Here is a 57,671-nt window from a genome sequence, read left to right as displayed (position 1 = left end):
GCGAATTCGGGCGTGTGTCCATTCGGCTAAGGCTTCTGCCATTTGTACCGCGAAACCGTGATAGTAGAGATAATCGGTATATTGATCCGATTCAAATAGCTGTTTGGCGTATCGGGTAGCGACTTCCCCCACGGTTACCGCCTGCATCGGGAAGACGTCGATAATTCCGGACTCTTTAGGCGCAAAGAAATCAGCAATACATAAACGCCGCCCCGATTTTTGGCGCGGGAATGTAAAGGTAGCAATCGGTTCCCATTTCTCTGGATGTTTCTCACCGTCTTGATTCATCATCTCCGGATCGAATAGATGCAGAGAATTCCCTTCCGATTGGCAAGGAAAATAGCCATAAATGATTTGCGGATGCAACAAGTTCTCCGCTACAACTCGCTTTTTCCAGTCGTCGAGAATCGGATAAACTGTCTCTTCCAGAAACTGATTATACTCCTCACGGGATTGGTCTTTCGGTTTGCGGAATTGCCATTGTCCGGCAATTAGCGCTTGCAAATCTAGATGCCAAAATGCCTCATCGATGGGAATATCTTCGGGTTCCAGAATCCGAGTTCCCCAGAAGGGTGGAGTTGGGCGATTCAGGTCTAAGGTAATATGTTCAGAACGGCGGGTATCTTCTACCTCTGGAACCGCTTGTTTCGCGGATGACTTCTGCTTCTGTTTCTTCTGATCAGATTTACCGTTTCCTGAGGGCTGATTACTGCCATTAGGACTGTCATCCACTTCATCTAAGAAGCCTTTTAAATCATCCCACTCTTCGGCGGCTTTGGCGGGCATGAGTTTATCCATGAAGTGTAAGTCGGAAAACGCATCTTTGCCATACACGACTTTCCCTTTATAAGCAGACTGACAATCCTGATAGACAAACTTCGGCGTCAACGCTGCACCGCCTAAAATGACAGGAACGGTGATTTCCTGTTCATTAAACCTCTCCAGGTTATCTTTCATAAATGCCGTGGATTTCACTAGCAGCCCACTCATGGCAATACAATCGGCATTATGCTCTTTATACGCCTCAATAATATTGTCTACGGGCTGCTTGATTCCCAGATTCACCACCTTATACCCATTGTTGGTGAGAATGATATCCACAAGGTTTTTACCAATATCGTGAACATCCCCTTTCACCGTAGCAATCACCATAATTCCCTTGGCGTTATTTTCCCCGTCTTCTTTTTCCATATACGGTTCTAAATACGCCACCGCTGCTTTCATGGTTTCGGCGGATTGCAAGACAAAGGGGAGTTGCATTTGTCCGGAACCAAACAGTTCCCCGACGACTTTCATCCCATCTAAGAGGAAAGTATTGATAATCTCTAACGGTTGATAGGTTTCTAAGGCTTTTGCTAGACTATTATCCAAGCCAATCCGTTCCCCGTCGATGATATGGCGCTTGAGACGTTCTTCAATTGGCAGATTCACATCCACCGTGCGATCGCGCTTCGTGGTTTTGCCTTCAAATAGCTGAGTAATCTCCCCTAACGGATCATAGGTGCAGATATCGCCATCAAACTCCCGTTGATCATAAATCAGTTTCCGGCAAATCTCTTGATGTTCGGGTTCGATTTTGGCTACAGGTAAAATCTTACTGGCGCTAACAATGGCTGCATCTAACCCCACCGCCATGGCTTCATGGAGAAACATGGAGTTTAATACTACCCTCGCGGCGGGATTGAGTCCGAAGGAGATATTAGACACCCCTAAAATAATATGACATCCGGGTAATTCTTCCCGCATCCGGCGGATGGATTCAACCGTCGCTTTCCCATTGCTTCTGTCTTCTTCAATTCCGGTGGAAATGGGTAAAGCCAGGGGGTCAAAAAAGACCTCATGGGCGGGAATCCCATAATCTATCGCTTGATGATATGCCCGTTGCGCGATCGCGAATTTTCGGTCAGCGGTTCGCGCCATCCCCTCTTCGTCAATGGTGCCAACAATTACACCCGCCCCATACATTTTGGCTAAGTCTAAGACTTTCAGAAACCGTTCCTCCCCATCTTCATAGTTGGTGGAATTGAGGATACATTTTCCCCCGGCGACTTTTAACCCCGCCTCCATCTTTTGCCATTCTGTGGAGTCTAACACTAGGGGTAAGGTAACATTGGTGACTAAACGGGAGACCAATTCATGCATATCATGTTCGCCATCCCGTCCCACATAGTCCACATTCACATCCAGAACATTGGCACCTTCGCGGACTTGCGCCCTGGCTAAGGCGACTAATCCATCCCAGTCTTCTTCATTTAATAAAGTACGGCATTTTTTCGAGCCACTGGCATTTAAGCGTTCACCGACAATTAGGAAGGAGTTCTCTTGTTCGTAGGGTTGGGTGGAATAAATCGAAGCAGCGGCGGGTTCGTATTCTGGGTGACGTTCTTTTGGCGTCAGGGTTTGGGCAATTTCGGCTAATTGTTGAATATGTTCGGGGCGAGTTCCGCAACAGCCGCCAATGACTTGGACACCCAAGTCTTCGATAAAATGCATTAACGCCATTCTTAGTTCCATCGGCGTTAATTTATAATGGGCTTTCCCACCGACATTTTCCGGTAACCCCGCATTGGGGATACACGACACCACAAACGGCGAATGCTGGGACAAAAATTTGATATGATCCTTCATGCGATCGGGTCCGGTGGCGCAGTTGAGACCGAGAATATCAATGGGATAGCGTTCCAAAATTGTCAGTGCTGCGCCAATTTCGGTTCCCACCAGCATCGTTCCCTGAACTTCCACGGTTACCGATACCATAATCGGGCGGCGTTCCCCTTTTTTGCGAAACACCTCTTCCACCCCATTCAGTGCGGCTTTAATTTGCAGCACATCCTGACAGGTTTCAATAATCATTAAATCGACACCGCCGTCGTAGAGTCCTTCGGCTTGTTCGACAAAGGTGGCTTGCATCGTGTCAAAATCAATATGCCCCAATGTGGGGAGTTTCGTCGTGGGTCCGATGGAACCCGCGACAAATCGAGGTTTTTCGGGTGTGGAGAATTCCGCCGCGACTTTTTTGGCAAGTTCTGCGGCGGCTTTATTCAGGGAATAGGCTTGATCGGCTAAATCATATTCTGCCAGAACAATCGACGCCCCCCCAAAGGTATCCGTCTCTATCACATCCGCCCCGGCTTCCAGGAAACGACGATGCACCGTCGCCACGGCTTCGGGTTTGGTGTGAACCAGATACTCATTACATCCTTCATATTTCGCCCCACCAAAGTCTTCAGCGGTGAGGTTTTGGGTTTGCAGGTTGGTTCCCATGGCACCATCGAAGACGAGAACTGGGCGTTGGGGACTATGAAGATGAGTTAGGAAGGCACTGTTCATAACTGTCTTGGCAATCTGGATATAGATATTAGTGTAGGTGCAATGTATGACTATGCACAACCTGAGGTGAGGGGGTGAGGGGGCGCGATCGCACGATTAGAGCCCATTCCTACTCTACCTTGCCTCTACAGACTAAAAGCTCGTGAACGGGAATTCCATTGTCAAACCTTTTCAATGTAAGCACTCAGAAATATCAGTTGATCAATCATCTCTTCGGATGAATTATCGGTAGCTAATTTCAGCAAGCCTCGCAACTGCTGTCCAATCGAGTATTGTTGCTGTGAGGCAAGAACGATTCCTGTATGATTTCTTTTTTCAACTCATTACCCCAATTATCCTAAGTTTGTGCGGCGATTTATAAAAGAAGCCAGGTTGCTGGCGAAATTATGCGCTGAACCTCATCCCCATATTGTCAGAGTGACTGACTTGTTTGAAGAAGGGGATACCCATTGTTTGGTTATGGATTTTATTCCAGGGGAGAGTTTATTTTCCTTGTACAGACCTCCGCACGATTTTTGTATTCCCCGTGTCTTGTTTCTCGGTTTCTCATTCCCCGGTTTTATACCTATATATGTGAGTGACAATTAATCTCTTAATATACACACCTATAAATCATAGAGACATGATAGAGTGATTTTGAAAAGAATACACACAGTAAATCCCTGAGCGATAGGGCGTTGCATCGCTTGGCGGTCATTGCTGTGACATCTCGAATCCCTAATTTCCCCCTGAATTCAAGGAGGTGATGTCTAAACGCAAATCGTTTAGATCCAGATTCTCATAGCTATTTCCAAGGGCGATCGCCTGTGTCTGTGTTTTGTCTGCGATCGCCTATTCCTACAACCCCCGCAATCCCTCTGTCTGTCAGGAAGACAGCGCCAACAGCGAAGGATGCGCTAAATGTCATCTACCCCATGCAAACCAATGAAACACAGTGATTGGCTACGCCTGCAAATCGAAGGTGAAAAACTTTGCGCCTTGCTGAGACAGCACAATTACCAATGCTTGAAACAACCGCGCCGTTTGTCTTGGACAATCAAAAAAAATGGTAATTCCTACACCTTAACCTGGCTACCTGAACCCGTAACGGATTGGAACTTACTTCCCCACGACACCACGCCAACTTATCAAACCCTGTGGAAACTGATCCAATCCACGCTGAATATTCTCCGAGGCAAAAACCTACCAAACCCAGTCCAGTCTAACATTCCAGCCTTGAACCGTCCCTGGGCGATCGTCCGCCTGCTTCCGAATAATCAACGCCGCACTGTCGCTCGATTCTACAACCGTCAAGATGCTGAAGATTATATCAGAGTTCTCAACCGCTCTATTCCAGCCGCCCAATTTGAAATGACGTTTGATGTTTCCGCTGATTTGAGTTAGTGGTTAAATACCAAAAATATCTATTATACATCATTGACTATTGAACGAAAATGACTATTCTATTTCGCCGCATTAACCCTCCTACTTTTTCAATTACATTAGATATGATTGCCCAATTCTTAGGGATTCCAAAATCCCTGATTATCCGCGCCGAACGTTGGGCTTATGTGCTGTTTGTGCATCGGCGCGATCGCGGCGGACAATTCATCAGTTACCGCAAACTCAAGTTATGGCTGGACGCAATTACTGTCTTAATTCAAAAGACCAAAACCTTTAATTATACAAAAAAAATCCTGCAATTATCCGACTGTAGGGGCGCACCGACGTGCGCCCTTTTACCACCGACGTGCGCCCTTTTACCACCGACGTGCGCCCTTTTACCACCGACGTGCGCCAGATTCAATCGTAAAATTTATCCCACAATTTTAGCTATATCAGTCCAGTAATTTTGTGATTGGTGGGTTACGGCGGATTTTAAATTAAAGGGTAACAATTGAGATGGTATAACCGCCTAACCCACCCTACTTACTGGTGATTCTTTTTTGAGGAGTTGAGGTTGGGTTTGTTTGCGTTCGTGTAGCGTTTCCAACGGTAACGTAACATATTCTGTCGTCAAACGTTAGACATCGGCAAGTTATCACACCCCTGCAAACTCAGCAAATACTTGCTCAATCACCTTTTGCGCTTTGGTATCCAAAGAATGCCAATCCACTTCACCGTCTTCATCAATTAGGCTAGTATCAATCTCAACCTCCTGGCTTTCTACTTCAGAATGAACCGGGGCGTACTCGCGAAAACAAACTTGAAAGCATAAGTCCCATAAGTTAATACAGGTTGAATGATCTGGTTTTTCTAAACATACCGCATGACCCGGTATCGGCGTCTGTACATCCTTATACGTGGCTTTCCAGGTGGTTGGTTCAAGCTGCTGGCGAATATGATCAACGATACGGATTAACGCGGGTTGCATTAAGAGTCCCGCTTGTTCCCACGCCTGGGTTGTTTTAAATTTGGGTTTCATTCTGAACGTCGAGAGGGAGGAATTAGGCAAACAACGATGTTAAGACTACTGAGTGGATTTGGATTCGTGACGGGAGCCACTTACCCGTTGCGCGTGTTGGCAGTTTTCCGACGCACGCCCCATCTGTGGAGATACATGATTACTCCGATTCTTGTCAATGTGTTCATCGGTATTGCTCTGTATGCCGGATTACTGGTGCTTGGCTGGCAACAGGTTGACAGTCTTACGCTTAGTTTATCGCAATGGTTGAATAATGCGATCGCGAGTCTTCCCCCTTGGCTGAGTTTCCTGGATGTCTTGGCGACGGGGATCAATTGGCTGCTGGATTTAATCTTGGTGATTGGCTTACTGCTAATCACGGGATTTTTGCTCGTTCAGTTTGGCGTTTTACTGGGTGCGCCGTGGTATGGTCAACTCTCGGAACAGTTGGAAGAAATTCGCACGGGTCAAATTCATACGGTAGAGGTGGGATTTATCCAGGATATTTGGCGGGCGATTTTATTTGAGTTGAAGAAGCTGGTACTAGGAATCGGCGTTGGCATTTTCTTATTAATGCTGAATATTCTACCCGGAATTGGCACTTTAGCCGCCGCAATTGGTGGGATTATTCTAACCGCAACAGTAACTTGTCTTGACTTTCTCGACGCGCCCTTAGAACGTCGCCGTTTACGATTTCGCTATAAGTTAGGGATTGTGTTTAAAAGTTTACCTGCCAGTGCAGGGTTTAGTTTAGTCTGTATGGTGTTGATTACGGTGCCATTAGTGAATCTTTTTACCATTCCTTTATGTGTCGCATCCGGGACGTTGTTTTTTTGCGATCGCGTGTTACCCAAGTTACCTCAATCTCTGGCAACGCCCTAGTCGGATTAAACTATAAATTTAAACGGAGCCGACTTTTGCTATAAGTCAATGACTGCTCAACAAATGGGATTTGCCAACCTTTAAACCATCCTGAATATAGCCGAGTATTTCCAATTCCCGACCTGCAATTTCATGAAACTGCTGCACCTCCGATTCAGTTAACTCTTTTTTCCAGCGCCCTTGACTCAACTGATCAATGGATTTGGATAGTTTGCGAAACTCTTGGCGAGTATCTTGAGTAATAGTGTTCTGAGAATAATATTGAGGCTCAATCTGTCTAGCATCATACTCTTCGCCAAGAAAATTCATGATTTGTCTAACCACCTGTTCCGGGTTATTGGTTAAGTCTTCATACTTAACGTCAAAAATATTGTCATTCTCTCCCTGGTTTAGTCTCGCGTTTACACATTTTTTCCAGTAGGACGCATAGCGGACGATACTCTTTCCTTGGGGAACATTTTGGTGATGACGCGCTGAACAATAACCATCTCGACCATCGCGGAACATATTAATAAACTTGGCGTTAGGAAAGTGCTTTAATAAAAACTTCAGCCTCAAAACATGCTGGGGAGTTTTTTCAATAAAACGCTGACCTCCTGTTTGTTGCGTGATCTGTTGAGTGAATTTATCGTAAAATTGCACAATATCTGGAGACTGTTTAATTAAATCTGCTATGTCTGTAGCTGTAAATCCTTCATAAGTAAACCCATAAATATCCCGGTACATAAACAAGCCCGTTTCATACCCAAAACTACTCAAATTAGGATGAGCGCCTAAGATTAATTTCATCAGGGTTGTGCCACTGCGAGGCGCACCAAATACAAAAATATGGGGTTCGGGAGAAATCGTCTTTGGTAGGCGCAGAAAAATGTTTTTAGGAATGGCTTGGGGATGTTTTAAAAAAGAGCGAACGGCTGTAATAAGAGGCATAGAACTAACCTTTGCGTATTTTTATTCGATCTGATAATAATAAAATATTAATCGATGATAATTAAGATTTTACCTCGACTCAAGAAAAATTAATAATTCCTTGAGTTGAATAGTGTCTTAATATTTTGTATTAATATAGAAGGATGACAATTATTTAATAATCAGGTATGGAGTACAAACAACTGGGGGAAAGCGACCTACGGGTTTCAGATATTTGTCTGGGAACCATGACCTATGGTCAGCAGAACACGATAGAAGAGGCGAGAGAACAACTGGACTATGCGATTTCCCAAGGGGTTAACTTTATTGACACCGCAGAAATGTATCCTGTACCGGGACGGGCGGAAACTCAGGGGAAGACGGAAGAGTATATTGGCGAGTGGTTAGTTAAGCAACAGCGCGATCAGCTAATTGTGGCGACTAAAATTGCGGGTCCCACATCTCGGATGAGTTGGATTCGGGGCGAAAACCACCGGATTGACCGCCCGAATATCGAGCAGGCGTTAGAAGATAGTCTTAAGCGCCTGCGTACTGATTATATTGACCTCTATCAAATCCATTGGCCCGATCGCTATGTTCCTTTGTTTGGCGCACCTGATTATGATCCCAAGCATGAACGGGATAGCGTACCCATTGCTGAACAACTACAGGTATTCGCGGATTTGATTAAAGCGGGGAAAATTCGCTATTTGGGGTTGAGTAATGAAACCCCTTGGGGTGTGTGTGAGTTTTGCCATGTTGCCCAGCAGCTGGGATTACCTCAAGTGGTGTCGATTCAAAATGCCTACAGCTTGGTTAATCGCATCTTTGATATTCACCTGGCTGAAGCCTGTCGATTTAATCAGGTGGGATTACTCGCCTATAGTCCCTTAGCCTTTGGCTTGCTGACAGGTAAATATCTCAACGGTATCCCAGAAAAGTCACGGCTAGCCCTATTTCAAGGATTTGGGGGGCGGTATGAGAAATTCAATCTAACCGAAGCGGTGAAGGAGTATGTGGAAATTGCCCATAAGCACAATTTGACACCCGCCCAGTTAGCCTTAGCATTTGTGCGATCGCGTTGGTTTGTCACCAGTACAATTATCGGTGCAACCACCATCGAACAACTCAAGGAAAATCTGAGTGCGGCTGAGGTGACATTGGAGCAGGATATCTTGGCAGAAATTGATGGGATTCACGCCCGCTATCCCAATCCTACACCTTAACAGTAACTCCCAGTCAGCGACCAACTTTTTAAGGTGGCGTGGTGAGGAATCCCCGTGCGTACCCTGCGGGAAGCAAGCGATACCCCAGACGCCGAGGAGGATGTCGATGTAGAGCGATAGCAGACATGATAGTATTTGAATGCAAGTCTCTTTGAAACCTCATCTAAATGATTAATGGGCGGTAACTCAAATCAAGGTAAAAAAATGCAAATTATTTTTGATTTATTTTTTGAGCTAGAATTTTACATAAAAGTTGCAATAATTTCTGCAATTGCACAACAGTTTTTTTATTGGATATTGCACGATATAGAACTAAATTTTATTACTCAGGTACTTTTATACTGGGTTGTTAGTTCTGTCTCATTTTATGTGATTGGAATTTCCATCGAAAAGGTAATCAAAAAGAATGAACAGTTGAGAGAGAAACTAAATTCAAGAGTCACAAAAGTAAAAAAACAACCCTTCCCAGCTTTTACGGCAAAAGGCATTGTTATTGGACAAATTCAGGGTTTAATAACAGCATTAATCATCCTCTACCTAGCGCCAGAGATACATAGAGGTAATGGCTTATTCCTCAATCTGGGATGGTTTTTTATGCGAATCATTGCGGCTGATTTCTGTTTTTATGTCGCTCATTGGTTATTGCACAGAAAAATTTTGCTGAGACTACATCTTAAACATCATGAGTTTGCCGATTCATCAAGTTTTGTCGCTGGTCATAAGAGCCTTAGTGAATATATTATAGTCACCATTACAGATATTTTACCTATCTTTATATTTGGATATGATATTACTCAACTGTTGGCTTGGACTGTTATCGGTAATGCTTACAACCTAGAAGGTCATAGTTCGTTGTCTATATTTTTCATTGCATCCGATTTTCACGATCTGCATCACACCAGTTTTAAGGGAAACTATGGTATTCAGGGATTTTGGGACAGGGTATTTAATACTTTGAACCCTCCTACCAAAAAATCGGGAATTATATCTCCTGTCGCCTCTCTGGAGAAAATAGTGGTGAAGTTGTCTAGTCGTGCCAGTAAAGTTACGACTTGACTCCTGCCATTTTCCCTGCCCTAGAGTTCCCTGACAAATGACAAATGATCAATGATAAATGACAAATGATAACCTATTGCATTTGTTGCAACTGGCGAGTCCTGGCTTACCCGTCGGTGCCTATAGCTATTCAGAAGGATTAGAAATTCTGGTGGAAAATGGGGTGATTGATAAGTCAACACAATTAAAAGCGTGGATTGACCAAGAATTGAGATATGGAGCGATTCGCTTAGAAGCCGCGATCATGGTACGCGCCTATCAGAGTCTCCAGGCTGAAGATTTAGAGGGATTGAAGTATTGGAATGCTTGGGCGAGTGCGGCGAAGGAAACATCAGAGTTGCGATCGCAAAGTTGGCAAATGGGGAATTCTCTGATCCGCTTACTCGTCGAGTTAGAACCGGAACTTCAATCTGTGGCGGGGATAGTGGGAACTCCCTGCAATTATGCGATCGCCTTTGGTATTGCAGCCGCGTACTGGCAAATTAACCTCATGGATGCTTTATTGGGCTATTTACACAGTTGGGCATCTAATCTAATTAATACAGGTGTGAAATTGATTCCCCTGGGTCAAACCGCCGGACAACAACTGCTGCTGGAACTTGCCCCTCAGCTATCCCTTGCTAGCCAAGACACCTTGAGCCTAGAAGACAATGAACAGTTACACAGTTGCACCTGGGGATTAGCGCTCTCTAGCATGGCTCACGAAACCCAATATACACGATTATTTCGCAGTTAACGGTATTTTGTACTGGTGTCAGTTGTCTATCGGATAGTTCTATGCTACCTTAAAAGTTTTTCAAATTTGAGGAAGCTATGAGTCAACGAACCCAGATCAATCTTCGCATAGACAACGAATTACTCCAAGCGCTACGCGAAAAATGTGCCGCTGAAGGCTGCACGCAGACGGAGTTTATTACCAATGCGATCAAATCGTCATTAGGTATCCCGATTACCCAAGCCAATCTGATTGAGATCGATGAACGAATTGCCGCCCACATTCAACCCATTCGAGAAGAGTTAGATCAGTTGAGGGCAGCGTTGGGGGAATTCGCAGCCTGAGGGTGAACAATGGAACTCTCAGGCAACAGGTTCCACCAGTATCTAACTTAGAGGCAATTCGCGATCGCATTCTCGGCAACTTGAATCTCGGTAGAAATGCAGTCGCCTACAAAGCTGCCCAGAAAGTCCTCGATGAGTTTATTGGCGAATTGTACAGAAAATAAGTGATCACCAAAAGCGGCAACTGGTATAGTTCCTTTGTTCAGGGTTCATCAACCATGAACAATCAACGATGAACCATTTAGCTTTCTTGGTGCTTCGCGAGTCTCATATCTCTTGCGTCTGGTAAAATCCCACGTTTTTTAGCGTGGGATATATTTTCTTCATTCTCTTTAATTTTATAAAATTGCGCTATACAACTGCTATATATTTAGCCAGAACCTGATAATCAAAAATACTTAATATCTAGGAATAAAGATTAATCATGTCAGGGAAATTACGGATGGATTGGGTAATAAACCTCTCCATACCTAAGCCAAATGGCTTAAGGGTATTCCCCTGAAATTAGGGCTAATTAGGCGCTGAAACGCCTATGGTTAAGAGGTTAATAGCTTGCCTTCCTGCAATAGAGCTATACGCAGTAAACTTACGCCATTATGCTGAGGCAATTAGCGGAGGATAAGCCGACAATAAGAAGATGTAATGACTTAAACCAGAAAAAGTGAACAAAACTTTACAAAAACTTTATGCTCACTTTACTGAATTGCTAGTGACATCCTCTATCATAAAAACAGAGTAAGTCTGAATGAGTTGCGAAATAGCAATCCTTGCTGGGCAAACTTTCCAGCCTCATCTGTTAAAAACCAATTATTAAGATAGGCGATAGTGAGTGTAAGCAACTTTCTCAAAACGTCTACGTATAATTACCCAAGATACAACAAAACCTGAACTATCCTACAGCAGTGCATCTCCACAACGCCTAAGTGAGGGGCTGACTCACGTCCATCGGTGACAGCAAAAACTTATCTAATCTGGGTAATTTACCAAATTCTGTAATATTAACGGCAAGCGCTGGATTTAAATGCCAACCCGACGAACCCAGTTGTTTATGCCGCTCTCCAAACAAGACTGTATGGAATTGTCCCAGTTGATTATTCCAGTCTGATGGTATTAGCACGACTAAGTGCAGTCTGTTCCTCTGTTCCCAACTTGGCTAGTTGCTTTCGTCATCTCTAATCACTTTCATGCTGTATTCCCAGAAGTTCAAGCTAAAATTATGACCGATCAATTCGAGCGAGCAATTGGATACTCACAAAACTGGACTGAATTTATTAGCACTGGTGCTTTTCCCTTCACCCCTTGTTCAATTGTCAATCCTGAGAATCTGGCGACCCAACTTTTCTCCTGCGCCAGTGATAAATTTACAGGTTGCTTAGATATTAAACCCCCTCAACACCAACACTGGAGTTTATATTTTTATCAAGGTTTAATCTGTGGTGGAAGTGGGGTACATCCACATCGGAGTTGGTTGCGCCAGCTTTATCGCTACTGCCCCCAATTGGTTAAGGATACGACTGTCAATCCTTCCCAACAGTTCCCTAGCTACAACTACGATGCCTTAACGGAATTAGTAACCCAGGGAAAAATTCGGTCAGAGCAAATGACAGAAGTTGTCGAAAGCTATATTACAGAAATTTTTTTTGATCTGATTCAACATCTGGAACAGATGTCTCCTTCCTCAAACTGGCAACTCAGTTATAGTCAAATCCCTCAAGCTCAGATGGAGTCTACCTTAGTCACCATAGATGTTGATGAAATGTGGCGGCAAGCGGTAAAACTTTGGCGAAGTTGGCAAAGCGCCGATTTAACAGACATTTCTCCTAATTTAGCGCCTAAGGCATTAAACCCGAAGCAATTGCAACAACAGTTTTCCCAGATGCTCTACAATAACCTCAGTGGTTTGGGAGGTATGAATCAGATGTTTAAAGCGTTGCCAGAGGAAACCTCTGACGTTACATCTGATAACCTGATTGCTTCGATGGATGGCAATCAAACATTACGGGATTTAGCCGTTCATTTGAATCGGAATCTTGTACTCCTAACTCAGCCCATCATGCCCTATATTCGTCAAGGGTTAGTTGAATTGATTGAGGTTGAGGATGTGAGTTTCAGTGCTGCATCACTGACAAAGCCAGACTCTTCATCTCCTGAAACCCCAGCCACTCCAAGAGAATCGAAATCGGCGAATCCCTTAATTGCCTGTATTGAGGATAGCTCAGTTGATCTGCTACTGATGAATCATATTCTCACTCAAGCAGGCTATCAATTTATCAATATTGAGGATCAGGAAAAAGCATTATCGATATTGATAGAACACAAACCCGACCTGATTTTATTAGATTTAGTTATGCCCATTGCTAATGGGTATGAAATCTGCTCCCAAATTCGTCGGGTTTCCTTTTTCAAATCCACCCCAGTGATTATTGTGACGGGTAAGGATGGGATTATTGACCGGACACGGGCAAAAATTGTCGGTGCGTCAGATTTTATCACCAAACCCATTAATAAAGATAAAATGCTCCAAGCGTTACACACTTATCTCCCCAAGCCCCAGGTTAACCAGTTTCAGGATACATCAATGTTTGGAGATTGGTACGTTCAACCTACAGCAGTTTGAGACTCGATGTAATACAGCTAAAAAGAGTAGAAAAGGGCTTTTTTCTGGCTGCTGTACTACACCGTGTTATATCAAGCCCTGTTGAAGACTCACACTTTGGTGGAGACAAAGCAGATGGCAGATGGTAGATGGCAGAAGTGTATTACTGGTACGGAATCATTTCAGCCGTTACATCTGTCCTAAGCTTTTGACAACAGCTATCCACTAAAAAATAGTTGTAGTCTTATCTATTTTTCATTTATTGCAGAAAAAATATACAATTTATATTAAAATTTTTATAGCTGAATATTGGCATACTCGCCTTTTAGTGAGCTACAATTAAGCCAGTCATATCTGTAGTTTATCATGAAATATTTTACCAATAAAAAAAAAGTTAAAATTATAGCTGCAATAAAAAAACATTTCTTTTAATTCAATAGCAAAAAAAACAGTCATATTTATATCGAGGTGACTGACTATACTATCCGATTAAGTGAGACAAATAAAAATCAAAAATGCTTGCTCCTTTATCTGTTCGATCAACTCATTGGACTATAACAAAACATGATGTCGTTTTTACCACAGAAGAACTGCTAAAACGCATTCAAAATTGTGCGAGTCAACAATTTACAGGTCAGTTAGATTTCAACATTACCAATCCTCAACAACAGCAGTGGAAGCTATTTTTTAGCGTCGGCAGTTTGATTGGTTGTGACAGTAAGGTACATCCTGTGCGTCGTTGGTTTCGTCAGCTATCATTGCACTGTCCTTCGGTGGCTGTTAATGCTGTAACGCAAGAAGGAGAGCCGATTCAATATCAAGATTATGAGTCATTAGCCACACAAGTGAAACAAGGACAAATCCCCGTGGGACAAATGACAGCACTTGTTCAAGGTCATGCCAGCGAAGTCCTTTTTGATATTATCCAAGCAGGGGAACAACAAAACTATCATTCTGGAATGTATTTAAGCTACCGAGTCATTCCTCAAGATTCCATCGATTTAGGGTGGGTTGTGGTACGGGCGGAGCGCGTTTGGCAGCAAGTTTTTCAGGATTGGCAAGCTTGGCAAAAAGCGGGTTTAGCTGACCTTTCACCGAATCTTGCCCCCAAAATTTTGCAGGCAGATCAGTTGCGCCAGCAAACATCACCCTCTGCTTATCGCAATCTAACAGCTTTTGCAGATGGGACACAAACGCTTCGGGATTTAGCGGTTAAGTTAAAACAAAGTCCTCTGCCCCTAACTCACTCGATTGCCCCTTATATTCATAAACATTTAATTGGATTAATTGAAGTTGAGGACTTGAAACGTTCTATTTTACCTCGTAAAGTTGTTGAGGATAAATCTAATGAAAATGGCAAACTTACATCACGAAAGTCTTCTCGCCCGTCATCCTCCTCTAAATCAGCAAATGCGATAATTGCTTACATTGATGATAGTCGAATTGACACGCAAATGATGGGTTATATTTTAAAGGAAGCGGGTTATATGTTTATCTCAATCGAGGATTCCGTGCAAGCCCTAGTTAAGCTTCTAGAAAATAAGCCGGATCTGATATTCCTTGATTTGGTGATGCCTGTCGCGAATGGTTATGAAATTTGTTCTCAAATTCGCCGTGTTTCCGTTTTTCAGGATATCCCCGTGATTATTCTGACCGGAAATGATGGCATTGTAGACCGGGTGCGTGCCAAGATGGTGGGGGCTTCTGGGTTTTTGCCAAAGCCAATTACTCAACAAAAAGTGCTGAGTACTTTGCAGAAGTATTTACCGACCAAATCTGTACCGATGAGTAATTAAATATTGTTCAGTATTTATGACTGAACTAAAAACTGCAAAGGTTGTGTATCGCAAACATTGGATTAACTATGACAACTGTTCTTTTAGTGGAAGATAGTGTAACAGAAACTCAGGTGCTGACTCGTTATTTAAGACAAGCCGGATTTAACGTAGTGAGTGTAACAAGTGGAGAGGAAGCCCATATAAAACTTCAAGCTAAAAAACCTGATTTAGTGATTCTTGATGTTATTTTACCGGGTCAAAGTGGTTTTGAACTTTGCCGCGAGATTAAAACAAACATCGACACCAAGAAAATTCCTGTGGTGATGTGTTCAACAAAAGGCACAGATGCTGATAAGTTATGGGGTTCAATGCTAGGTGCTGATGCCTATATTTCTAAACCAGTCGATCAACAGGAATTAATGAAAATCATTAATAAATTTACACTAGTTTAGCTGTTCCCTGTTCCCTGTTCCCTAAAAAATGACAAATTCACTTGACTCAATCCTCTTAACCACGAGTCTTGATTCACTCAACCTTAAACCTTCACCCCCAGAAACACAGCGGCGGTTACTTCGTTTTCCTATGAGTCACCAAGATAGTGCCCTATTGCCCTTGGAACAAATTGGGGAAGTACTACGGGTCAATGTAAGAGACATTCTGCCTGTTCCGGAAATGCCCGGTTGTGTTTTAGGGATCTGCAACTGGCGTGGCGATATGCTTTGGCTGGTTGATCTGAGCCAGTTGCTGGGCTATTTATCATTAGACCAACAATGGCAATTGGCTGATGCTTTGGTGGTGTTAGTGGTGCAGGTAAATGAGCAATCGATCGGACTTGTTGTTTCCCAAGTTAATGACATCGAATACCACAATTTGCAACATTTGCAGCCTGCTGTTCCGGGTGTATTTCCACCTAAACTGTTGCCGTTTATTCTGGGTTCTCTCCCTGAAGATCAGGGCATCGTTTTGAATATTAATGCCATTAGCCATTATCCCCTTTGGCAAAGGCATCGTGAGTGAAAAATGAAGAAGATGAGGGAGATAGGGGAGATGAGGGCGGGTTTTGCACAAACGTTACCATCAATAGCGATAAAAAAGTTTCTAAACCCGCCCCTACAAACCATGTCCGACTAGGGAATAAAGGGTCAAAACTTTACTTTCTCTATTTTCCTCACTTTCCCCATTTTTTCCGATCGCAGATCGCGGACATATTAGGACTAGACACATCGAAATTATGCAAGAACTCGAACAATCGAAGCAAGTACTCAACCCTGATGTTGAGAATGATTCTGCTCAGAACGTTAGTAATGGCGATCGCGTGACGAATGAGTCTCAGCCTGAGATGGGTGTCAATATCGAAACCTATTTTCAGGAACAACGCCAGTGGCTGTTAGCGGTTGCTCAACGGATGCGTCGTGCGTCTACGATAGAAACCGTTGATACGCTGCTAGACACCACTGTGGCTGAAGTGCGGGAGTATTTCCAAGTTGATCGCGTTCTGATTTATCAATTTCAAACTGACACCGAGGGCGTGGTTCGCGCCGAATCCAGGGTTGCGGGGTATACTCCATGTTTGGGTGAATCCTTACCCGCCTTAACCTTTGGCGCAAACAGTCAAATCGAATATCAGCAGCAACAGGTTGTCACCCTGAGTCATCTGTATCAAGGTGTAACCAGTCCCTATCAACTGCAACTGCTGAAACGGTTTCAAGTTAAAGCCAGCTTGAGTTTACCGATTCTGTTTAGTAAACAAACCTGGGGATTATTAATTGTTCAGCAATGTTCTGGAACCCGCACTTGGCAAGACTCCGAAATCAACCTGCTGTATCAGGTGACAACAGAACTTGCTCTTAACCTGCAACCGGGAGAACTGTATAGCCAACTCCGCAGCCAAAACAAAAATACCAAAATTGTCGGTCAAGTCGCGGCGAAAATTCTCAAGAACATCTTGCGATCGCTGAATATTCCCCAAGTCTTGAGTAACGCTACACGGGAAATCCGTCAGCAACTGGAGTGCGATCGCGTAGCGGTGTATCGGTTTAATCAAGATTGGAGTGGGGAATTTATCGCCGAATCCGTTGCTCCTGGCTGGGTACCCTTAGTCGGTCCGGATATCAAAACAGTTTGGGAGGATACCTATCTCCAAGAAACCCGAGGTGGGCGTTATCGTAACGAAGAAACCAATGGTGTGAATGACATTTACGCCGCTGGGTTAGCTGATTGTCACATCGATCTGTTGGAACAATTTGAAGCAAAAGCTTACGCGATCGCACCCATTTTTGAGGGAGACAAACTCTGGGGATTACTCGCCGCCTTCCAAAACTCAGGTCCGCGTCAATGGGAAGCCTCAGAGCTTAACATACTGGCATTAGTCGGGCGTCAGTTTGGTGTCGCCCTCCAGCAAGCCGAATACCTGGACAGTTTACAAGCGCGAACTGGACAATTAGCAAAAGCGGCGGAACGGGAACGCACCATCGCCCGGGTGATCGAGAAAATTCGTCAAACCACGGATTTAGAGAAGATTTTCCAAACCACCACCAAAGAAGTGCGTAAACTGCTCAATATTGAGCGCGTCACCATTTATAAATTCCGCGACGATTATTTCGGTGATTTTGTCAGTGAATCCCAAAGCGGAGGATTTCCTCCAATTGTGGGGAGTGGTTGGGAAGATCCCTATCTCAACGAACATCGAGGCGGACGGTTCCTCGACAATGAAGCCTTTGTTGTTGATGATATTTACACCGCCAATCTCACCGATTGTCACATCGAGGCGTTAGAAAACTATGAGGTCAAATCCTGCGCCATTGTCTCGATTTTCCAAGGGCAAAAACTGTGGGGATTACTCAGTGCCTTTCAAAACACAGGAACACGTCATTGGGAAGAAGGCGAAGTCCAATTACTCAAGCAAGTTGCCAACCAACTCGGCGTCGCCCTACAACAAGCCGAATATGTGCATCAGATTCAGGTGAAATCTGAGCAACAGGCGAAAGAGGCGGAACGAGAGCGGGCGTTAGCCAAAGTCGTGGATAAGATTCGTCAACCCTTCAACATTGACAAGGTGTTTGAAACCACCACTCAGGAAGTGCGGCGACTGCTGAATGCGGAACGGGTGACGATTTATAAGTTCCGGGAGGACTATTTCGGCGACTTTATCTGTGAATCCGAGTCGGGCGGATTTCCTAAGTTAGTCGGGAGTGGCTGGGAAGATCCCTATCTGAATGAATACCATGGGGGACGCTTCCGGGACAATGAACCGTTTGTGGTAGACGATGTTCACGATGGTACGCTGACGGATTGTCATGTTGAGGCGTTAGACTACTATGGCGTCAAATCCTGCGCTGTGGTGTCTATCTTCCAAGGTGACAAGCTGTGGGGATTACTCAGTGCCTTTGAAAACACAGGGACACGCCACTGGGAAGACGGTGAAGTGCGCTTGCTCAAACAAGTGGCATCTCAACTGGGCGTAGCGCTGCAACAGGCAGATTATTTGCAGCAATTACAAACCCAATCCCAGCAACTGCTGAAAACCGCCGACTTGGAACGAGTCACGGCTCAAATTATCAGCAAAATTAGCCAATCTCAAGACCTGGATCAGATTTTCCAGACGGCTTGTGGGGAACTACAAACCTTTTTGGGGGCTGATCGCGTGGGGATTTATCGCTTTGATCCCGAATCGGGGTTTGATCAGGGAGAAATGGTGTCTGAACGGGTCGTCGCTGGTTTTCCCTCTGCGCTGTCGATAACAGTTGATGATCATTGCTTTGGTGAAAAACATGCGGAAAATTATCGCAAGGGACGAGTGTGGGCAGTGGCGGATATCCATCACGCCAATTTAGCCCCCTGTTATATTGATACCCTCTCCAAATTCCAAGTGCGCGGGAATTTGGTCGCACCCGTTATGCAGGGGATCGAATTGTGGGGATTACTCTGTATTCACCAATGCAGTCGTCCACGCAAGTGGAGAAACCAAGAGGTGGAATTTGTCAAGCAGGTGGCGTATCAATTGTCCATCGCCCTGAAACAATCCCAATACCTGCACCAGTTACAAGACCAATCCACCCAACTCGCGACGATTGCCCAAACTCAGGAAACGGTATCCAGTGTTCTGACTAAGTTGAGCTATGGCGAGGATATTGCCACCATCTACAATACATCCACTCGTGAACTGCGGAAATTACTCAAGTGCGATCGCACGGCGGTTTATCAGTTTGAACCGGATTGGAGTGGCGTGTTTGTAGCGGAGTCGGTGGCGACGGGATGGACGCCCTTAGTGGGTCCCGATATCCGCACCGTCTGGGAAGATACCTATTTACAAGAAACTCAAGGGGGTCGTTATCGGAATCGGGAAAGCTTTGCTGTGGACGATATCCATACTATCGGTCACTCCGATTGTCACGTTGAAATTTTAGAACAGTTTGAGGTCAAAGCTTACGCCCTCGCCCCGATTTTCGTCGCCGATGAGTTATGGGGAATCCTCTGTGCTTATCAAAATAGTGGATCTCGCCATTGGACAAGTAACGAAATCACGGCGCTAACTCAAGTCGCTCAAGGGGTAGGAACGGCATTACAACGGCTCTACTATTTGGATCAGGCGCGACAGCAGTCAGATCAATTCGCCCAGTTAGCGAAACGGGAAAGTAACTTTATCAACCTGCTGTATAAAACTGGACAACGGATTGCTGAGCGCTTGCAGAAAGGAACTTTGAACCCAGAGATTTTGTTGCAGGCGACAAGTCAGGAATTGCGACTCCTGCTGAATGCGGATCGGGTGGCGGTTTATCGCTTTAATTCCGATTGGAGTGGGCAAGTTGTGATTGAAGATGTGGGGGGTTCCTACGTCAAGGTTATTGGTAGCCAACTGGCAAAGGTGAATGATCCGGTGTTGCAACAAAGCGAGGGCGGTGTGTATCGCCAAAATCAAACCACGGCGGTGAACGACATTAGCCAAGCCACGGAGTTGACGTTTAACCGGGAGATTTTGCAGCAGTGGGGGACTAAAGCGTACATCATCACCCCCCTATTCCAAGGGGAAAAACTTTGGGGATTGCTGGGGGTGTATCAAAACAGTGAATCCCGTACCTGGGAAGAGGGAGAGGTTAAACTCTTGGCGCAGATGGCAACTCAGTTAGGGATTGCTCTCCAGCAAGCGCAATCCTTGGAACAAGTTCAGGAACAGTCGCAGCAATTGATGGCGGCGGCGCAACGGGAGAAAGCGGCGAAGGAAGAATTACAACAGGGGGTAATTCAACTGCTAATGGCAGTACGTCCGGCGTTACAAGGGGATCTGACGGTGCGAGCGCCGATTACCGAAGATGAAGTGGGAACGGTGGCGGATGCTTATAACAATACCCTGCAAAGTCTGCGGGGGATTGTGAAACAGGTACAGGATTCCTCTCGCCAAGTGGCACAAACCTCCCAAGCCAGTGAAACCGCGATCGCAGGATTGGCGCAGCAAGCCCAACGCCAGTTCCAGGCGCTGGAAAACACCTTGGAACAGATTCAGATGATGGTGAATTCCACCGAAGCGGTGGGGGCTAGCGCTCAACAGGTGGAAGAAGCGGTGCAACAGGCGAACCAAACGGTTCAAGCTGGGGATGAGGCGATGAACCGCACGGTGGATGGGATTATGGATATCCGGGAAACTGTGGCGGAAACCAGTAAGCGGCTGAAGCGTTTGAGTGAATCGACGCAGAAGGTGTCGCGAGTGGTGAATTTGATTAGTAACTTTACGACTCAAACCCAGTTGTTAGCGTTAAATGCGTCAATTGAAGCTACCCGCGCGGGTGAGTATGGACGAGGGTTCGTCGTGGTTGCGGATGAAGTCCGTTCTCTGGCGCGTCAATCGGCGGAAGCGACGACGGAGATTGCCCAATTGGTGCAGGAAATCCAGATGGGTACGGCTGAGGTGTCATCGGTTATGGAAACGGGGATTCAGCAGGTTGCATCGGGTACAAACCAGGTGAATGAAGCGCGGGAGTATTTGTATGCGATCGTCGAAGCTACGAGTCAGATTAGTCAGGTGGTAGCGGGAATTACTCAAGCGACTCAAGTTCAGAGTCAGGAGTTACAGTCGGTTACCCGAACCATGACTCAGGTGGCGACGATTGCTAACCAAACGGTGGAGAATTCGACGGAGATGTCTTCATCGTTCCAAGGTTTGTTGACGATGGCGCAAAATCTGCAAATGAGTGCGGATCAGTTCAAGGTTGAATAGTCTGTCATTGGTCTTATGTCTTATGTCATTTGTCCTTTGTCTTATGTCATTGACGCTGTAGGGGCGGGTTTTCCCATTATCCTTTCTGTGTTTACCCAGGTGTGAGTAAACCCGCCCCTAAACCCAACCATTTAGTCAGTTGTCAGTTATCAGTTATCAGTTGTCATTGACGCTGTAGGGGCGGGTTTCACTATTATCCTTTCTGTGTTTACCCAGGTGTGAGTAAACCCGCCCCTAAACCCAACCATTTAGTCAGTTGTCCGTTATCAGTTATCAGTTGTCATTGACGCTGTAGGGGCGGGTTTTCCCATTATCCTTTCTGTGTTTACCCAGGTGTGAGTAAACCCGCCCCTAAACCCAACCATTTAGTCAGTTGTCCGTTATCAGTTATCAGTTGTCATTGATGCTGTAGGGGCGGGTTTTCCCATTATCCTTTCTGTGTTTACCCAGGTGTGAGTAAACCCGCCCCTAAACCCAACCATTTAGTCAGGGCGGGTTTTGTACCAACGTTATCAGCAATAGCGAAAAGCAAGTCCCTAAACCCGCCCCTACATCCTTCGCAATCCAACAGTTTCCCTATGAACGACCCAAATATTCGTGAACAAAGTTACCATTATTTTCTGGAAGAAGCGCCAGAACTTATGGGTATTATCGAACAAGAATTACTCGATCTACGGGCTAATTTTAGTGTCAACAAAGTCCACCATTTAATGCGAACCACTCACACCCTAAAAGGGGCGGCGGCGAGTGTGGAGTTGGAAACGATTAAAACAGTGGCTCACTCGTTGGAGGATATCTTTAAAACTCTGTTTAATCCCGATGTGGTGATTGATGCGGAGGTGGAGGCGTTACTGTTTGAAAGCTATGAATGTCTGCGGCTACCCCTGACGGCGGAAGTGATGGGGGGAAAGATTAATGAGGTGGAAGTTCTCGATCGCACGGCGGCGGTGTTTGCTAAGTTGCAGGAAAAGCTGGGTGATTGTTTTGATCAACAAGCCAATATTCCGAGTTCGTTGGAGTTGGGATTTGATGTGACTCAATCCATTTTTGAGGTGGGGGTGAGTCAGCGGTTAGATCAAATTACTGAGGCTTTGGCGAGTAATGATCCGTCAGTGATGGCGGACACCTTGCGATCGCAGGCGGAGGTGTTGCTGGGTGTGGCGGAATCGATGAATTTACCGGGATTTGCGGCAATTGCCAGTAGTGCGATCGCGGCGTTGGAGAATTATCCGGATCAGGCGGAAATGATTACTCAGATCGCCCTAGCTGACTTCCAGGCGGGACAAAAGGCGGTGCTGAATGGCGATCGCACTCAAGGGGGTCAACCCTCTCAATCGCTGCAAGAATTGGCGGGTGTGGTGGATGGTGATCTAGAGGATGCTGCGCCAGCCGCCGCGCCAGAGAATGTCTGGGAAGCGGATCTGAGTGATTCAGAGGTTAGTGAAGAGTTGGCGGCGTCTGATACATACGCGGCGGATTCAGCTTACCCCGATGAAGAGTTTTCGCAACGTCCGATCACAGATTCGGCAGATTTTCAACTGGATGCGACGGATTTGACGCCTTTACTGGATATCGATATCAATGAGTATGAGGATTATAGTGTATCCGAACCGGAGACAGAAGGGGTTGAGGAACCCGATTCGGCTGACTTATTGGATAGTGTTTGGGGAAATATCTCGGTTTCCGAATCAACAACGGAGGAGGATGTTCCGGTAGAATCTGAATCGGAATCCGAAGAAGTGTTTCCCGTCTTCAAGACTCCAGCCAATAATTTTCAGGACTCAATCCCAGAATCTGTACCGACTCCTCCAGTAGAGGCGGAAGAACCCTTAATGGATTATGTTTTACCTTCGCCACGGGTACAACAAGAATCGGTTCCGGAAACGCAGCCGCAAACGGTGCGGGTGAATATTGATCATTTAGAACATTTGAATTATGCCGTTGGGGAACTCTTAACCTACCAAAATCGCCAATCCCTCCAGGATGAGCAATTGCAATCAGCGGTTCGTTTGGTATTAACTCGGCTGCAACAGCATCAACAACTCTTGGATGAATTGCAAGATTGGCATGACCGTCAATTGCATCGATCGCAACAAAAACGGATGAATCTCAGGGGAAGAAGACGCCGAGAAGCGATTCAAGAAAAGCCGTCATTGGCTTGGCAAAATCCCCAGACAACAATCCCCAATTACTTTGACCCGTTAGAACTGGATAGTTATAACGAACCGCAGCTTTTAATCCAGTCGCTGATGGATGATACCGCCCAACTGACGGAAGCAACGGAGTCGATTGAAGTTTTTGCCAGTCAATTTAATCAAACCTTTGACAAACAACGGCGACTGCTAACCAGTATCCGTGACACGTTGATGGAGGCGCGACTGTTGCCATTAGGCACTTTATTTAGACGGTTTCCGCGAGTGCTACAACAGTTAGAAGTCACCCACAATAAATCTGTGGAACTCTACATGGATGGGACAGAGGTATTAGTGGATAAAGTGGTGGTGCAGAAACTTTATGACCCCTTACTGCACCTGATCCGAAATGCCTTTGATCATGGGATTGAGTCGCCAGAGGTTCGCCAAGACTCCGGCAAAACCAGTCAGGGTACTATTGCCATTGATGCCTATCACCAGAATCGATATTTGGTGATTGAAGTTCGGGATGATGGGCAAGGATTAAACTTTGAGAAGATTCGTCAACGGGCGGTAGAACAGCGTTTAATTGATGCCGAACAAGCCAGACGATTGTCACCCGCTGAACTGGCTGAGTTTCTGTTTGAACCCGGTTTTTCCACCGCTTCCGGGTTAAGTGATTTATCCGGGCGGGGAATTGGTATGGATGTGGTGCGTTCTCAGGTGGAATCCCTACAAGGGTCAGTGACGGTATATTCTCAACCGTATTATGGAACAACCTTTCGGCTGCAAATCCCCCTAAATCTGACCATCGCCAAGCTACTGTTGATGGAGGCGGGAGGTCAAACTTATGCGTTACTCTCAGATGCGATCGAACAAATCATTATCCCGTCACCGGAACGACTGCGCTGCTGGGATGAGGGGAAAGTGCTGCGATGGGGTACTGGCAAGGATGAGCAACTAATTCCGATTTTTTCGTTGGCAGAGGTGTTAGATTACCATATTCCTCAACCGAAAACCTTAGTGTTATCCTCTCAACGCCCGTTAGTTGAGCAAACTCCGAAAATGTCGGTGATTTTGATCCGGTGTCAGAATCGGCTATTAGGCTTGGAAGTCAATCAGCTTGTCGGTGAACAGGAATTAGTGATTCGTCCCCTAGGATCGATGATTGCACCTCCAGATTACGTGTATGGCGGCTGTATTCTGGCAGATGGTGGGTTAGCCCTGGTGCTAGATGGGACAACATTAATGCAGTCGATTGCTGATCAGCAGACGGCAAAATCCCCGCCAGAGTTTACCTCTGATTTTCAATCCTCAATGGTGGCTTTAACGGGTTCCACCTCTGTTGCATCGGATCAACCCCAGCGACAATTATCTCCCTCCCGCCCAGCAGCGTTACCTGCTGCACCTGAACCGCCACCCCCTACGCCAACCCCCAGGCGATCGCCCCAACTGGTGCTTATTGTCGATGATTCGATTACCGTGCGCCAAAGCTTAACCTTTACCTTACAAAAGGCGGGCTATCAGATTCTACAGGCAAAGGATGGGTATGAAGCCATTGAACAACTGCAAAATCATGGAGAGATTCAATTAGTTATTTGTGACATTGAAATGCCGCGCATGAACGGATTTGAGTTTCTCAAATACCGCCAACAGGAGCCAGTATTAGCAAATATTCCTGTTGTCATTTTAACCTCTCGCAGTAGCGAAAAACATCGTTTAATTGCCACTGAGTTAGGGGCGAATGATTATATCACCAAGCCATTTATCGAACCTCAGTTGTTAGAAACCGTGCAGCAATTCATCAATGCTTAGATGGTTAGAGCGTTCTGATAAATTTCCACCTGGAGAGGGATAAACGTGCTGCTGTATTTTGCATTCTGTCCTTTATCAACCAATAAATTATGACCAGTGACACCCAAAAAAATATCGTCTTTAAGATTAGCGACTGTCTAATTTCACTGCCCATGGATAACGTGTTAAAAGTGCTAAACACACCATCCAATGAGAGTGGTTGGAATGCCATGGGATTACTGCAAATTGGAGATTATACGATTCGGATTGTTGATTTACATCAACAGTTAAATCCTAACTATGACACTGATTCAACCAACTTGCAATCCTTTTTAGTCATTACCAACCCCATAGAAGGCAATCTCTTTGGCATTATCGTCGATGAACCCCCCAATTTGATTGAATTAAATACTGACCTAATTCGTAAGTTACCTAAATATAACCGTCGCTTACCGATGATGAGTCATGCGGCGGTTCTCCAGGAGAATGAGAAAAAAACGACAATTTTTATGTTAGATTTATTTGAATTATTTAATCCAGTTGGATAAACTTGGTCATTTGTCCTTTGTCCTTCGTCTTATGTCATTTGTAAGAACCGTAGGGTGCGTTAGGCGTAATCAATTATATTGATCATCCTGTTAATGGAAATGTCGCCGTAACGCACCATGATTCGGGTCAAGGTAAAGAAAGGCTAAGGTTCCCTTACGACAAACGGCGCGATCGCACTCCTCACGACTGATGAAACAGTTAGCGTAACGCTCGCCCATCTGTTCCTTTTTCGATACGTTGAACAGACGGCGAAGTCCGATCATGTTCTACCTCAATTACAGCTAAAATTCCTTCCTCAACAGGGACAGCACGCCACAGAGGAAAATAGGGTTCAATCTCAGGAAAATTACCGATACGGTCTGTCAACCACTGGTACATTTCCCGTGATGGTACAATCAGTAAGCCTCCAACTATTGCACGTTGAAGCAGTCCAATTGCAATTTTGTTCAACGCGCGGTGGCTTGAGGATACATTACCTGTTTCCCATTCAACTACGAATTGTCTATCATTAGAGAGTGTTTTAACTGCATCCACTGGACCAGGGCGAGCATTAGTTATGATCTTCATCCGTTTTTCCCGTTGCCAGCCAAACTGCTCATTTAGGACAGTTATACAGCTTTCTTTTATCGGTTTTACACCATTTTTATGTTTCTTGTTTTCCTGACGCAGGATAAACTGATTGTTGCCTGGGGGCCAGTGAACTGCACGAATAGCAGCATAAACTTCTTCCAGGAGTTGCTCAAATTCCTCTGTGTCTGCAAACTGTCCTTTTCTGATTAGAAACTCAGTCCTGTTTATCTTCATTCAGCAGGTTTTCTACTTCAGCCACCATGGATGCAGCCGACACACCAAGCGCTTCTGCAAGCCTGATCATCGTTGACAGGGTAGGTTGTCTTAGCCCCCCTTCTAGACGAGAAATAAATGTTCGATCAAGCTGACTTCGGAAGGAAAGCTCTTCTTGGGAAAGTCGTTTTGCCTTCCTCAGACGCTGAAGAACCGTCCCAAATGCTTTTTCTGGCGTCACGGTGTATCCTCCAAACTAGAGGGTATCCTGGTTGACGGAACGATGCAGTTGCCTATAGGCTACAAAAACCTAATCTCAGTCGAATAGTACTGACTGGTATGTTGGTGGGTTTCGACTTCGCTCAACCCACCCTACGGTATATCAATGGTTTTGGCGATCCCCTAATGCTTATTGAGCGTGCCATTCAATCTTAGTCTGATTGACATAACGGAGAAAAATTACTCATGTCTGTCGCTCATCCATTTTTTCAAGCCATCGGGATCAAATCCGATGATTTAGCCGCGATTAAGCAATTAGCGTCTAAAACAGGCATTTCTGTTAAACGACTGAGATACTACGATAAAAATAGAATTCTGCCTTCAGAGACAGATTTAGAAAAAATTTGCTCGGTAACAAATATTCCTCCCCTAAAATTTAAGTTGTTAATGGGTTGTCTGGATCGGGAAATGATTGCTGCCATACAGAATAAGGCTGAAGAAATTTATGAAATTATTAAAGGTGATAGTCCATCATTGCCTGCTGATCCAACGACACCGAGATTAATGCTCAAAACTGAGTATGGACAGCTATATCAGGGAGATTGCCTAGACTTGATGCGCGACATGGAAGCAGAAACTGTTGATTTAGTTTTTGCTGATCCTCCTTTTAATCTCAGTAAAAACTATCCTTCGGGAATAGATGATAATTTAAAAGAATCGGATTATTTAGAGTGGTGTGAAGCTTGGCTCAATGAATGTATTCGCATCTTAAAGCCTGCTGGGAGTTTATTTCTCTGGAATCTGCCTAAGTGGAATAGTCACCTCTCTGGATTTCTGAATCAACGCCTGATGTTTAGGCACTGGATATCTGTTGATATTAAATACAGATTTCCTATTGCTGGACGGTTATATCCTTCCCATTATTCACTGCTTTACTATTGTAAGGGGGAAAAGCCAAAAACCTTTCATCCGGATAGACTTCCCCTAGAGATATGCTCAAACTGTTACCGGGAGTTGCACGATTACGGAGGCTATAAACATAAAATGAATTCTAGAGGTGTCAATCTAACTGATGTATGGTACGATATTCCACCCGTTAGACACAAGCGTTATAAGCAGCGAGAAGGAGCGAATGAACTGTCCATCAAATTGATTGATCGGATTATTGAAATGGCATCTGATCAAGGAGATATTGTTTTTGATCCCTTTGGTGGTGCAGGGACAACTTATGTCGTCGCAGAGATGAAACATCGCCGTTGGCTGGGTATTGAGATTGGTCCTGTCGATGATATTTTAAGCCGTTTCCAGAAACTTGATCAGGAACGTGATTATTTACAACAAATTCGAGAGGATTATAATTGTCTGTTTACCAACAAAACATTGAAGGTAAGGAGGGAGAAGGGACTCTGGACTTCGGAATCGGTTAGAGAAAAAGCACAGATGTGTGGAAAAACACCAGGGAAGCGTAATCAGGAAGCTTTATCTATTCAAACTGAACTGGATTTCTCAGGACTTAATAATCGGTCAAAGCCCACCTAGATCAGGATACCATTATTCGGGTCAAGGCAAAGAAAGAACCGTAGGGTGCGTTAGGCGTAATCAATTATATTGATCATCCTGTTAATGGAAATGTCGCCGTAACGCACCATGATTCGGGTCAAGGTAAAGAAAGGCTAAGGTTCCCTTACGACAAACGGCGCGATCGCACTCACAAAAATGTGATTGTTCTTAGCCAAGGGTTAACAATCTTTCTGGAAAATCTACTACAAGTCGTTTAAGTTGGAGCCAATACACACCTAAAAGAATATCTTCCAGTTCATCTCCACCCAAAGCTTCAATGGTGAACGCCTCTCCATCCAAAAGCACAGTCCCTTCGTAAAGATTAAACTGTGCTTCTCCCCATGCTGTTTGCATATCCTTTTGTTCAGTTTTAAGTAGCCAGCCTAAACTCTCTGCATCTTGGTTATTAATTGCCAGCCAACCTGTAAATCCTGTATCCAGAATTGCTTGAATTGGAATACTATCACTATCAACGGCAATTAATTCAATTTCAAAAATCAACTCCCCCTTACTGTTAAATTCGCCTGAAATCATATCCTGCCGCAAGTTCCTGTCTGATTAATACGCATGATGAGACGTTTAGAATTAGGATGGTTTTCACGAGCTTTTTTTCGAGCAACGGTTTCCTCTGGGTCAATAAAATACTCTCCGCTTTTTGGCTCTATGACAATAAACCAATCGTAGTGATTTTTGATAAGTTCAGGTTGAACTCGGTCAAAAACAACACGACAATTGCGATAAAAGCTTTCATTTTCTGCGCGACGTTTGGCTTTCTCTTCTGGCGAGAGACGACGTTCGGGAAATACTCTTCCTCTACGGACAACGCGATTAGACGATAACTGACTCATGTTGGGTTCTACCTGTCTAAGATGAAAATTAGTGTAATCCTCTTTCTTAGTTTAATATAGTAAGATTTGAAGATTTGCGATAAGGTTCGTCAAAGCGCGATCGCATCGAACGAACGCTCCCACGAGTCAGACTCACCAGTCGGGGCGCTAGATCAGGGCACGATAATATCGTGCCCCTACCGGATCAATTCGCTCGTAGGGGCATGGCATTGCCATGCCCTATTTAATTAGGTGGACTTACGCACCTACACCCTATATATGGATTAAGGTGCGTTACGCTACTTATTCAGTTGGAGGTCATCGGGTAGTTCAAGGGTGATTTATATGATTTAAGCTCCACGACCGGGTTCTTCACTGAGTTTATCGAAATAGGTGATACTTGTTTTTGCCCAAACACTTTCTTCTAGGTAGTGTTTAGCAACTTCTCCAAGAGCTGCTTTTATAGCTTGGAGGTGGCGTTCGGGATTAAGAAGTTGTTGGCGGAGAGTTGCCAACCTATGAGTTTTGGATTGTTGAATTTCGGTGAATTCTGTGTCGATGATAGGGAAGGCTTCGGCTTCGGTGGTGACGTGGGGATGCTGTGTTTTGAGTTGAGTTAGGAGAGTTTTCCAGTCAGCGATCATCGCACTTTGCACATCTGGCTCAAAAGTGTGGTTATGCTGGTCTTTTATAACCGTCCCCTTGTTTTGATCAATGAGTTGGAAGTCGTGGGCATGAGAAAAGTCGTATTTCGGTTGATCTGCCATGCGTTGTATACTTTCAGCGATTTGGTCTATTTTATCAATAACATCAGCAGACGAAGGTTGAGAAGTTTGCTCACTCACAATCACCAGTGCCTGCTCTTGATGTTGAATGGCTTGCTGCCAAATTTCGTAGTTATAGAATTTGCAGTTCTCTTGGATAGCGAGGATGGCGATGAGGGCATATTTACCGGATTCGGTAGGGAGGAGAGCGCGGAGGTTAGGGAGGATGTGGGCAGCACGATCTTTCTGGAAGCCTCCTAAGATACCTGCAATATTACTCCGTTGTCCCACGTATGGCTCATTCTCAAGAATGTCAAGAAAATATGGAATTGCCGACTCTGCTTGCATTTTTCCTAGTATTTTAATTGCTTCTGTTTTACGATCTAAATCAGGTTTTTTAAGAAGATAAATTAGATCTGGAATTACGCTATTCTCACCAATTTTACCCAAGGTGAAAATAGCTTTTTCCTTAAGGTAACCATTTGAGTTTGCTAAAAAACGATGTAATTCTGGTATAGCTTTCTTGCTACCGATTCTTCCCAAGGTATCTAATACAGACCAGCATTCGTCATCAGATGTTGTTGAAATGCATTGAAGATAACTAATCAATTCAGGAACAACAGTCTCATCCGCTATAAAACCAAGTGTATAGGCTGCTTTACTACGAATATTACTGCTGCAATCTCGCAATCTATCGACAAGACCTATGACCGCATCTTTATCTCCCATTTCATCTAATCCATCTATGGCACACCAACGTACCTCTTCATCTGGGTGTTCAAGAAGGGAAAGTAAACCGATGAGAGCTTGCTTCCCTCCTATGCTAGCCAATGCGCTAGATCCAAATTGACGTAATTCGTGAACTCTATCAACGTTATTGCTTGGATTCTTCAGAAACTCAACTAAGTCTGGTATTGCAGTCTCATCACAAATTTTACCCAAGGCTATAACGGCACTTTTCCGAACATCATCACTGGGGTCTTTCAATAGTCTGATTAATCCTTGAGTAGCACTGCGATCACCAATACTTACTAAAATATCTGCTACACACCAACGCACGTCATGATCTATATGATTAATAAGATTAAGTAGCCGTGGAATAGCTTTTTGACCTACTAAAATTCTTGATTCGCCACTTAAACGATGAAATTCGGAAGCAGCCATCCAACGTGATTCATTCTCGATCAGTGAACATAGTTCTATGATTTTCTCATCCGAGAGCAATTTAGGTTTCATTCTTTCCTGAACCCTCTTCTCCCGAAAATAATCCGATTTCCTTTTTGATAAGGAAGTAGTCGATTGGACTTGCTGTAAAAGCTCTCCTTTCAACCAGTCCGGTACATCCAACGCCTCCACATACCCAACCGTCTGCTCCTGAAACTCTAACTTTACCTCCCCGGCTAACCGCGCACCCAACCGCCAATCCACTTTTAATGCCAATTGCACCACCTGCACCGCCCGCCTATCCTCCACCAGCGCCAACATCAACGCGATTGGCTCTGTCCATTTCAGATAGTTAAGATACTCCTGCTTCAGCACCCCATCACTCAACATTGGCAACCGTGCCAACAATGCCTCGGCTGCATAATATTCCTGAATCAGTTGATGGCGAAACTCTAACTCCTGATTACCTGTTCCCGCCTGAATTAGATGATACTTCTGCAAATCCCGCAGACACTTACGGGCAAAATCCTCTCCATACGCCACCTTGCCATGGAGAAATTGCGCGATCGCCTGTACTGCTTCTTCCCGTGCAATCGCCACCCTAAACTCCGTCGGCGTCTTTCCCTGCATCATCACCCACGCCAACTGTTGCAGCACCGGTTTCCACCAGTCGCGATCGCTCTCAATCACCACATCCTGTTTTAGGTTGCGCTCATACCCCTGAGTAAATAACCGAAACACCAACCCCAAATTCTCTGGAATTTCGTTTGTCTGCTGAAACAAGCTACATAGCATCCATAGCAGTAACGGGGTTTGTCCAAACTCTCGTAAGCGATCACCCAGTTGGCGCAGCATTTCCTCCGCTTGTTCTGGCACGTAGGCTTGAATAAACGCCTGCATTTGCGCTTCGGTGAGCGGCTGCATTTCCAGCTTTTTCTCAATCCCTAAATCTCCCCCCAGGCTCAAATCCCGTGTGGTGAAAATCATCGGTACTTTGGGATGATTGCGGCGAAAATCAGAAAGCTGCGATCGCGCTTCCTCTGACGGTAACTCATTCACCCCATCAAAGAGGATGAGGGAGTGTGACAACAGGGTTTCCAGTTGTGCCTCCCTTAAGGGGAGTTCATTTCGAGTAAAGGCATTGAGAATTAATTGGGTAATTGAACCTTGCCAGTAACGCAGTTCCACCAACACCGGAATCCTCTTTAGCTCCCCTCTCCCAGAATTGGGAGAGGGGCTGGGGGTGAGGGCTTCTGATCTCTGAGTCGTCGCCTCTTCCAACAGTAACCGTGCTAACGCCGTAGACTTTCCCGATCCGGGACGCCCAACTAACAAAACCTGCTCCTGGGCATACTTACGCAGCCCTTCCAGCACTGAAAATCGCTCAACCTTCTCTTTCTGTCGCTGTTCTCGCTCTTTCTCTTTCTGTCGCTGTTCTGGCTCCTCCTTTTTCACCATCTGCACCATCAACCCGAAGTCAAAAATCGGGGTCACATCTTCAGACTGCCGTTGTTTGCTTTCGGCATCAGTTAACGTGTAAAGCTGCCACCACTTCTCATACTTAGAGGTAATTGCCGTTAAATAGGGCTGAAAATCAATATCAGACGGCTTGAGAACCAAATCCCGCCAGCGCCGATCGCGTTGATGAAACTGCTGCTGTAACTCTCGCAATTGGGGAAACTGCTCCAGAATCGCCGTGGTTGGTACGGCTCCACCGCCCAAATCGAAAGCGCGATCGCGGGTAAACTTAACCATCCCACAAACCTTACCGGTGCGCTGATTCAGCAACGGTGCGCCACTCATTCCTGGACGCACTTGTCCCAATTTAAACTTAATTAACCCTGGCTCATCCCCTGTGAACCCTTCACAGTTACACGTTACCGGACAGCCATTGTCAAACTCTTGATCCGGATAACCAAATAGATGGAGCAGATCACGGGATTGAATCGCCCCATCCAAATACACACAAGGCGGATAATCATCAGTCGGAAGCCTCACCCGCAACAGCGCTAAATCATACGGATCAGGGCGCAATTCCTCCACTACCGCCTGTGACCAATTCTCCTGGGTTTGCCAGCGTACCTGAACCGGTTCCCCTTCTGCCTTTTTCACCACATGAGCGCAGGTGAGAATCCATTCTGGAGCGACAAAAAAGCCTGTTCCCCAACCCATGCGACCCGGAAGGGAAAGCTTCACCGTGCATTGTTGCAACAGATTCTCGACGCGACTCATGGTTTACGGTTTCGGCTGGGCTTCCCATTCCAACGTGATTTCCAGATTCGCTTTCCCCGATCCTTTGACAATCACGGCTGTCAATTGTCCCGCCTCGATCGCCATTTCCATGCCAAATTTTACTGTCGCCTTCTTCGGTCTGGCTTTTTTCAGGGGGGCGGCGACCATCTGTACTACCCCCTCGATCGCATCAGCGACAGGCTGAAACTGCTTGGCGTCAAAGCTGACATCCTCTCGCCCTGTCGTTGTTACCTCAAATTTCGCGATCGCCCCATTGGGAAGTTCAACGGGAACGGTATCACGGCGGGATTCGGCAAAGCTCATTTGATTCTCCTCAAACTAAGGTATAGGTCGAGACGGTGGCACTTGCAGCTCAGATGAAGCCGTCAGCGTTTGGTATAAGCGCTCAGATAAGATGCGGTTGGCTTCCTCGGTCAAATGAATGGCATCCCAAAACGCCCGATCAGAAAAATCGTTATAAACATCGTAGAAGTTCAGCGTTTTTACATTCTCGGGATACCAACTTTGAAGCTGATCCAGTGATTTGGCTAAAGCAACATAGCCATCTTGGATTCGTGTCTGATAATCTGCTCCTAATTCAACCAAAATTTCCTGCTCTCTGAGTGAAATCTGTTGATTACCCCCACGACCCGTAATTTCGGGTTGTATGGCGATAATTAAAGGAATTCTTGCCCCAGTTACTAAGCGAATCATTTGCTTGTGGCGATCGCGATAACGGGTAACTCGTTCTTGCAGTTCCTCTGAGTTAACAGGAAGATAGTTAGCTAGGTGGGCTGTACCATTCAACGCCGCTAAACTCAGCCGACTCACCGAGGGTTGGGGACGTACTATCCAGTATTGGATGGCTTTAATCAGATAGGTGTTTGTCACCACAGAGGTTAACTCTTGGGAGAGGTGCGTCCAAAAATGCCCAGAGGCATTACTAAGAAAGGTTTCAATATGGGGAATGTCCGTTGCCATGCGATCGCTCGGTAGGAGCAAGTCCATGTATCCATCCAAAACCACGATCGCGTCAGGTTGGTAGGGCAAAATTTGCAACGCTAACTGAGCCAATTCATTCCCCGCTGCATACCCAGGTACAGCCGCATTAATCACCCGATATTGACCATCTTTAATCTTAGGAGGCAACGCCAACGCCTTTTCTAAATCCGGTTTATAGAAGGGCAGATCTGTCGGTCTATATTTCTCCGGAGAACGCTGCTGTTGAGCAACCCGTTCCTTCAGACGCGCTTCCAGTTGAGCTGCGATCGTGGCTTGATTACTGGGATTCCATTGACCGAATGCGGTTGATCCTCCCAGTAAAAAAATCCGAAATTCACTGTTGGGTTTGTCTAAGGGAACAGGTTCAGTGTCACGGAATCCTTGGGGATTAATCTGCCAAAAATTGCTGGTTTGCTCGCCTTCAAGCTGATAGCCCACAGCGAGACTACGGTGGGCAGCAAGTCGCCCCTGTTCGGATAAACCCTGGTAAGGCTGATCATATTCATTCAAAAACTTGAGGCGGTAAACATTCACGATCGCTGGTTCACCCTCGTAAGCGGCTAACTCAGCGGTTTTGCCCATGACACCCACCAACAGCCGAGTGGACAATTCTAGGAGAATCAAGACAATCGGAATCGCCAAAATGATCGTGAGCAATGGGAAGGGGCGGCGGCGCTTACGGTAGGTGCGACGGCGGCGCGACTTGAACATCAAATACTTTCCTCAAATCATCACAGAATCGGGCGGCTGCGTTGCTAAACTTAACACGGATGGGGTCATCAGACTGACATTAAAATGGCAGGGTTACATCTGAGCGTGGGTTAAAATCCATATTTGTACAGAACTATCCATTATACCTATGCCCTGCAAGCTACTCTTTGTCTGCCTTGGTAATATCTGCCGTTCTCCCTCCGCCGAGAACATTATGAATCACTTAATTGAACAAGCGGGACTTCAGGAGAGTATTGTCTGCGATTCGGCGGGAACGGGTGATTATCATATTGGTTCTCCTCCTGATGAACGCATGACTCTAGCCGCCAGCCAACGGGGAATCATCCTCAAGGGGAAAGCCCGACAGTTTCAAGTTCCTGACTTTGAAGCGTTTGACTTGATTTTGGCGATGGATCGGGAGAATTTACGGGATATTCGGTTCCTAGACGCTACGGTACAGTATCGGGATAAGGTACGATTAATGTGTGATTTTGCCACTCGTCATCGGATACAAGACGTTCCTGATCCATATTACGGGGGTCCAGAGGGATTTAACCAAGTGATTGATTTACTCCTCGATGCTTGCGAGGGATTATTGGAGTATGTGATTAAGACCTATTCCCTACCCGCCAAAGGCAAAGTCCATTCAACAACTCCACGCTACTAACGTAGAGCGTGGAGATTGACGGACAAACGTCATTAATGTTGAATACCGCATTGAGCCTAAACCTGGTACAGACTCTTGAATGCTTCCCTAGTTCAAGTCATCTCTAAGACTTTTTGTCGAGTCGCTATTTGGTTAGGACATCTTGGTTTAGGTGGCTCTAAGGGACTATGCACTTTCACTCGTGAGGTTTATCACCATGTTACGAGTACCAGTTCTTTCAAAATCGGGCAAGCCGTTAATGCCCACAAAACCTAGTCGTGCTAGACGTTGGCTAAGAAACGGTAAAGCAAAAGTAGTACATACCGACTTAGAGTGTTTTGCCATTCAGTTGACCTTTGAAACCCAAGAAAATACCCAACCTATAGCTGTTGGTATAGATCCAGGTAAACACTATTCAGGGATCGGGGTTCAATCGAGTCTCTTTACCCTTTGGATGGGACATCTGGTTCTACCGTTCAAGACGGTTAAGGAACGGATGGAGTTACGGCGGGTCATGCGGCGATCCAGACGGGGAAGACGGATTAACCGGAAGTTGCCTTATGATCAACGTTGCCAGCGTCAATGCAGGTTTAATAACCGCAGGCAAAACAAACTGCCGCCGTCAATTCGAGCCAACAGACAGCTAGAGCTACGGGTAGTCAAAGAGTTGTTTAAGCTGTTTCCGATTAGCGCTATCCACTATGAATTAGTCATGGCAGATGTTGACAGAACCAGTGGGCGCAAGTCAGCCAAGTCTGGTGTTGGATTCTCGCCAGTAATGGTGGGGCAAAAACAGATGCTTAACTGGCTGCGTGAATTAGCCCCAGTAACGACTCATACTGGATGGCAACGGGACGGGAATGGAACCAGTCAGCTTAGGCAGTGGTTAGGGTTAGCCAAGAAAAACAAGGACCAACAGACACCAGCCACACACGCAGTTGATGGTGTAACCTTAGCCGCGTTTGAGTTTACCCGATGGCGGGAATGGCACTCTGATAATGCCAAACATGGCGACTGGAGTGGTTGTGTCGAAGTTACGCCAGCACCATTTGCCATAATCCGTAGACCACCAATTAGCCGTAGACAATTACATTTGTGTGTCCATTCCATTGGGGGTAAGCGGCGCAAGTATGGCGGCACAGTTACCCGGAAGGTGTTTAGGAAAGGTGACAAAGTTATAGCCGAAAAAGCTGGAAAGACTTACGTCGGTTGGTGTTCTGGAGACACCGAGAGACAAGTTTCGGTCAGTGACGCCAACTGGAAACGGTTGGGACAATTCACTGCTAAAAAAGTCCAGTTGTTGCAACGAAGCACGGGGTTAATCGTTCGCATTGAGCGACTTGTATCGAGCGAAGTCGAGATAAGTCGAAATGTCGTGCCTTCACCTGGACTGTCAAACCTTGCCACTCAACGTGGCAAGGTTTGACCTCTATCCCTCTCCGGGTTACTTCGTTGAACCCGGAGTCTCACGAGGCAAGGTCCAATGAGTTTTTTTGAGAAACTCAATCATGCGATCGCACAGAATCAAAGTTTACTGGTTGTCGGACTCGATCCTAACCCAGAAATGATGCCCAAGCGTTACTCCACTGGAGAATATTCCGGTGATCTGATGGATGGGTTAAAAGATTGGCTGCACGTAATTATCCAGCAAACCGCCGATTTAGTCTGCGCCTATAAGCCCACATTTGGCTTTTACAAAGCCTTGGGCGCACCGGGACTCGATTTATTAGAACAGACACTCGCGGCGATTCCTGACTCCATCCCGATTATTTTAGATGCCAAACATGGTGACCTAAACACTAGCACCGTCTTTGCCGAAACCATTTTCACGCGATCGCGGGTTGATGCGGTGACGCTGAGTCCTTATTCTGGACAAGACCACGTTGCACCCTTTTTAATTTATCCCGGTAAAGCCGTCTTTATTCTCTGCTGCACTTCCAACCCGGCGGCTGTCGCGATTCAGCAGTATCCCCAACCCCAAACCCCCCTTTATCTGCAAGTGGTTAAAGAAGCCAAAACCTGGGGCGCACCCGAAGATTTAGCATTAGAAGTTGGCACAACCTCACCAGAAGTATTGGCAAAGATTCGGGCAATTGCCCCAGAACGCTTAATTTTAGCCCGGAGTATCTGGGCGGAGGGGGGTGCTGAACTCAACCAAATTTTAGCAGCCGGGTTAAATACGAATGGCGAGGGGTTATTAATTCCCGTTCCCCAGGATATGTTAGCCACAGAGGAACCCGCCGCCGCCATACAACCCCTGCGAGAGGAGATTAATCAGGCAAGAAGGCAAAAGATTCAACAGGGTTCGACTTGTGAGTTATGGACGCCCGATGTCTGTTTTCTCGAACAACATCCCCATCAGGATTTAATTCTGCAACTGTATGACATGGGTTGTATTTTATTTGGCGAATTTGTCCAAGCATCTGGAGCCGTTTTTCCCTACTATATTGATTTGCGGAAAGTTATCTCCAATCCCCAACTTTTCCATCTAATGCTGAGTGCTTATGCCGAGATTCTGCAAGGTTTGACCTTTGACCGGATTGCCGGGATTCCTTACGGATCATTACCCACCGCAACCGGGTTATCCCTGCGCCTGCATCACCCGATGATTTTTCCCCGCAAGGAAGTGAAAGCCCATGGAACACGGCGGGTGATTGAGGGTCACTTTGAGCCAGGGGAAATGGTGGTTGTGGTGGATGATATTTTGATTAGTGGGAAGAGTGTGATGGAAGGGGCAGCGAAGTTGGAGACAGGGGGATTAAATGTGCAGGATATTGTCGTATTTATTGATCACGAAGGTGGGGTAAAAGATAGATTGAGGGACAATGGTTATCAGGCACATTCTGTGTTAACGATTTCGGAAATTACCCAAACCTTGTATCAAGCGGGGCGGATTACTCAGGAACAATTTCAGGCATTTAACCACAGTGTTCAATAAGCGAACGTCCCACGCCTTAATTGAAGTTCGTGTTAAGTTCGTAGTTGCGCTTTAGCGCCATAAACACTATAGCGCTGACTACCAAGGGTGCATATCAACTATCCAAACGACTATCCCACAAACCAATAAACTGCTCTTTCCCCACGAATGAGGATAAATTACGCCAAAGATTTCTTTCTACCCCTTCCATCTCGGCACTAATGTCACCCCCGTAAAGCAAGATACGACTGAGAGCATTATTAAAGAGACGACAGACAACCTCTGGTAAATGTAAACATCCAGCACAAGCACCGCCTAATCTCTCTTCACAGTCGGGATCAAACATACAGTCACCCCGTTCTTCAAGAAGACTATGGAAGGCTTGGTTGAGGCGTTGCTCAAAAAAGGTTTTTAGTCCTCCCAGTGAAAATTCCTGTAGGCGGTTAACAAAAATGATAGTTTGGTTGAGACTTAACAGAAGATGCTCAGACAAAGCCGTTTCGCCAAAGCTGCTTTGATCCGCGATCGCCTTAATCAAAAGATGATTAGCACTATGTAGCGCAGAACTCACTAACCAGGGAATTAGGAAATCTGGATCAAGATTATCATCAAAAGCCGGACCACTACGGCTGGTAATCTGACTGTGACGTTCTAGAAGCCAAAGTGTAGGTTCAGCGATAGTCGATGGCTCTGGAGCTAAGTTATTAGCATGGAGCCATTTAACAATGCGTTTGGCATCAAATTGAAAGAAAAGTGCCTCAGTCTTGAGCTTGTAAACAGGTATGGGAACCCAGTTTCCGTTAGGTTCTTCCCCAGCCAAATCAAAGTGTTTTTTATCAAATGCCCATAAAACAGACGCTTCAGGTTGGTGAGAGAGGCGAGTGTATCCATAGGCAAGGTGTAAAACAGGTAAGTCTTGAATTACCATTACCTGACTAATTCCCAAATTTTCACGCATTAAAGTGCTTGCCTCTGAAAGATTTTCACGGAATGGAGAGTTAATCTGATCTAGGCGTATAAGAGCATCATCGAGGCTTTCACGCTGTAAATCCAGCAGCACAGCATAGTCGCTTAGTTGTTCTCGTAGAGTACGAGCATTTTCCTGAGCAGGGGTTAAATTTTCTTGAGCATCGCGTTTTTCTCTTTCCGTTCGAGCGTCTCCTAGCAGAGACTTTACATTGGCAGACAGTTGTGCTAATGCTTTTCTTAATTCAGCAACAACAGCCCCTCCTGCCTCACTTTCCTTAACCTTTTTATTATTGGTTAAAATGGTTTGGATTTGTGCATCATCTAAACCGCTGAGTTGTAAGGTTTTAATCAATTGCTCCAATTCCTTTTGATCGTCCTGAGTTCCCTGACCCAAAACTCGAATCATTTCTATCAGCTCATCAAGTCTTTGGGCTTGATAGTGGAAGTACTCTAGATAAATTACTAAAAGAGCATCAAGTGACTCAGAAAAGCCCAAAAATCTCTCAACGTTTGGAGTTGGGTTAATTCTAGAAATGGAGTGAACGACTTGAAGCTTATTATCAGAAACATTTGTCAAAGTCATCATCGGGTTAGGTAGCTTCCCCGTTCTTGCCTCTACAGAATCTACCACCTCAGTACGCTTCATAATTGAAGTTCTAGCCAAAGAGCGAACAATCGTCTCTGCGTGACTACAACCGCGAACCTTGCACCGCCAGCGCTTTTGACTGCCTCTTTCCAACACTAAGTAATCTAAACCATGTTCAGGACATTCAACTGGAGTTAGTTGAATCATCGTGCCATCAGCATGGGCAAAAACAAAGGGAATTTCATTTAAAGTAGGATGATGACAACGATGGCAAGGAGCATCTGGCTCATTCTTCCATCGCCTCATATAGCGAATGGCTCCACATTTAGAACACTCTCGGATGTCTAATCGTCTCCCATTAACCGATTGAGTGCTGACAAAGACACATTCGGCTGTATATCTCCGAAAAGCCTCCATCTGAGCATCTAAATGCCTCCATCGGGTTAATTCTTGGCGCACAGCATCTTGTAAGTCTCTGGCCAGGTCATCGACTTTCCGACTAAAATGCTTATTGATTTGAATAGTTCCCGCCGGAATTGTGGCAACACTTCCGGGTTCAAAACGATGTAGAACTTGACCTTTAGAACGAGTATAGGCGGGTTGATTCATTTTTTCTCCAGTAATAGCTAGTATCCAGTAATGCGAATGCCTGCATCAACATCGCGCAGAGACAACAACAAACGGAAATTGTGAGCAATATCATCTTCCGTTAACCCAAAAGTTACCAAACTTTTCTTGTTAGGGTCTTGTATAATACGCTCAATTTGAGATAACAAAGCTTCTTCTACCTTGCTCAGAGGTATTTCAAAGACTTCTCCTTGGGGTAAATCATCTGGATTGATAATTATATAAATTTTGTTAACTAAATCGTTCAAATCAATAGGCGATCGCCCTTTACCAATACCAAATATCAACTCCCGCAATTTGTCAAGTTTATCCACCTCTGCTAAGTCAATTTCCTGCTGTCCTGGTCGCGCTACTGGACCATCAATATGCAGCAAACGACCTAAGAGCAAACCAAAAGCCGTGCGATAAAGTGCATTGTACGCAAAGCGGTCGATGGGGACAGCTTCCACCATCTGATCTAAATACTCATGCGCCTTGACAAAATAGTCGAAAATTGCCCGTTCACGAGCGCGTTGTGGTCGGAATAAAATAAACACTAAACCAGGAAAAGCCCGTCCTGCCCGACTCGATGCTTGAATATATTCTGCCGTCGTGTTGGGCCACCCATAAAATAGCATCAAGTTGAGACGGTCAATATCAACCCCATGGGAAATTAGACTGGTAGCCACGACATCGGAAAGCCGTTCAGGGTCATTGGAATTCAAGTCTTTCTGCGGGGATTCCATTCGTTTGAGAACTTCTTTAACGACATCAATCCCATCATCTCCAGTAAGAGTAACGGCTTCTGGAAGCATGGTACTAGCTTGATCTTCCCCAAACTCTTCTCGCAGTCCAGCCTTGACTTGTTCATTGATAGAACGTCGAATATCAGAACCATCATTTTTCGAGTTCACATAGGTACAGCAAAGGTCGTGCTGATCAACCCGTTGCAAAAATTCTGCATCGGTTAAATAACCTAATCCATACTCAACCTTAAACTTAGCCGGATGACTACGAAGAATTTCTAACTCAGTCCGCAACGCTAAAATCAGAGCCATTGCTGCATCCAAGGAATTTGCCGCCGTTGGACGTAATCCCACAAAACCTCTGGTAACGTATCGGCTATGTTCGTTCGCATAAAAACTACGTCCTTGAGCCGGTCCAGTTACCGGAAATTGAGACAATTCTCGCCAGTAAAGATGCCTCGTCTGTTGCTCTGCTCCCTCAATCGTAGCCGTTGCTGCTAAAATCTTAGGACGATTGGCTCCCCGTTCTAGGTGAATCGCATCAATGAGCGCTTCGTAGTGACCAGCAAAGGTGCCTAATTCTTCTCGCAGCAGGTGCAATTCATCTTGGAAAATTATAGGGATACCGGGATCAACAGGTGGAGTGGAAAGCGGTTTGCGATCGCGTCGAGTACATCCCCCCACTGAGTCTTTCTTATGACAGCTATGGTTCGTCACAAATCCATGGACAGAACAGATATCGGAGACAGCACCAAACAAAGTGCGACTAGCAGGGCGAAAGGTAATGTTAGCAATTTTGTCAAGAGTTCCCACTAACAACGTCGGTAAGCGACTGTAGATATCTTCATCAACAATATAGAGTGGAATTTCACGACCACAAACCCCTTCCGGCAAAGGTTTATCCAGAAAACCACAGCGATGTCGGAGTTCTTTGGTACGTGCATCAATAAAGGTGTGAACATCTTCTGAGCCACAATAGGGACAACGCATGACCATGCGATAGGGCTGAATTGATGCAGGAACATAGTAGCCAATATCTGCTAATGTCAGATATTTGGGAGCTGGTTTACCCAAAGCATTCTGCATCTTCTGCTTTGCCTGTCCTATGTACCTGTCTAGCTCATCAGGAACAGACTTAAGAGAATTTGGGCTATTGTCTCGCCCACCGTAATAACCAATAGTAAATTCAGCAGTTTTGACTAAATCGCGTTGCTTTTTTCTCACTTCATCAGCCACAACTAGCGTATCCAGAAAACGCTGCAATTGTTGGTAAGTCAGTAAGCGCAAAGGATACCGCAACCAAGCCACTATGCCCCAATCTCGACCCCGCAGCCGATCAAAAAAGGATTGAGTCAGAATCAGTCCCATCACCGCCTCAGATTTACCCCCTCCTGTGGGGAAGTGAACCACAGCCGCATGGTCAATCTGCGCTAAACCATTGTTGTCAAAATCTCCAGTCCATTGTCGTGCGGCTAGGGCGGCGAGGTTGGAAACAATATACACAATCTGGAAGGGTCGCCAGTTTTTATAGGTTGCTTTTCCCCGTTTTTTCCGCTTTTCGTCAATCTCTGTGAATGTCTGATTCATCAGATTAAAAGCCTGTCGCAGCATGGCATATTTAGACTCGGATAAAACCTGAATTCCGAGTTCAAAACGGGCAATTTCTTGTTGAAAATTGTCTAAATCTGCTTGAGCTTCAGCGTGATGTTGAGTTCCGCCTGTCTGCGGATGCTTTTGGTCAATTAAGGCTTGCCAGTTATCTCGGTACTCCTGCATCTTTTGCCGAATAGTCTGGAGAACCTGAAGGTCAGTATCTTCATCAGCTTTTGCCAATTCCTTAAAGGGAGCTTGAATGCCAGCCGTATACAGTCTCTTTTGCCAATAAATGGGGAAAAACTCAGTCCAGATGCGAATCGTCTCCTGATTTTTATCCCATCCCGGTGTGCAATTGAGTCCTTGGGCGGGAACCTGGGAATCAACTTGATAGGATATTTGAAAGCGAGAAAGTTCTGTGGGTTGCCAAATCGCTTGAGGTAATTGAATTTCTAGGTAAGCCCCAAATAAACCTGTATCTCTTGGGTCACTAAAACCACCTACCTGTTCACTCTTATTTCTCAGAAATAGCCGTAGTCTCGTCTGTTTACCTGGATTTCGCTTTTGCGCTTCAACTTTAACGTTGAAGTAAATCGGAGCCACTTGTCCTGGCTGAATTTCACGATCAGCAGAGGAAGTATTCTTCTGTTTTCTCTTCTTTTTTTTGGCGATTCGCTGGCGCAGTGCCGTCTGTAATTCTTTAGGTTTTTTATGGGCAAAAGCCACTTCTGAATCAGTCAAATCATCAATAGTCTGATCCAACCGAAATAACCAAGCTAGTGCATCAGTCTGATGGGATTCAGTGATACGTTTTAGCTGTGCTGCAATGTCTTGATTGAGTTGTGCCAGTGTGGGAGAATTAGGACATACTAAATCTTGAATACTCGAACTGATATCAGCACTGATATCGAAACGCTTCCACATCGGGCGTAGTGACTTCTGTTCAATGTTATTCAAATCGAGCTTGGGCAGAAAAACACTAAAACGCACGTTCAACTTAATAGGCAATGGCTTTTTATCCCAGTCTGGTGCTAGGTTAATTGCTAAACCACAGTTACTGGGACGAAATTTATTCTGCTGCTGACTACTGTATGGTGCTACAGCAGGAGGGGGTAAGGGAGAGAGGTAGGCAGTTGGCATCAAGCGTCTAGGTTCAGTTGAACCTCTTATGAATTTCCGATGCTCTGAGGTTCCTGTAATGTGTCCGTGTATGCGCCTGTAGAAACTCTCAACAAATTGCAGATGCTTTTCTTGTCGCTCAGAGTCCTGTACATTTAACCCTTGATCAGTCAGAATTGATTCCGGATTAGTAGCTGTTAACAGATTGAATGGTTTTTGTAATGCCAAGGCTTGTTCAGGAGTGCCAAAATGCCCAACTTCTTGAGGCAGTTCCACCGGATTCCCTTGGTAAAACTGTCGGACTAGATTCATCACCTCACCAACAATATGTTGGTTAAATTTAAACGTTTCCCCAAACTCACTCTCGTAGGTGATGATTTGCAGTTGACGATTGGCAATCTGGTCAAATTTCCGAGAGAATATAAACGGCTGTTGCTTATTCCCAATTGACATCCACACCTTTAGGGAATCAGCATCGGGTATGGACTTAATGTTCAAAACTTGAGTTTTCATAATTCTCTCTTATAAATGCCTTGAAGCGTCCAGTACTGCAAGAACTCCTCTTTATCCATTTTATACCTAGTCCCATCCCATGGGTCTCGGATGAGAATTCTACCCAGAGCATCCCAACCATCAACGACAACTAAGTGACCGAGACGCGCCCGAGGCTCTCGCAGTTCTGCTATCCAAGCCCCTGTGGACATTAAAACCTCTAACACTTCAGCAAAGCTAGCTCCTGGAATTTCCAATCCTCCCCCGTTCCACTGTCTCGAATGACTCGAATCCAGTTGATTGAGCGCCCGCGCTAGGTCAGGAACGCTTACAGGCGCTCCCGCAATAGCCGCAATTCTCTCCTGAGAGATGTTATTAACTCCCAATGCTATCAGTAACATCTCAGCACAAGCCGAACCACAACAGAGACGGTTTTGCTGTTTGATAACCGTTGGGTCATCAACTTCATCAATAACTTGCCAATTCCCACCTGCACCACAAGGTTCAGGCGTTGAGTCCTCAGTATTCAACTGTCTCCTAACAGTAGCTAGTCAGCAAGGGGTTAGTATATCCCAGCGCAATTTTCGGTAAAGTGATAGGGATTTTTAGCGCAAAATTCCCCACTTCTTGATTAAAGCCCTTGGACTGGGTACAGGTCAAGCCAACGGTTTCAGATAACATAGTTTATTCCCTAAAAAGACGATTAAAGGGAGACTCAGGAGGATGAAGAATGAGTTGAGGCGATGACTGAACTGTTAGTATCTGCATGGCATCTCGTAATTCCCCCACGGTAATGAAAATTTGCTGATATTGAAAGATGATTTCATCAGGTTTTCGGTCGTTCCATCCCTCTTGGGCGCAGGTCGATATCACCTGACCCAGTTGTCGGCGCTTAATCCTCAGTTCATTAGCCCTTTGCCAAAATTCTTCAAACCCTGAACGGGCTAGCGGGGGTATAAACCAAAAGAAATGTTCTCTTTCACGGGGTAAGCTTAAAAGGTTATGACCACTCATCCAGTTATGCTGAATGGTTTCTTGACTAATGGATATACCTGTATCATGAAAAATATGCTGACAGACTGTTTGTAAATTTGACTTTTTAACTTGCTTCTTGACTAACTCACGCCAAGCCTCTAGCTGTACCCGATAAAGGTAGTTAACTTTAGTATCTTCTAGCAAACCTGCCTTCTGAGCAAACAACTCATCCCGGTTCATGCCATCAAACAAGACAACTTTTGTCCTAGCCGTAATCTCTCTGACAGGAACAACCTGAGCTAGCTTGCCTGATAAGACCAAGAACTCGCTGCTTGGTGCTACTCTAATTTTGAGACGTTGTGGAAACTCTACCAAATAGTGATACTCTAATTTTAGGGGAGTTGTTTCGCTAAAACCAGCATCTAAACTCGTACTTGTTAAGGCACTGAAATGTTCCTCAATCTTTGATAAATTAATCCTCTTGGATAATTTAACGTTTCCTATATTCACTACCTGCACCGATGTATAGTGGGGGCTATAACTATACCGTCCCACCTCCTCTTTTAAGGCATCAACACATTCTGCATTTTCTACTGCCACAATCGTTTTTATATCAGCCGATTTAATTATTTCTATAAATGGATTTTGCTTTAGCTTATATAGTCTCCAAGATAGAGACCTTAAACATTGATATAAAATTATTGCCTTATCTTCTTTACATCTAGTCGCCGCGTTTTCCAACTGTTTCAATGCGCTGTCTATAAACTTTCCCCATAGCAAGTGATAAGGTAATATGGGGGCTGATAGATATCGCCAGATATACCATCCTTTACCCCAAACCATCCTCAATTGAGGGTGTTTACCCAAATCTATCAGTAAACTTGATGATTCTTGGAAAAGGTCAGCAATTTTTTCATTATCTTCTGTTGTCTCAAAATTGAATGTTTTAATCGTTACTTGTGTCTCAGCCAGAGATTTTCGTTTTCTTTCCAGCCGTAAATAGCTTTCTTCGATAGGATGACGAGGTTCACGAGTAGAAAAACTTCCAGCCTCTGCTGGATAAGAACACAGGGCAAAGAAGTCAATAGGATAAAGTAATAGTTCGGATGAATTATTGGTTATGTGATATTCAATGTCTCCTATTGTCCACGGGGGAACAATACCTACCATAGGAATGCGTTTTTGTCTACAAAGGCTAGCTAACTTAAAAGCTTCATTTCCATAGGTAGAGGGAGATGGATAGGTACATCCCGATGGATCATCAATCACAACCAAAGAACAATATCTAGATCGCTTGAATAACTCAATGGCTTCTGAGAGCGATCGCACCATCACAACCTTCAGCCGCTCACTCTTGGATGATTCATCAAACTTATAGATAGGTAAACAAAGAACTCGCTCACCTAGAGAGCAACGAGTCTCCCAAGCATCAATCAGATTAACGGCTTTGGTTGTCCTTAAACTGGAGAGTTTACCCTTGTCTTGAGGGCGAATCCAAATAACAAAGTCTTTGGCTGAGACAGCATGGTTAATACAATAAATATCTCGTTCCTCTCTAACCAGATGTGCATAATAGACCACGATTAATATTCCCAAAGCAACCGGGGATACGGGAAAACTTACAAAAACTTGATGGCGCTGATAAATCGTTAAGGCAGATAAATAAATTAGGTCTTTCTCTAATCGATGGATCTGGATAGAATGCTTTTTCTGCTTCAAACACCCCAGGCTCGGCTCGAACACTTGATGCATCCATTCCGGATTAAAGTTAGAACTATCTCTGAAAATATCCCCCCAAAACCGTCGTTCTGTCTCAAGTCGGTGTATGTGTCGCTGCTCGACAGAACTCTGGATGGTTTTCACAAATATCTGGTCTGCCAACATTTAGACTATCCGGTAAAAACTCCTTTATACCGATCATTCCCCAATCCTATCTGCCGTTAACAACGGGCATTAATTGAGTTGCTCAAGCAATGAAGTAGCGATCGCGGTTGCTAGGACAGGAGGCACAGCATTACCAATGGCTTTAACAACGGTGTCATATTCATGACCGAGTTGGTAATCATCGGTAAACCCCATCAATCGAGCCAACTCGCGAGGTGTCAGCGCCCTCTCATACTTATAATGATAGGCAAAATCTGAGTGACCTTGCACAGTAGGGCTATGACTTTCCGGGAGTAGCCGCCGATAGGCGCTGTAATGACTTCGCCTTAGCTTGCCACTGGCTGGTTCGTATGGAATTCGATAAGTTAAGGGAGTCGGTAAATCTCGCCAGTTCCCACCCGGCGCGATCGCTTTTAGCCTTTCTCTAGTTTCTGGTCGAATTCGTGGAACTATATGACCATCTGTCTCCTGGATATTTTGTCGGCAAAGGTGCTGATAGGCACTTTGGGGTAAATTCCCATAGGGACGGGAAGCTCCGGCCGTTTGACCCTCTAAGATTGGTAAGTCAGAGATTGCCTGCTCAACATTGACTAATCGGCAGTCATCTGGATCAAACAGATAGGAACGCCAAGGTTCCTCTAGTTTTGAGCAATAGCGAATCTGTCCCTCCTGTTCACATCTTCGTAGCCAAAACTGCTGATAGGGGATATCCAAACCCCTTGGAATAATTGGAAAACGCCCAAGATCTGAGCGAATTCCTACCACAAGCAATCTAGAGCGTCGAGAAGGATTGCCAAAATTTGCCGCTTCTACTACTGCATAGGCAATTTTATAACTGTTTCTTCCTCTCAACCTGCTGAGAAATCGCTGAAAAAGTTTATAATGTTCTAGGTGAGGTACATTTTCGTAAATAAAAGCTAGCGGATTTAACTCCCGTACAATCTCAGCAAATTTTAGGGTTAGCTTATTGTTGGGATCTGAATCTTTATTCTGACCGTTACGAATTTGGGTGAATCCTCTGCAAGGTCTGCCTCCTACAACTATATCAACTCCACCATTAAAATTTATTTTTTCAATTAAATCTCTAATCTGTGAATTCTGGGAAATATCAATATTTAAGATGTGAGTATCAGGGAAATTACTTTGATAAAGTGCAAGTGCAGGAGCATGATTATCTACTGCATAAGAGGGCTTAATCATTTTTGTTTTATTCAATCCCCAAGATAGACCTCCCATTCCGCAAAATAAGTCTATAACTTTTAAATTCATGCAAATCATTTCCTAGTTAATGATATCATCACCAATTATAACCTGTTTGATATTAGTTGATCGTTGGATGTTTTTGAATAAAGATGTTGTGAGCAAAACTTTTTAGATAAAAGAGTATAATTATCGCGATGAATAACCTTTCCCAAGAACAGCTTCGCAATTTTGAGTTAGCCCATCAAGCAGAGATAGAGACAATCACCCAGGTTTTGGCACGGATAACCACAAAAAGTCCAGAGGTGATTAAACCCTACTTGGATGCAATACTTAAGCGCTTAGTCCAACTCCAACAGGTGCAGCTTCCTTTATATGAAACAGCCAGTCCAGAAGAATTGGCACAAGCCTTTTATTTGTGGACTGCAAGTCATGAGTACCATTCACCCCTATTATCAGATTATGCTGTGAGCCGGGAAAGTATGTACTCAGATGAGGGATTATAGCCTCTTAAACGAAATTAAGTTGAGACGGAACAAAGTAATAGGATAATAGGGTAAAAGGATAAGAGTAAAAAAACGACTCCTCATTTAGAGGCAAAATAGAGATAAACGCTGAATTGCCAACTACCCCCATGAGTTACTGTCTCAATCCTAACTGTACCAACCCCCAAAATCCCGCCGGAACCAAATTTTGCCTCACCTGCGGGTCAAAAGTACGCCTCAAGGAACGATATCGCACAGTTCAACCCTTGGGACAAGGGGGTTTTGGGCGCACGTTTCTAGCGGTGGATGAGGATAAACCGTCTCATCCCCCCTGTGTGATTAAACAGTTTTTCCCCCAAGCCCAGGGAACCAGTACGGTACAAAAAGCGGCGCAGTTATTTACCCAAGAAGCAGTACGGTTAGATGAGTTGGGTAAACATCCCCAGATTCCAGAACTGTTGGCGTATTTTTGCCAAGATAATCATCAATATTTGGTGCAAGAGTTTATTGAGGGTGAAGACTTAGCCCAGGAATTGGCAAGAAAAGGCGTATTTACAGAAGCCCAAATTCGCGATGTTTTGAATAATTTGTTACCTGTTTTACAATTCGTTCATCAGCATCATGTGATTCACCGCGATATTAAACCCGAAAATATTATTCGTCGAAATCGGGATAAGCAACTGTTTTTGGTCGATTTTGGCGCATCAAAAGTGGCGACAGGGACAGCGTTAGCCAGAACCGGGACGGTAATTGGTTCGGTGGGGTATGTCGCACCGGAACAAAGTATCGGGAAAGCGGTGTTTGCAAGTGATATCTATAGTCTCGGCGTGACGTGTATCCATCTGCTGACAGGAATCCATCCCTTTGACTTGTTTGATGTGAATCAGGGGGTTTGGGTATGGCGACAAAGGTTGAAAAATCCAGTCAGCGATCGCGTGGCTAAAATTTTAGATAAGATGTTAGTCAGTGCGACGAATCAGCGCTATCAATCGGTGGCGGAGATACTCCAGGATTTAGAGTCTCAAACCCCTGTGGCTAAGGTTAAATCAGTAAAACCACCCCCTCCAGCTTCAGCGCCAATGAAGCCCCAGCCAAATTCGCCTCAATATGGGAAAGGGTTAGATAAAGAATTAGCGGATTTGAAGTCTGAGTTTTTGCAGCCACCGACATCTAAAAGTAACCCACCCAAATCGACACCGCCGACTAAAGGTTCTGCCAATACTCAAAAAACTAAAAGTCAAATGGACAGGGAATTAGAGGAAATCAAGTCTCAGTTTTTGGAAGAATAGGTTGTCGCTGACCAAGAGATTTTGAAGCAGCCAGTGGATGCTTGGGAAGCTGAACGGAATCAGGCAGATTCCCAAGTTAACTGGTGTTTTACAACCCAAGATGCTCGAATTAAACTCAAGCGCCTTTATCCATCTATTGAATCCGAATAAATGTAGTTCAGTAACAAAGTAAAGGGTACGCTCCAGCAACTTTTGTAAAAATCCGCGATCGCGCTCTTGAGTTTAACCTCTTCTCCTATACTGAAGTTCCCAATACAGCGCAAGCGGCATCGAGATAATGCCGCTCGCTCAAAAGAAATCTGGCTTCTTCTGGTTAAGTTGACACCAATGGGCATTGCCGTGTCCCTGCTTTCTGCCTTTTGCTATAGAATATACGTTCTCTAAAATTTGGCTAGGTGATTACCGATGAAACCGCCAAGTTCTACTGGTGTCCCGTTTAGGGAGGATTTCTGGATTTGCCTCATCCATACTAAGATAGTAGCTCCGATAAAAAGATAAGTTTTATCAATGATTGACGTTAGCATTTATCTTTGAAGTTAATGATTCAGATGAATTACTTGATGACTCTGTAGAGACGCGCCATGGCACGTCTTTATCTGAGAACTGCTAACTGGGGTTATTGAATCGATGTTCCCCCAGTCGCTGTGAGAAAAATTGAGAGGTTATCGTTGTGTCTGATTCCCCGACAAGTTTAATTGTGGCAGAACCGAAAGCAACCTATCAATCCGGTGGTGATCATCAGAATTGCTGGGTGGAGACGCTGGTGGATTGTCCGGGACTCGAGGGACTGTTGACGTACCGCATCCCGGCGGATTTGTCGGTTAAACCGGGAGATATTTTAACGGTGCCATTGAATAACCGACAGGTGGGGGCGATCGCAATTCGGTTACTGGCTTCTCCCCCTGCTGATGTGCCATTGGCGAAAATCCGGGAGGTGGAGGATGTTGTCTGTACTGGGTTTTTTGGGACATCCTATTGGCAGGTATTGGAACGAGTGGCGCAGTATTACTGCACACCCCTGATATCCGTAGTTCGGGGGGCATTACCACCGGGATTGTTGATGCGATCGCAACGGCGAGTTCGTTTGCATCGTGAAGCGCTTCCCAATGGCGCAGACAAGTTTGTTGGTGGAACGGCGCGTCAGATTTTAGCACTCCTAGACACCCAACCCGAAGGGGATTACAGTGTCGCCTATCTACAACGTCAGGTGAAAGGGGCGCGTCACGGGGTGAAAGATTTACTCAAACGCGGCTGGGTGGAAAGTTATTTGAAACCGCCCCAACCCTCACGCCCGAAGCTGAAGAAAGCTGTCACTCTCGTCGCGGATGGCTTTGAATCTGATATCACCGAACGACAACGGGAAGTATTAGATGTACTGCGGCGTCGGGGTGGGGATATGTGGCTGAATGAGTTATTGCAAGTCTGTCATGCTACGTCTTCTATTGTTAACAAGCTGGCAGAAAAAGGGTATGTCGTCGTTGAATACCGGGAAATTCTCAGAACCTTGGATCAGCCCAATGTGGCAGATGATCGCCCTAAAGCATTGACAGATACGCAAACCTATGCATTGAAAACGATTCAAAGTTTGGATGAGTATAACCAAGTGCTATTGCATGGGGTAACGGGTTCCGGGAAAACCGAAGTTTATCTACAAGCGATCGCGCCGTTGTTAAGGGCGGGAAAATCAGCCCTGGTATTAGTTCCAGAGATTGGGCTAACCCCGCAACTCACCGACCGATTTCGCGCCCGCTTTGGTAAAAAGGTGAACGTGTATCACAGTGGGTTATCCCATGGGGAACGTTATGATACCTGGCGACAAGTATTAAGTGGAGAACCCCAGGTCGTCATTGGTACGCGATCGGCTGTTTTTGTGCCGTTACCCAAATTGGGTCTAATTATATTAGATGAAGAACACGACTCCAGTTTCAAGCAAGACAGTCTTTCTCCCACCTATCATGCCCGTACCGTTGCCCAATGGCGGGCGGAATTGGAGAATTGTCCTCTAGTTTTGGGTTCAGCTACCCCGTCTCTAGAAACCTGGGTTGCTGTCAACGGTCAACAAGCCAATCTCAACACAGACGCCCCCTGTAAAACCTATTACCTTTCATTACCCGAACGCATCCAATCTCGCCCCTTACCCCCTGTGGAAATTGTGGATATGAGACAGGAGTTAAAGCAGGGGAATCGTTCTATTTTCAGCCGTTCTCTCCAAGATGAGTTACAGCAGTTGAAACAAAAGCAGCGACAAGGGATTTTATTTATTCCCCGTCGTGGACATAGTACGTTTGTCTCCTGTCGCAGTTGCGGCTATGTGATTGAATGTCCGGACTGTGATGTGTCCCTGTCCTATCACTATGCTTATGAGGGGGCAAATCAACTTTTACGTTGTCACTATTGCAACTACACAACCGCCCATCCTAATAATTGTCCCGAATGTGGTTCACCTTACCTTAAGTTTTTTGGTAGTGGCACACAACGGGTGGAACAGGAGTTGGCTAAGGCGTTTCCTGATTTACGGGTAATTCGCTTTGATAGTGATACCACCCGTAACAAGGGGGCGCATCGAACCCTGTTAACTCAGTTTGCCAATGGGGAAGCGGACTTATTAATCGGGACGCAAATGTTAACCAAGGGATTAGACTTAGCAGGAGTCACCTTAGTCGGCGTTGTCGCAGCCGATGGATTATTACACTTATCTGATTATCGGGCAGCCGAACGAGCATTTCAAAGCTTAACCCAAGTCGCAGGTCGGGCGGGTCGGGGGGATGAACCGGGTCAGGTGATTGTCCAAACCTATTCACCCCAACATCCAGTGATTCAGGCGGTGAAAACCCATGGGTATGAGGTGTTTACTGAGGCGGAATTGGTACAACGGGAATCGTTGAATTATCCTCCTTATGGGCATCTGATTTTGTTGCGGTTAAGTGGGTTGGAGGAGATGGCGGTTGAGAAGGCGGCGGAGATGTTAGCGGATTGGTTGAGTCAAGCGGGTTCTGGGTATGAGATATTAGGACCTGCCCCGGCGGGGATTATGCGAATCGCCCGTCGTTATCGGTGGCAGATTTTGCTCAAGTTTCCGCCAGATGTAGCGGTAGGATTACCCGATGTGGCGGCGTTGCAGCGGATTTGTCCGCCGGATGTGAGTTTGACGATTGATGTTGATCCGCTGAATATGATTTGACACTCCCTTGCTTGAAAGACAAGGGATTCTAGGGGTTGTCTAATCGGGGGATAAATCCACCCGATTAGACAGTTCACACTATTAAGGGACTGTCTTAGCACTCCATAACCTTGGTTGTTCACCTCAAGCCACATAGTCTTGAAATGCTTCACCTTGGTTTTTGCGCTGCAATTGCGGATAGTCTGATTCATCCACATTGAGCCAATTTCGATGTGTCTGAAGTCGGTACTCGTCAACTTCTTACGTTCATTTTTATCGACTCGCAGCAAGTCATTAGCCACTTGAGTATTAATCGCTGTTAAGCGCTCAAACTCTAGCGCCTTAATCAGATATCGGCAATGATCTAACACCATTTAGCAGTAAGAAATTTTCTACCTTCTGCCTTTTGCTATAAGGCAGAAGTTGGCACTCCAGGTACGCAGAGGAATTTAAATGAAATGACAACTACGCCGAATTTTCCAACGCTGCAACGGGCAAAGGTTCGGGAAAGACTTCAGGAGAAAACATTTCCCATAACACTTGGAAATAGGGTAAAACAAGCGAAATTTGCTGCTGAGACAAACGTTTACCAAATTCCAATCCTAACAGATGAATCATTTGCCGGACTAATTCCCACCCTACATTTAAAGTAGGGTAGAGCATGACACACAAAGGAAACAATTCCTGTTGGATGGGCGCAATACTCCTTTCCAGAACACAAAGCCACAGGTAAATCTGGAACATTTCCACATCCCGAATACTGGCAGATTTTACCGTAGGGTTCACTAAGCTACCACTATGACAGTGATAGTGTGGATGTAAATCGCTAATTCGCGTGGCAATTTGTTGAGCAATTAATGCCTGATCCGGTAAAAGTTGCCGTAGAGATACTAAAGCTAATGATTGATGATCATAATTGGCGGCAGTTTTATAGAGTCGTTGTAAGGGCATATACAGACAATCATCAATCACCTGGAAATAAACACTCACTGTAGCTTGTTCTTGAGGTGACAGTGATTTCAGTAGTAACTGACCACTATAATGAAACTGCATACTAACAAACGCAATCACTCTGGGATCAATTGCTGTATAATTGTGTCGAATGCGACCTAAATCTGATGCTAAAAATAAACATAAACGTTCGGGGATGACTTGATCGGCATAAGCCAGCAATACTTTCTCATAGATTGAGTAAGTATCTTTAGTAATTTGCCAAGGATCAATTAAACGATAGTTAATACCTTGTCGCTTGATTTGTTGGCAGAGTAAGGCTTCGGTTTTTGCCCAAGCTTGAATCGTTACCGATCGCAAGGAATCAAGCAACCGCTGCGCTATAACGGCTCGTAATCCTGGAGAATTCGACTGCCACGTTTTGTCTGATGTACTGTGTTGTTGGACATACTTTTTTGCCCAGAGTTTGGATAGCTTTCTTGCCGTCGCGATCTTCGCTGTCTGCGACGGTTGAGAATTACCTCGCTTATCCTTTGTACTCATGACACACCCCTTGTTTAGAACGTCAATGCAGTCCGTAAAATGGCGGTAGCGATAAAGCCAACAGTAAAAAAAGGCTGTTTGGTAGCTAATGTGACAATTTTTAATTAAGTCGGATGACTAAATCGGTGTTCTAGCACGCTGGCTTACCAATAGCTGCTTGTTCCTTGCTTTCCAACTCTCTAATTATCTACTCACCAGTCAAAGGATAGTCTTTTTTGAAAAAATTCTCAATAGTCATTTTTTCAGGGATTGCTGAATAAGTCTTGTGGTGAGGTGAGGGAACAGGGAACAGTGAATGAGAGAGATGGGGGAACTAGGGCAACAAATGACGTAGCTTGCTTCTCACTCCCTTGAGTATGACAAATGACGAATGACAAATGACAAATGACGAAACTAAACCGAATGCTGTGCAATCCAATCCTGTAAAATAGGATTAACCACCTCAGGGGCTTCATCTTGGGGACAATGACCTAAACCGTCTAAGGGAACAAATTGTTCCACGGCGGGATAATTGACCCATTCTTTTGCTTCCGCGATGGGTTCCCAAGGATCATCAGTTCCCCACAAAATCAGTGTGGGACACTGTAACTGAGGTAATAAGTCTTCGGCTAGAGGTCCTGCGGAATAGCGGGTAAATGCGATAAACACATCAGCCGCACCCACATCAGCCGCCGGTTTCATCAGCAAGTCGATTAATTCATCAGTCACTGCCTCGGATTTGCGATATGCTTGCAATAAAATTTTCCGCACTACCTGTGGCTTCGCCAGTTGAGCAAAAAAGAGCTGTCCTACCCACTTAATCCCCAGTAACTGTTGTACCATGGGAGCGCCGATGCGCCGATGCCAAGGTAACGTCACTCGTTTGCGATCGTGCAGCATCCGCAGGGAACAGTTGATCAGGGTAACGCCCAATACCCTATCTGGACAATCTACAGCCGCTTGCATCGCTACAATACAGCCAATTGAATTCCCCACCAAAAACGCTGGAGTCTCTACGACTTCCCGGCAAAAATCAATGACTTGTTGTCCCCAAGTTTCAAAGGTATACTCCACGTCAAGTCCCGGCATCGGTTTGGCAGAGGCTCCAAAACCAATTAAGTCAATGGCATAGCATCGACAGGATTCTGCTAATACAGGTAAATTCTTACGCCAATGTCCGCAAGACGCGCCAAAGCCATGCACCATGACAACGGCTGGTCCAGAATTGCCGTGGACTTGATAGGCAATGGGAAACCCACGCCATGTCCAGAGGTGAGTGTCGCGTTCAGGGCGTTTGGGTAGGGTGGAGGAGGGAAAGGTCATGAGGATTCCAAGAGTACAGGTTTACTGTTTATATTTTGTAATAAATTAACTCAGACGTTCTGGCGAAATATCTCTACTTCTTCTCCAGCACTAACCGGGATTCAGGTCTATACCAATACAGCCTCTTTGGATTGGTCTAGATATCTGTTTGACTGGTGCTGGTGTAAATTGTACCGCCACGCACCACTTACCTTCTTTGCGGTAAAAGTGCCAGGTTTTAGCACCCTCTGATGGCAGTCGGTTAACATTCCGATGGAAATCTCCAATTTCCGATGAGACATATTTGCCAAACTTGTCTTCCAAACAGTAGGGAACCCGAATCTTGATTGTCTGCCCGTCCCATTGGCAAGACTGATTCCCACAGGTTTCGGCGGCGGCTCCTACCACATAAGCTTGTCCTTTGGGAATAGTTACCCGAATGGGAGCCGCTTTAAGGTACTTAATCTGCAATTGGTAGTGGTTTAGCTTGCGCTTTTTGTGGTGCAGTTGGAAACGTAGGTTTTGCCAGTTAGTATTCCGGTATTGGATAGACACCGACAGAGGAAACATTAAGCCAGTTTTACTATTTTGCCAGTTTTTTCTACGGTAAAACTTACGGGCGTTTTTTAACTTGCGTGTAGCCTTTTTGAGCCACTCCCCACAGGATTTGGCTTTGGCGGTTAGCACCTTGATGTGACGTTGACGGTTAGATGACGCCGCATCTACCGCCCCCTGACTAAAAGCTATCACTCCATTGGCGTGGCGCTTATTTATCCCATACGTCTGCTGTAAATACCTGTTCCATTGAGACTTGTTGAATTCATTATCCCAGAGGAGATGATTAGCTGTCTCAGATGCTGCTTGATGGAATATAGATGAGTATTCGCCTAGAAACATTTCCAGTTGAGTTTTACCCAATGGGTTTAACTCAGAAGCTGGGGTAGGAAGTCCTTTGCAGTATGTGATAGTAGCCATTGATTCGACCTCTCAATGTTCGTCTTATTTTATATCACCTCAGTCAACTCTCTCCGGATAGAACCTTACCAATAAATGGGCAACAAT

At 45.2% G+C, this 57,671-nt stretch carries 44 protein-coding genes (1 of these 44 running past the window's edge); 23 read left to right on the top strand and 21 right to left on the bottom strand.

Annotated features, from left to right (window positions below; genetic code table 11):
• Both metH and RIB93_RS17390 read right to left on the bottom strand, forming a co-directional pair.
• Window positions 1-3,330, bottom strand: the 5' portion of a protein-coding gene (gene metH, locus RIB93_RS17395; RefSeq protein ID WP_446373983.1) for a methionine synthase. Its footprint begins 249 nt before the window's first position; only the first 3,330 of its 3,579 coding nucleotides appear in the window; it begins with the start codon at window positions 3,328-3,330; its stop codon lies beyond the left edge, outside the window.
• Between the two features lie 784 nt (window positions 3,331-4,114).
• Window positions 4,115-4,237, bottom strand: a complete 123-nt coding sequence (locus RIB93_RS17390) for a hypothetical protein (protein WP_446373982.1) — start codon at window positions 4,235-4,237, stop codon at window positions 4,115-4,117.
• Window positions 4,238-4,254: 17 nt separating this feature from the next.
• Between RIB93_RS17390 and RIB93_RS17385 the strand changes: the two genes are divergently transcribed.
• Complete coding sequence (locus RIB93_RS17385) at window positions 4,255-4,713, top strand: hypothetical protein (RefSeq protein WP_446373981.1); 459 nt, start codon at window positions 4,255-4,257, stop codon at window positions 4,711-4,713.
• A gap of 50 nt (window positions 4,714-4,763) precedes the next feature.
• Window positions 4,764-5,159, top strand: coding sequence for a hypothetical protein (locus RIB93_RS17380; protein WP_446373980.1), 396 nt, complete (start codon window positions 4,764-4,766; stop codon window positions 5,157-5,159).
• A gap of 191 nt (window positions 5,160-5,350) precedes the next feature.
• Here the strand turns inward: RIB93_RS17380 and RIB93_RS17375 are convergent, their stop codons facing one another.
• Window positions 5,351-5,734, bottom strand: coding sequence for a hypothetical protein (locus tag RIB93_RS17375; RefSeq protein WP_446373979.1), 384 nt, complete (start codon window positions 5,732-5,734; stop codon window positions 5,351-5,353).
• Window positions 5,735-5,770: 36 nt separating this feature from the next.
• On the opposite strand from RIB93_RS17375, the gene RIB93_RS17370 reads away from it, so the two are divergent.
• On the top strand, window positions 5,771-6,595 hold the full coding sequence (locus RIB93_RS17370; RefSeq protein ID WP_446373978.1) for an EI24 domain-containing protein: 825 nt from the start codon (window positions 5,771-5,773) through the stop codon (window positions 6,593-6,595).
• 45 nt (window positions 6,596-6,640) lie between these two features.
• On the opposite strand, the gene RIB93_RS17365 is transcribed toward RIB93_RS17370, so the two are convergent.
• Window positions 6,641-7,525: a sulfotransferase family protein gene (locus tag RIB93_RS17365; protein ID WP_446373977.1), complete on the bottom strand. Its 885-nt coding sequence runs from the start codon at window positions 7,523-7,525 to the stop codon at window positions 6,641-6,643.
• Window positions 7,526-7,692: 167 nt separating this feature from the next.
• Here RIB93_RS17365 and RIB93_RS17360 point away from each other — a divergent pair, with 167 nt between their 5' ends.
• The 5 genes from RIB93_RS17360 (at window position 7,693) to RIB93_RS17340 (ending at window position 11,009) form a co-directional block, all read left to right on the top strand.
• Window positions 7,693-8,730, top strand: coding sequence for an NADP(H)-dependent aldo-keto reductase (locus tag RIB93_RS17360; RefSeq protein ID WP_446373976.1), 1,038 nt, complete (start codon window positions 7,693-7,695; stop codon window positions 8,728-8,730).
• Between the two features lie 204 nt (window positions 8,731-8,934).
• Window positions 8,935-9,786, top strand: a complete 852-nt coding sequence (locus RIB93_RS17355; RefSeq protein WP_446373975.1) for a sterol desaturase family protein — start codon at window positions 8,935-8,937, stop codon at window positions 9,784-9,786.
• A 58-nt stretch (window positions 9,787-9,844) separates the two neighbouring features.
• Window positions 9,845-10,522: an urease accessory protein UreF gene (locus RIB93_RS17350; protein WP_446373974.1), complete on the top strand. Its 678-nt coding sequence runs from the start codon at window positions 9,845-9,847 to the stop codon at window positions 10,520-10,522.
• A gap of 77 nt (window positions 10,523-10,599) precedes the next feature.
• On the top strand, window positions 10,600-10,845 hold the full coding sequence (locus tag RIB93_RS17345) for a hypothetical protein (protein ID WP_446353677.1): 246 nt from the start codon (window positions 10,600-10,602) through the stop codon (window positions 10,843-10,845).
• 2 nt (window positions 10,846-10,847) lie between these two features.
• Window positions 10,848-11,009, top strand: coding sequence for a hypothetical protein (locus RIB93_RS17340; RefSeq protein WP_446373973.1), 162 nt, complete (start codon window positions 10,848-10,850; stop codon window positions 11,007-11,009).
• A gap of 755 nt (window positions 11,010-11,764) precedes the next feature.
• Here RIB93_RS17340 and RIB93_RS17335 read toward each other — a convergent pair.
• Window positions 11,765-11,962, bottom strand: coding sequence for a hypothetical protein (locus tag RIB93_RS17335; RefSeq protein ID WP_446373972.1), 198 nt, complete (start codon window positions 11,960-11,962; stop codon window positions 11,765-11,767).
• Between the two features lie 99 nt (window positions 11,963-12,061).
• On the opposite strand from RIB93_RS17335, the gene RIB93_RS17330 reads away from it, so the two are divergent.
• The 7 genes from RIB93_RS17330 to RIB93_RS17300 all read left to right on the top strand — a co-directional run bounded on the left by RIB93_RS17330 (window position 12,062) and on the right by RIB93_RS17300 (window position 25,904).
• The gene (locus RIB93_RS17330; protein WP_446373971.1) at window positions 12,062-13,462 is read left to right on the top strand and encodes a response regulator; all 1,401 of its coding nucleotides are present in this window, start codon (window positions 12,062-12,064) and stop codon (window positions 13,460-13,462) included.
• 494 nt (window positions 13,463-13,956) lie between these two features.
• The gene (locus RIB93_RS17325; RefSeq protein WP_446373970.1) at window positions 13,957-15,237 is read left to right on the top strand and encodes a response regulator; all 1,281 of its coding nucleotides are present in this window, start codon (window positions 13,957-13,959) and stop codon (window positions 15,235-15,237) included.
• Window positions 15,238-15,305: 68 nt separating this feature from the next.
• Window positions 15,306-15,671, top strand: a complete 366-nt coding sequence (locus tag RIB93_RS17320; protein ID WP_044209958.1) for a response regulator transcription factor — start codon at window positions 15,306-15,308, stop codon at window positions 15,669-15,671.
• Window positions 15,672-15,699: 28 nt separating this feature from the next.
• Complete coding sequence (locus RIB93_RS17315) at window positions 15,700-16,236, top strand: chemotaxis protein CheW (RefSeq protein ID WP_446373969.1); 537 nt, start codon at window positions 15,700-15,702, stop codon at window positions 16,234-16,236.
• Window positions 16,237-16,450: 214 nt separating this feature from the next.
• Window positions 16,451-21,430, top strand: a complete 4,980-nt coding sequence (locus tag RIB93_RS17310; RefSeq protein ID WP_446373968.1) for a GAF domain-containing protein — start codon at window positions 16,451-16,453, stop codon at window positions 21,428-21,430.
• Window positions 21,431-22,008: 578 nt separating this feature from the next.
• Window positions 22,009-25,377, top strand: a complete 3,369-nt coding sequence (locus tag RIB93_RS17305) for a response regulator (RefSeq protein ID WP_446373967.1) — start codon at window positions 22,009-22,011, stop codon at window positions 25,375-25,377.
• A gap of 89 nt (window positions 25,378-25,466) precedes the next feature.
• Complete coding sequence (locus tag RIB93_RS17300; RefSeq protein WP_446373966.1) at window positions 25,467-25,904, top strand: chemotaxis protein CheW; 438 nt, start codon at window positions 25,467-25,469, stop codon at window positions 25,902-25,904.
• A gap of 90 nt (window positions 25,905-25,994) precedes the next feature.
• Here RIB93_RS17300 and RIB93_RS17295 read toward each other — a convergent pair whose 3' ends face one another.
• The 3 genes from RIB93_RS17295 to RIB93_RS17285 are packed head-to-tail and all read right to left on the bottom strand — an operon-like array spanning window position 25,995 to window position 26,929.
• On the bottom strand, window positions 25,995-26,123 hold the full coding sequence (locus RIB93_RS17295) for a hypothetical protein (RefSeq protein WP_446373965.1): 129 nt from the start codon (window positions 26,121-26,123) through the stop codon (window positions 25,995-25,997).
• A complete protein-coding gene (locus RIB93_RS17290; protein ID WP_446373964.1) occupies window positions 26,104-26,709 on the bottom strand; it encodes a restriction endonuclease in 606 nt (201 codons plus the stop codon). Before RIB93_RS17290 ends, RIB93_RS17295 begins: the two co-directional genes overlap by 20 nt.
• Window positions 26,690-26,929 carry a helix-turn-helix domain-containing protein gene (locus RIB93_RS17285; RefSeq protein WP_446373963.1) on the bottom strand — a complete coding sequence of 80 codons (240 nt, stop codon included), beginning with the start codon at window positions 26,927-26,929 and terminating at the stop codon, window positions 26,690-26,692. The genes RIB93_RS17290 and RIB93_RS17285 overlap by 20 nt, the downstream gene beginning before the upstream one ends.
• A 224-nt stretch (window positions 26,930-27,153) precedes the next feature.
• Here RIB93_RS17285 and RIB93_RS17280 point away from each other — a divergent pair, with 224 nt between their 5' ends.
• Window positions 27,154-28,446 (top strand): DNA methyltransferase, encoded by a 1,293-nt coding sequence (locus RIB93_RS17280; protein WP_446373962.1) that lies wholly within the window; start codon window positions 27,154-27,156, stop codon window positions 28,444-28,446.
• A 189-nt stretch (window positions 28,447-28,635) separates the two neighbouring features.
• Here RIB93_RS17280 and RIB93_RS17275 read toward each other — a convergent pair whose 3' ends face one another.
• The 5 genes from RIB93_RS17275 to RIB93_RS17255 form a co-directional block, all read right to left on the bottom strand.
• The gene (locus RIB93_RS17275; RefSeq protein ID WP_446373961.1) at window positions 28,636-29,001 is read right to left on the bottom strand and encodes an aspartyl protease; all 366 of its coding nucleotides are present in this window, start codon (window positions 28,999-29,001) and stop codon (window positions 28,636-28,638) included.
• On the bottom strand, window positions 28,998-29,315 hold the full coding sequence (locus RIB93_RS17270; protein WP_446373960.1) for a hypothetical protein: 318 nt from the start codon (window positions 29,313-29,315) through the stop codon (window positions 28,998-29,000). The genes RIB93_RS17275 and RIB93_RS17270 overlap by 4 nt, the downstream gene beginning before the upstream one ends.
• A 329-nt stretch (window positions 29,316-29,644) precedes the next feature.
• Window positions 29,645-33,454, bottom strand: coding sequence for a HEAT repeat domain-containing protein (locus RIB93_RS17265; protein WP_446373959.1), 3,810 nt, complete (start codon window positions 33,452-33,454; stop codon window positions 29,645-29,647).
• Between the two features lie 3 nt (window positions 33,455-33,457).
• Window positions 33,458-33,778 (bottom strand): CU044_2847 family protein, encoded by a 321-nt coding sequence (locus RIB93_RS17260; RefSeq protein WP_006104460.1) that lies wholly within the window; start codon window positions 33,776-33,778, stop codon window positions 33,458-33,460.
• A 15-nt stretch (window positions 33,779-33,793) separates the two neighbouring features.
• On the bottom strand, window positions 33,794-35,167 hold the full coding sequence (locus RIB93_RS17255) for an SGNH/GDSL hydrolase family protein (protein ID WP_446373958.1): 1,374 nt from the start codon (window positions 35,165-35,167) through the stop codon (window positions 33,794-33,796).
• A 148-nt stretch (window positions 35,168-35,315) separates the two neighbouring features.
• Here RIB93_RS17255 and RIB93_RS17250 point away from each other — a divergent pair, with 148 nt between their 5' ends.
• The 3 genes from RIB93_RS17250 (at window position 35,316) to RIB93_RS17240 (ending at window position 38,751) form a co-directional block, all read left to right on the top strand.
• Entirely contained in the window at window positions 35,316-35,834 is a 519-nt protein-coding gene (locus RIB93_RS17250) for a low molecular weight protein-tyrosine-phosphatase (RefSeq protein ID WP_446373957.1), read from the top strand.
• 196 nt (window positions 35,835-36,030) lie between these two features.
• A complete protein-coding gene (locus RIB93_RS17245) occupies window positions 36,031-37,239 on the top strand; it encodes an RRXRR domain-containing protein (protein ID WP_446373956.1) in 1,209 nt (402 codons plus the stop codon).
• A 57-nt stretch (window positions 37,240-37,296) separates the two neighbouring features.
• Entirely contained in the window at window positions 37,297-38,751 is a 1,455-nt protein-coding gene (locus RIB93_RS17240) for a bifunctional orotidine-5'-phosphate decarboxylase/orotate phosphoribosyltransferase (RefSeq protein ID WP_446373955.1), read from the top strand.
• A gap of 94 nt (window positions 38,752-38,845) precedes the next feature.
• Here RIB93_RS17240 and RIB93_RS17235 read toward each other — a convergent pair whose 3' ends face one another.
• From RIB93_RS17235 to RIB93_RS17215, 5 genes are all read right to left on the bottom strand, one after another.
• The gene (locus RIB93_RS17235; RefSeq protein ID WP_446373954.1) at window positions 38,846-40,894 is read right to left on the bottom strand and encodes a hypothetical protein; all 2,049 of its coding nucleotides are present in this window, start codon (window positions 40,892-40,894) and stop codon (window positions 38,846-38,848) included.
• Window positions 40,895-40,911: 17 nt separating this feature from the next.
• Entirely contained in the window at window positions 40,912-44,862 is a 3,951-nt protein-coding gene (locus RIB93_RS17230) for a helicase-related protein (RefSeq protein WP_446373953.1), read from the bottom strand.
• A complete protein-coding gene (locus tag RIB93_RS17225; RefSeq protein WP_446373952.1) occupies window positions 44,859-45,371 on the bottom strand; it encodes a papain-like cysteine protease family protein in 513 nt (170 codons plus the stop codon). Before RIB93_RS17225 ends, RIB93_RS17230 begins: the two co-directional genes overlap by 4 nt.
• 154 nt (window positions 45,372-45,525) lie before the next feature.
• Entirely contained in the window at window positions 45,526-47,679 is a 2,154-nt protein-coding gene (locus RIB93_RS17220; RefSeq protein ID WP_446373951.1) for a hypothetical protein, read from the bottom strand.
• A 90-nt stretch (window positions 47,680-47,769) separates the two neighbouring features.
• Entirely contained in the window at window positions 47,770-48,969 is a 1,200-nt protein-coding gene (locus RIB93_RS17215) for a DNA cytosine methyltransferase (RefSeq protein WP_446373950.1), read from the bottom strand.
• 128 nt (window positions 48,970-49,097) lie between these two features.
• On the opposite strand from RIB93_RS17215, the gene RIB93_RS17210 reads away from it, so the two are divergent.
• The 4 genes from RIB93_RS17210 to priA all read left to right on the top strand — a co-directional run bounded on the left by RIB93_RS17210 (window position 49,098) and on the right by priA (window position 53,855).
• On the top strand, window positions 49,098-49,406 hold the full coding sequence (locus RIB93_RS17210; RefSeq protein ID WP_446373949.1) for a hypothetical protein: 309 nt from the start codon (window positions 49,098-49,100) through the stop codon (window positions 49,404-49,406).
• A gap of 128 nt (window positions 49,407-49,534) precedes the next feature.
• Complete coding sequence (locus RIB93_RS17205) at window positions 49,535-50,674, top strand: protein kinase domain-containing protein (protein ID WP_446373948.1); 1,140 nt, start codon at window positions 49,535-49,537, stop codon at window positions 50,672-50,674.
• A 21-nt stretch (window positions 50,675-50,695) separates the two neighbouring features.
• The gene (locus RIB93_RS17200; RefSeq protein ID WP_446374066.1) at window positions 50,696-50,824 is read left to right on the top strand and encodes a hypothetical protein; all 129 of its coding nucleotides are present in this window, start codon (window positions 50,696-50,698) and stop codon (window positions 50,822-50,824) included.
• 520 nt (window positions 50,825-51,344) lie between these two features.
• Window positions 51,345-53,855: a primosomal protein N' gene (gene priA / locus RIB93_RS17195; protein ID WP_446373947.1), complete on the top strand. Its 2,511-nt coding sequence runs from the start codon at window positions 51,345-51,347 to the stop codon at window positions 53,853-53,855.
• A gap of 444 nt (window positions 53,856-54,299) precedes the next feature.
• Here the strand turns inward: priA and RIB93_RS17190 are convergent, their stop codons facing one another.
• The 3 genes from RIB93_RS17190 to RIB93_RS17180 form a co-directional block, all read right to left on the bottom strand.
• Window positions 54,300-55,328 carry a hypothetical protein gene (locus RIB93_RS17190; RefSeq protein ID WP_446373946.1) on the bottom strand — a complete coding sequence of 343 codons (1,029 nt, stop codon included), beginning with the start codon at window positions 55,326-55,328 and terminating at the stop codon, window positions 54,300-54,302.
• A gap of 393 nt (window positions 55,329-55,721) precedes the next feature.
• Window positions 55,722-56,630, bottom strand: coding sequence for an alpha/beta fold hydrolase (locus RIB93_RS17185; protein ID WP_446373945.1), 909 nt, complete (start codon window positions 56,628-56,630; stop codon window positions 55,722-55,724).
• 90 nt (window positions 56,631-56,720) lie between these two features.
• Window positions 56,721-57,584 (bottom strand): hypothetical protein, encoded by an 864-nt coding sequence (locus tag RIB93_RS17180; protein ID WP_446373944.1) that lies wholly within the window; start codon window positions 57,582-57,584, stop codon window positions 56,721-56,723.
• Between the last annotated feature and the right edge of the window lie 87 nt (window positions 57,585-57,671).

The sequence above is a fragment of the Coleofasciculus sp. D1-CHI-01 genome, from assembly GCF_040218875.1.
GTDB lineage: Bacteria > Cyanobacteriota > Cyanobacteriia > Cyanobacteriales > Coleofasciculaceae > Coleofasciculus.
This window is presented reverse-complemented; position numbering and strand designations above follow the sequence as displayed.

Coding starts and splice junctions, on each gene's coding strand:
- RIB93_RS17390 (WP_446373982.1), bottom strand. CDS start 4,237: ATGACATTTAGCGCATCCTTCGCTGTTGGCGCTGTCTTCCTGACAGAC.
- RIB93_RS17385 (WP_446373981.1), top strand. CDS start 4,255: ATGAAACACAGTGATTGGCTACGCCTGCAAATCGAAGGTGAAAAACTT.
- RIB93_RS17380 (WP_446373980.1), top strand. CDS start 4,764: ATGACTATTCTATTTCGCCGCATTAACCCTCCTACTTTTTCAATTACA.
- RIB93_RS17375 (WP_446373979.1), bottom strand. CDS start 5,734: ATGAAACCCAAATTTAAAACAACCCAGGCGTGGGAACAAGCGGGACTC.
- RIB93_RS17370 (WP_446373978.1), top strand. CDS start 5,771: ATGTTAAGACTACTGAGTGGATTTGGATTCGTGACGGGAGCCACTTAC.
- RIB93_RS17365 (WP_446373977.1), bottom strand. CDS start 7,525: ATGCCTCTTATTACAGCCGTTCGCTCTTTTTTAAAACATCCCCAAGCC.
- RIB93_RS17360 (WP_446373976.1), top strand. CDS start 7,693: ATGGAGTACAAACAACTGGGGGAAAGCGACCTACGGGTTTCAGATATT.
- RIB93_RS17355 (WP_446373975.1), top strand. CDS start 8,935: ATGCAAATTATTTTTGATTTATTTTTTGAGCTAGAATTTTACATAAAA.
- RIB93_RS17350 (WP_446373974.1), top strand. CDS start 9,845: ATGACAAATGATAACCTATTGCATTTGTTGCAACTGGCGAGTCCTGGC.
- RIB93_RS17345 (WP_446353677.1), top strand. CDS start 10,600: ATGAGTCAACGAACCCAGATCAATCTTCGCATAGACAACGAATTACTC.
- RIB93_RS17330 (WP_446373971.1), top strand. CDS start 12,062: ATGACCGATCAATTCGAGCGAGCAATTGGATACTCACAAAACTGGACT.
- RIB93_RS17325 (WP_446373970.1), top strand. CDS start 13,957: ATGCTTGCTCCTTTATCTGTTCGATCAACTCATTGGACTATAACAAAA.
- RIB93_RS17320 (WP_044209958.1), top strand. CDS start 15,306: ATGACAACTGTTCTTTTAGTGGAAGATAGTGTAACAGAAACTCAGGTG.
- RIB93_RS17315 (WP_446373969.1), top strand. CDS start 15,700: ATGACAAATTCACTTGACTCAATCCTCTTAACCACGAGTCTTGATTCA.
- RIB93_RS17310 (WP_446373968.1), top strand. CDS start 16,451: ATGCAAGAACTCGAACAATCGAAGCAAGTACTCAACCCTGATGTTGAG.
- RIB93_RS17305 (WP_446373967.1), top strand. CDS start 22,009: ATGAACGACCCAAATATTCGTGAACAAAGTTACCATTATTTTCTGGAA.
- RIB93_RS17300 (WP_446373966.1), top strand. CDS start 25,467: ATGACCAGTGACACCCAAAAAAATATCGTCTTTAAGATTAGCGACTGT.
- RIB93_RS17295 (WP_446373965.1), bottom strand. CDS start 26,123: ATGGGCGAGCGTTACGCTAACTGTTTCATCAGTCGTGAGGAGTGCGAT.
- RIB93_RS17290 (WP_446373964.1), bottom strand. CDS start 26,709: ATGAAGATAAACAGGACTGAGTTTCTAATCAGAAAAGGACAGTTTGCA.
- RIB93_RS17280 (WP_446373962.1), top strand. CDS start 27,154: ATGTCTGTCGCTCATCCATTTTTTCAAGCCATCGGGATCAAATCCGAT.
- RIB93_RS17275 (WP_446373961.1), bottom strand. CDS start 29,001: ATGATTTCAGGCGAATTTAACAGTAAGGGGGAGTTGATTTTTGAAATT.
- RIB93_RS17270 (WP_446373960.1), bottom strand. CDS start 29,315: ATGAGTCAGTTATCGTCTAATCGCGTTGTCCGTAGAGGAAGAGTATTT.
- RIB93_RS17265 (WP_446373959.1), bottom strand. CDS start 33,454: ATGAGTCGCGTCGAGAATCTGTTGCAACAATGCACGGTGAAGCTTTCC.
- RIB93_RS17260 (WP_006104460.1), bottom strand. CDS start 33,778: ATGAGCTTTGCCGAATCCCGCCGTGATACCGTTCCCGTTGAACTTCCC.
- RIB93_RS17255 (WP_446373958.1), bottom strand. CDS start 35,167: ATGTTCAAGTCGCGCCGCCGTCGCACCTACCGTAAGCGCCGCCGCCCC.
- RIB93_RS17250 (WP_446373957.1), top strand. CDS start 35,316: ATGCCCTGCAAGCTACTCTTTGTCTGCCTTGGTAATATCTGCCGTTCT.
- RIB93_RS17245 (WP_446373956.1), top strand. CDS start 36,031: ATGTTACGAGTACCAGTTCTTTCAAAATCGGGCAAGCCGTTAATGCCC.
- RIB93_RS17240 (WP_446373955.1), top strand. CDS start 37,297: ATGAGTTTTTTTGAGAAACTCAATCATGCGATCGCACAGAATCAAAGT.
- RIB93_RS17235 (WP_446373954.1), bottom strand. CDS start 40,894: ATGAATCAACCCGCCTATACTCGTTCTAAAGGTCAAGTTCTACATCGT.
- RIB93_RS17230 (WP_446373953.1), bottom strand. CDS start 44,862: ATGAAAACTCAAGTTTTGAACATTAAGTCCATACCCGATGCTGATTCC.
- RIB93_RS17215 (WP_446373950.1), bottom strand. CDS start 48,969: ATGAATTTAAAAGTTATAGACTTATTTTGCGGAATGGGAGGTCTATCT.
- RIB93_RS17210 (WP_446373949.1), top strand. CDS start 49,098: ATGAATAACCTTTCCCAAGAACAGCTTCGCAATTTTGAGTTAGCCCAT.
- RIB93_RS17205 (WP_446373948.1), top strand. CDS start 49,535: ATGAGTTACTGTCTCAATCCTAACTGTACCAACCCCCAAAATCCCGCC.
- RIB93_RS17190 (WP_446373946.1), bottom strand. CDS start 55,328: ATGAGTACAAAGGATAAGCGAGGTAATTCTCAACCGTCGCAGACAGCG.
- RIB93_RS17185 (WP_446373945.1), bottom strand. CDS start 56,630: ATGACCTTTCCCTCCTCCACCCTACCCAAACGCCCTGAACGCGACACT.
- RIB93_RS17180 (WP_446373944.1), bottom strand. CDS start 57,584: ATGGCTACTATCACATACTGCAAAGGACTTCCTACCCCAGCTTCTGAG.